Raw genomic sequence first — 57,671 nt, forward strand, 5'->3', positions numbered from 1 at the left:
GTTGACAAAAACAGTCTGTATAGCAAATGTGGCTGGTCGCCATTTGAAGGCACAGAATTTCAATCAAAAGTTACGCATACCATTGTTTCAGGTAATATCATATTTGCCAATGGCAAGTTTGATGAAAGCAAAAAAGGGCAGCGACTAAGATTTACAAGGTAGAACATTAACCTATCATTAACAGTTTTATGAAGAGGCGGTTGTAACAATCGGAAGAAGTATAGCGTTATGCTTGCAAAACACAACATTTTCTCAACATAAAATTTACCAACGATGAAAAGATTATTGTTTGCCTTCCTCTTAGCAGGCTACACATTCACAATTAATGCACAAGACAATATGGCAAAAGACCCTGTGAAGAAAATTGAGGTAACAGGTTCGGCAGAAATGGAAATTGTTCCTGACGAAATTTACTTTTCGATTTCTCTGAAAGAATATTTCAAAGACGAGAAAAATCAGAAAGATAAAGTTACGATTGATGTGCTGGAGAAACAATTGATTGCCGCAGTCATAAAAGCCGGATTTCCGAGAGATAACCTGACTATCAAAGCCATTACAGGCTATAGAAACTGGACGGGTAAGAAAAAGCCTTTGTATTTTTTAGAAAGCAAGCGCTATGTGCTGAAAATGAATAACCTCTATAAATCTGATGTGATTTTAGATGAAGTAGATGATAAAGGTATTGAATTTGTGAATATCGACCATGTTGACCATTCGCAAATCAAAGATTATAGAAAAGAAATCAAGATAAAAGCCTTGCAAGCCGCCAAAGAAAAAGCGACTTATCTATTGGAATCTATCAACGAAAAAGTAGGTGATATATTGATGATAGAAGAGTTGGACGACCAGTTTTATGCGCCTCAGCCTATGATGATGTCTAATGTGCGAATGATGAAAGCAGGTGGTGATGCCGCACCAATGGAAGACAGTAGCCTGGAGTATCAGAAGATAAAACTAAGCTATAAAATGAAAGCGGCTTTTAAGATTAAGTAATTTTATTATCTTAGATAGCAAAACTGCCTGTTTTTGGATAAAACAGGCAGTTTTATTTTTATGTACCACGATTTCCGTATCGACGGACCGTCAAATCGTTTATCGTGAAAATGAAATTAAATAGACGATTTAAAAAATCGTGATACATATTTTACTCTTCCGCACTCATCGCACGCTTATCAAGATGCTCATCTAAAGTCAGTCGGTCAACGCCTTTTTCTAACCACTCCGGTGCAGGCTTGCCTTTCAGGTGGTAATCGAAGAACTCCATCATACGCACAGCATAGTCTTTACGATTTGGTAATTTAGCTAATCCATGATTTTCTCCTTTGTACTGGATTAATACTACCGGCTTTTTCAGACGACGAAGCGCATTATAGTATTCAATACCCTGGGTAAAATCTACGGCACCATCGGCATCATTGTGCAACATCAATAAAGGTGTATTTACTTTCTTTACATGATACAAAGGCGAGTTACGGTTATAGGCTTCCCAGTTTTCCCAAGGTGGGAGTAAACGTCCTTGCGATGCCTCAAAGATAGCTCCGTTAGACGTACCACTGTTTTTGTAAATCAGGTTATACATCGAAATCATGTCTGTCAGTGGAGCACCTGCCGCTGCTGCTTTGAACATATTTGTTTGCGTAATCAGGAAACTGGTCTGATAACCACCCCAGCTATGGCCATGAATACCAATTTTGGTTTCGTCAATAACACCTGTTTTAAGAGCGGCTTTTACTCCCGGAATTACACACCATACGGCAGACATACCGGGGTCATTGAGTTTATAGACAATATCCGGAATAAATACAGCATATCCATTAGAAGTATATACACTCGGACTCCAGCCTGTACCCGAATAGCCCGGATTAGCAAAGCTGTGCAGGGTTTGCGAAAGTTTTTCGTAATAATACACTATGGTTGGGTATTTTTTACCTTCTTCATACCCGGCAGGTAAAAACAAGGCTCCTTGTAATTTATCTCCTTTATCGCCCTTATAATCTATCAGTCTTACAGACGGAGACCAGGCATATTTTTCAAAAGACGGCGTGTTCTGAGTAATTTTCTGACCGTTTTCCAGACTGGTTGAAGTACTTAAATAGTATTCAGGCGAAGTTTTAAATGTCTGGCGGGTATAAACAAAAGCATCGGCTTTTTTGGCTTTGTTCAGGCTACCAACCGAGGTATCTTCCCATAACAGATTTTTTACCTGTCCATTCTCTAAAGCTACAAAACCGCTCTTTTTAGTCCATTCGCCATAGGTTTTAAAGTACTGGGTTTTAGACAGGTCGATGCCTTTTTCTTCGGGATCAAGCACATAGCGGTTCTGGTAACGGAGTTGTTCGGCTTTACCATTCTTCGTTAAATTCTTTGCCGAAGCCGAACCATCTACTGATAATTGCCAGATGTCCCAGCCATCACTGACTAATATCAGGCGACTGTCGTTTGTCCAGCCTATCACAGGGTATGGCGGTTTACGTACGTTGTGGTCGTCTTCTATATCAATAAACGAAGTACCTGCTTTATCTGAGATATTGCGAGAGGTCTGGGTAGTTAAATCGAATACTATCCAGTTACCATCTTTCCAGTACAAAAATTTAGTACCATCAGGCGAAGGGCTTGGGTTGGCATAAAAATCAGGAATGTAATGCTTTTCCATTACCTTACTGCGCTTCCCGGTTTTCAAATCAACTACATATATATCGCTGTAATTTTGTCCGTCAAGGTTATTGTCTAATTCATAATTGGCAATATCCTGCCCGATACCATATAATTGCTTGGGAGCAATGCTCAGGTTTTTAAGACTGCTGTCTGCCAGTCGCAAGAATTTCTTGTTGTTTACATCATAATTTGCAATAAAACTGAAATTCTTATCCTGTGTTTCCTGCACCTGTTGGCGTGATTGCAGGCGTTTATCCTGCCAGTGCCAGATAGTCATATCAGGTTTTTCCTTGTCGGCATCTGGTGTAGCTGCTACTTTCTTAGTCGAGTCAGTCTTAACTTTAGCAATGGCTTTAGTTAAATCATCAATTGTTTTGATACTTGTATCAGCCTTTATTTTTGCCAGTTTTTCAGCATCTGAACTTTCCTTTTTAGTAGTGTCTTTTTTAGCATCGGCTTTAGTTGTTTCTTTTTTAGCTAATTCGGTTTTTGTAATACCAAAAAATAACCGACCTAAGTCTTCTGACCAGTAAGGTGTTCTGTTTGCACTGATTGTCATACCCTTCGGAAAAGCGGTTGAGTCTTTCTTAGGTTCATAAATACTCAATTCGGGCATAGTGCTAAAGTTCTTTACCCCTACTACACTGTTCAATTCAGTTTTATACTTTTCATCTTTTGTGCCTTTCAATAAAGCCAAGCCATCACCTTTTTCTGTCCAGTTCAATGATTTGTATGAGGCTTTATCATTGTCCAGAATCATTACTACATTCGTATTCATATTACGCACCCACAAGCCGTTACCTGCCTTTTCAGCCGCATCTACTGTCAATGCTAACCAATCACCTTGTTTGTTAAACGAATACTCCGAAATATTACCAATGTTCTGGGTTTTGCCCCCTGCTAAATCATACAATAGTAAATCTGAGCCTTTTGGTCCATCAGCATTTGGCCCGGTTGGTGTTGTGGCAGGCGTCAGATGCAAGGCTAATACGGAAGACTTTTCGCCATTAAAGGCAAAAGTCCGTACCCTTTCAAATTCTGTTTTCTTTTTGTTTGATAGATTAATCAGAAAAACTTTATCAGGCACAGGCTTACCCCCCGGTTTGGCGGCTGCTTTTTTATCCTTATCTTTTGCATATACTTTAAAAGCAAACCATTTGGCGTCTTCAGAAAAGCTCATCGAAAAAGAGGTACTTGAGCCAATAGGATATTTGATTTTAGTTGTATCACTCGTTTTTCTGATAATGATTTCCGCATCGCCCTCATTGGGGTTTAGCACATAGGCAAACCAGGCACCGTCAGATGAGAGTTGTGTGCCTCCAAAAGCAGGAATAGCCTTCCACGAAGCCACCTCTTTCCAGGTAAGTGCGGGTTTGGGTTTATCCTGCGCCCATACTAAAGCAGAGCAGAGTAGTAAATAGGTGATGAAGTATTTTTTCATTGTTAAAGAGGTATTGATATGAATTGATAAAATTATAACAAATTTTTAAAACAGAAAAACCGGGTAACCAATTGCATATTATACACGCATATTATGGCTTTGGCAAGACTCTATTCTGTCTTATTTTGATAGAAAATAGCTTAAAAAATGGCCTTTAAACAGGTTTTTTGCTTTCTTTTAAAGAAATATTAGTAAAATCTAAATCATTCTTGAAAAACATCAAAAACTTGTTTTAATTTGCCCAAAATCTTTTACAATTAAAATCATTCGGATAGTCATGCTACAAAATCTTAAATTAGATACAACAGCAGAGAAAAACGTCAAAACCTGGTTGAAAGGCAAGTATGACGAAGAAACCAAAACTGCCATTCAGAAACTTATTGCTGATAATAATGCTACGCAACTGACAGATTCTTTCTACAAAAATCTGGAGTTCGGCACAGGTGGTATGCGGGGAGAAATTGGTGTGGGTTCTAATCGTATGAATAAATACACTGTTGGGGCAGCTACCCAGGGTTTAGCCAACTATCTGAACAAGGCTTTTCCGGGACAGGAAATAAAAGTAGCTATCGCCCACGACAGCCGTAATTTTTCTCCTGAGTTTGCCCGTGTAGCTGCCGATATTCTTTCGGCCAATGGTATTACGGTTTATTTATATAAAGAACTTCGTCCTACGCCGCAGTTATCTTTTACAGTGCGTCAGTTAGGTTGCCAGAGTGGTATTGTAATCACAGCTTCGCATAACCCGAGAGAATACAATGGCTATAAAGTGTATTGGGTAGATGGGTCGCAGGTAGTGGCCCCGCATGATAAAAATATTGTAGCAGAAGTAAATGCGATTACGAATGTAAAAGACATCAAGTTTAAAGGGGTAAAGAAACGCATAAAAATGATTGGCGAGGTGCTTGACAAAGCCTATCTGAAAGCAGTAAAAAGCATTTCGGTGAACCCTCGTATGATTAAGCGCCAGTCTGATTTGAATATTGTTTTCTCTTCTATACATGGTACAGGTATTACAATGGTACCAAAAGCATTAGCGCAATTAGGTTTTACCAATGTAAATATTGTGGAAGAACAGGCAACTCCTGATGGCAACTTCCCGACTGTGGTTTATCCGAACCCGGAAGAACAAGAAGCCATGAGTTTAGCTTTGAAAAAAGCCCAGGCAACCAATGCTGATTTGGTAATTGCGACTGACCCTGATGCCGACCGTGTGGGTATGGCTGTAAAAGACCCGAAAGGCGAATGGCAGCTACTAAATGGGAATCAGGCAGCAAGTCTGATTATCTATTACTTGTTGAAAGCATGGAAAAAAGCTAAAAAACTGACAGGCAAAGAGTTTGTAGCCAAAACCATTGTAACAACCGATTTAATTGATGAAATGGCTGCCAAAGCAGGTGTTAATTGCTACAATACCCTGACAGGCTTCAAATACATTGCGCAGGTTATCAGAGAATTAGAAAGACAACAAACTTTTATAGGCGGTGGAGAAGAAAGCTATGGGTACCTGATTGGTGATAAAGTAAGGGACAAAGATGCCATTGCCAGTTGCGCCATGATTGCCGAATTAACCGCTTTTGCTAAAGATCAGGGCATCAGCTTATTCGATTTTTTAGCTGAAATGTATCAGAAAAATGGTTTCTATTACGAAGGTTTGATTTCGCTGACCAAAAAAGGTAAAACGGGCGCAGAAGAAATTCAGCAAATGATGGTTGATTTCAGAGCGAAACCGCCGAAGAGTCTGGCAGGGTCAAAAGTAATTCGTATGGATGATTATAAGGCTCTAACAACCACCGATTTAAAAACAGGCCAGACGACTGATATTCCATCGGGCAAAATGGGGATTGAATCATCAAACGTATTACAGTTCTTTACGGCTGATGGCACCAAGTTTACTTGTCGTCCGTCAGGTACTGAACCTAAAATCAAGTTTTATGTAGGTGTAAGAGCCAAACTGAAAAAGAAAGATGAATTTGATGCCACATTGGCCTCTTTGAAAGAAAAAGTAAAAACCATTCAGACAGAGTTGAATCTGGTTTAACTGATATAAATGTCCGGTTTAAACAATAAGCCGGATATTTATCTTTTATAAGCCTTTTATTCATTTTTTCTATTTGTATTTCCACATTTCTTTACTTAAACTACCTCATTTTGGTACGCAAATTGCTTCGTCAAGAGGGTAAACGATTAACAAATAATAGGTACTACTTTTAGATTCCCATTTTAAAATGTATTTTTACATCCCAAGGTTAACCTATTTTAATCTACCAATTTCGCTGATGCCAAAGCCGCTTTTAATAATTGTTTTGATAACTTTATTTGTCAATGCAACTGCTCATAGTCAAACGACAGGCACTCCCCGAAAAGCAACTCCCTTTAAGGCTAAAATTACCCGTGTCGAAATAGCAGGGCGTGATATGCCAACTCAGGAAAACTACCATGTTGATTATGACAATAATGTGCTTGAATTTGATTTGTCTGCAACTCCTGCACAACCTGATTTAAGTTTCAAGTATCGTATTATTGAGAACAGTTTTGAGGGAGCCAAGCCCTCTGCCTGGTTTACTACCAAGAAAACCTCGGTAAAAGTTGATAGTCTTAAACCGGCTGTTTATCATTTTGAACTGGTAGCCATAGATGCCAATAAAAAAGAAAGTGCCCCTGCCATAGTTGAATTTAAGATAGAATATCCTTGGTGGCGGTCGTGGTGGTTCTGGGGTTCTTGTTTCATTACTTTGTTTGGTTTGTTTTATGGCAGAGAGCGTTTCCTGAAATTCTGGTCAGATGAAGAGCAGAGACATCATCGTCAGGTTACGGAGTTAGAGTTACGAACCTTACAGTTACAAATGAATCCACACTTTGTATTTAATGCCCTGAATGCCGTACAAAGTTTTATTCTGAATCGTGATACAATCTCTGCCAATAATTATTTATCGAAATTTGCCAATCTGATTAGGCTCTTTTTAGATTCGTCTCGTAGTAAGTATATTACTATTGCAGATGAAATAAAGCTGTTAAGTCTTTATATAGAAATAGAAATGTTGCGTTTTGAGAATAAGTTTGAATTTCATTTGAATGTAGCTCCTGATGTGAATCGCTTTGTTGAAATTCCAACCATGATTCTGCAACCTTTTATCGAAAATGCGATTAATCACGGTCTCCGATACAAAGAAACCAAAGGTAATTTATACATGAGTTTCGTAATTCAGGGAAAATATCTCGTATGCAGAATAGAAGACGATGGTGTTGGTAGAGAGCGAGCCAAACAGATTCAGTCGAAATCGAGGAAAGGATATAAATCACAGGGTCTGAAAATTACCGAAGAACGCCTGCAGACTTTTAATTTAATTAATGATGCAGACATTCATTTTCTGGTAGAAGACCGCTTGAAACCCCCTTACGAACCGGGAGCTGATATTGGCACGACAATTGAAATTAAATTTCCAAAATTTGGTTAATTTGGAATGTTTCTTTTCTTTTGTACTTAGTAAGTATCCCTCTCCCTATACATATAAATTATTATCTGTTAAATATTTGTGTGGCTATTGGCATAAGTCCTATGGCTGGTGTCAATCTTATTGACTTAGAGTAAACTTGTAAACAAATCCTTTTTATGTATAAGGCTATTATAGTTGATGACGAAAATCGAAGTGTTGAAACCTTAAGCAGTATCATTTACCTGTTCTGTTCATCAGAGATTGAGGTAATTGGTACGGCTAATTCAATACAAGAGGCGTATCAGCTTATTCAGGAAAAATCGCCCGATATTGTTTTTTTAGATGTGGAGATGCCTCATGGCAGCGGTTTTGACTTGTTAGAAAAATTCACTAATCCTAAATTTGAAGTTATTTTTACCACCGGCTTCGACCACTATGCTGTTACAGCTATCAAATTCAGTGCTTTAGATTATTTATTGAAACCTATCAATATCGAAGAACTGAAGCAGGCTATTGCCAAAGCGAAAGACCGTATTGAAAAGAAAAATAATCAGCAGAATTTTGACCATCTGATACAGAATTTGCGGAACCCCCGCGACAAAACGAATAAAATACCCTTACCTATTCTGAATGGGTTTCAGTTTGTACCTGTCAATAACATTATCTATTGCGAAGCCGACGAAGACTATACACATATTTATCTGAACGATAACCAAAAAATTACAGTCTCTAAAAGCATCAAAGACTTTGAAGATTTATTGGCCAGCTATGATTTTTTCCGTATTCACCATTCTTTTTTAGTTAACCGAGACTATATAAAGAGATATACCAAAGGCGAAGGTGGTACAATTACTACCGAGCAAGGCACCGAACTCCCGGTTTCACGTCGCCGGAAATCAGAGTTTCTGGAATGGTTGAGCAATATTTAGGATTAATCTCAGGAGATTTCTTTTTCTTTCAAAAATATGAGTAAAATTTATTGCAAATTTTAATTGCCTGTCGGTAAAATCTGGCATGCTTTTTATACTTATTACAGGTGCAGAAACGATTGTTTCTGCACCTTTTTTTTTGGCTTTTGGGGTCAGAATTTCTGTTTATAGACGTATCCGCTTAATAATTTTCTCTTAGAAATATCAAAATAAAACACCCAATTATGCAAAAAGAAATTTTCAGTACAGTTTTTTAACTTCGTAAAAAGTTCGATTATTTAAGATTATCTGCCACTTATCTAATTTATTCTGCCACTTACCGAATCGTTGTTGTAATAGTTATACGTCAAGATTAACTTGCTATAAAATTCAACAATTTTAAAGCTTTCCTTAAGAATGAATAAGCTAATTTATAAGACGCCGTTCAGTGCTGAAGGGTTTACGGTTGTCCAAAATGTGGAAAGCCAAGCTACTGGAGCGAATATGTCCATGCGAGTTGCTGGCAAGCGTAACATGGTTAAGCTCGGTGATATTCTATACCTGAAGAGCGCAAAAAATTACACAATTTTTAAGCTGGCCGATGGGAGAGAAATTATTAGTTCTAAAACGTTAAGAATCTTTGAAGAAGAATTAGACGAGATTACTAATTTTGTGAGACTTCACCGTTCGTATATCATTAACTTAGAACACGTAAAAGATTTATATTTTAATTGTCGTGGAGGAGAAGTCCTGATACATGACGAGAAAATTCTTATATCAAGAAGAAAAGCTGCGGAGTTTCGCCGTAAGTACAGAAGATTCTTACGCACAACCGGGCAGAATGTTACTTCTACAATCAAATTAAAGACAACAATCCGGATGTCCTAAAAACATTCGTAATATTATTTTTTACTTTTTGGGTTACGATAATAAAGTGCTGGCTAATCTGGCACTTTATTTTTTTGGGGTATTCCAAACTTTTATCTGCTTAAATCTTTCTGCGAAAAGCTATATCTTACAGGAGAGTACATGAAGATTTTTGAAAAAAAATCTTCAAATTTGTAGTTGATAGTAGATTATGTTTAAACATCCTGATTCAACCTATACATCTTGCCTTTCTGGCTATCCCATGTGGTTAGAATGCTATATTTTAAATATAATCTTGTAGATTAAATAGTAACGCAAATCTTAATAACACATGGAAAATACCCTAACATTCAAGTATGTTAGCTACCTATGGGACGACAACAAAGCCGCTGAATTAGCCAATAATGAAGTTGATTTATTTATTTATCGCTCTAATCTTTTAGGAGCAGATTTAAGACTAACCAACTATGCCGGAGGCAATACTTCCTGCAAAATTACAGAAACAGACCCGCTTACAGGCGAACCTGTAGAAGTAATGTGGGTGAAAGGCTCTGGTGGAGATATTGGTACCCTTACCAAAAAAGGTTGTGCCAATTTATATGTTGACCGTTTACATGCCCTAAAAAAACGATACAGAGGACTGGCCTTTGAAGATGAAATGGTAGGGCTATTCGACCATTGTTTATTTGACCCCAAGTGTGCTGCTCCCTCTATAGATACGCCCCTGCACGGATTATTGCCGTTTAAACATATTGACCACCTGCACCCTGACGCCCTGATTGCTATTGCCGCAAGTAAAGATGGTGAAAAGATTATGAAAGAAATCTGGGGTGATACTATGGCCTGGCTGCCCTGGCAACGCCCCGGTTTTGATTTAGGTCTGCAACTGGAGCAAACCGTAAAAGAAAATCCGAACCTGAGAGGTGTTATATTAGGTGGTCATGGGTTATTTACATGGGGTGATACTTCTTATGATTCTTACATCAATACGTTAGAAGTGATTGAAATGGCATCGGTATATCTCGAAGAAAACTATGGCAAGAAACGTCCGGTTTTTGGGGGTGCTAAAGGAGAATCAAAAGCTGCCGATGATAGAAAAACAGCTGCCGCAGAGGTGATGCCTACCCTAAGAGGATTAGCCTCAAGCTATAGAAGAATGGTAGGACATTTTACCGATGATGCCCGTGTGTTAGAGTTTGTGAACTCGCATGATTTAGAAAGGCTTGCCCAAAAAGGCACAAGCTGCCCTGACCACTTTCTGCGTACCAAAATCCGTCCGCTTGTATTAAAAGGAACAGATAAAGCAGAAATAGAAGCACAGTTTGAAGCCTACAGAGCCGACTATTTAGCCTATTACGAACGTTGCAAGCATCCGAATAGTCCGGCGGTCAGAGATACCAATCCTGTGGTAATTCTGTATCCGGGCGTAGGTATGTTTTCTTTTGCCAAAGATAAACAAACAGCCCGTGTGGCCTCAGAATTTTATATCAATGCCATTAACGTAATGAAAGGTGCCGAGGCTATTTCTGAATACGTAGGGTTAAGCGAGCAGGAAGCCTTTAATATTGAGTACTGGCTGTTGGAAGAAGCCAAACTTCAACGAATGCCTAAGCCTAAATCATTGTCAGGCAAAATAGCTTTTGTTACAGGTGGTACAGGTGGTATCGGCAAAGCTATTTGTGAAGAATTATTAGTAGAAGGTGCCTGTGTGATAGCCGCAGATCGTGACCGACTGGAAGAAACACAAACAGAACTTCGGAAGAAATATGGCAAAGATGTAGTGCTGACCGCAAAAATTGATGTAACCCAATCTGAGCCTATTGCAGAAGCGCTTAAACAGGGTATTTTGCAGTTTGGTGGAGTAGATATCGTAGTTAATTGTGCCGGACTATCTATCTCTAAACCATTAGAAGACCACACGTTGGCCGATTGGAATATTTTGCAGGATGTATTAGTAAAAGGCCAGTTTTTAGTATCGCAAGAGGCTGTAAAAATTATGCGTAAACAGGCTTTAGACGGAGACATTGTAAACATTGCCAGTAAAAATGCACTTTTTGCCGGACCTAACAATGTAGGTTATGGCACAGCTAAAGCTGCACAGGCACACATGAGCCGCCTGTTAGCCGCAGAACTTGGTAAAGACAAGATACGTGTAAATACGGTTAACCCTGATGCTGTATTGCGTGGCAGTAAAATATGGGAAGGTGAATGGGCAGAAGGACGTGCCAAAGCCTATGGTATTAATGTAGAAGATTTACCTAAAATGTATGCTGCCCGAACCCTGTTAGGCGAAGAAATACTAACAGAAGATATTGCCAAAGCAGTGAGGGTATTTGTAGACGGAAGTCTATCAAAATCAACCGGAAACATTCTGAATGTAGATGGTGGTGTAGCAGTTGCTTTTGTGAGATAAACTCAACCTCACTCCACTCCTGCTGGAGAGGAGCTAAAAAATCTTATTCTTGTGCATTCAACCCAACTGTGGAGAAGAGAGCTAAAAGTCCCTCTCCCGGTCGGGAGAGGGATTTAGGGTGAGGCGTTTTAAAATTATTCGGAAAAATGTATAAACTACAACTTAACCCCAATGATAAGACCCCTAAGTACAAGCAGATTGTACGGTCTATTACTGTGGATATAGAGCGAAGTGTATTAAGGAAAAATGAGCAGCTACCCTCTATCAGCGAGTTAAGTGAAGAATATTATCTGGCACGGGATACTGTAGAAAAGGCTTATCGCGAGTTAAAAGAGCACGGATATATCACGGCAGTTCAGGGCAAAGGGTTTTATGTAAATGGCAAAGAGCATAACAAAATGCGGATTCTGCTGATTTTCAATAAACTGAGCTCTTATAAAAAACTGATTTATTATGCCTTTTTAAAGGTATTGGGAGATAAAGCTACGGTGGACTTACAAATACACCATTATAATGCCCGCATTTTTGAGGAAATTATAGACAAGAATCTGGGCAAGTATAATTATTATGTAATTATGCCACATTTTTTTCCTGAAACTGACAAATCTTTAGCCTTAAAAACAATAGAAAAAGTACCGGCTGAAGAGTTGGTTTTTTTAGACAAAGATTTACCAGAATACACCAAATCTATTCTAAGTGTTTATCAGGACTTTGAAAATGATATTTTTGATGCTTTAGAGTCTGCGAATGATTTGCTCGAAAAATATCAGCGCATCGTATTGATTTTTCCGAGCGATGGCAACTATCCACGTGAAATTGTAACAGGCTTCCGTTTCTTCTGTATTAATTCTCATAAAGAATATACCATTAAAGAGAATGCTTTTGATGAAATCCTGCAACCCAAAACGGCTTATGTGGTAGTAGAAGAAACCGATCTTGCGGAATTAATTAAGAAAACCAGACAAGCCAATTATATCATAGGGCAAGATATAGGCGTTGTTTCTTTTAATGAAACCACTTTGAAAGAATTATTAGAAATTACAGTTATTACCACCGATTTTGAAACAATGGGCCGAACAGCGGCAGCCTTGTTATTAGATAAAAAACAAATAAAAGTAAAAAACCCATTTTATATTATCCGACGCAAGAGCCTTTAAACAAGCTCAATCAAAACCTGTTCAGACATGCTTACTACTGATATTATTGAAGACCATAATAAAACCTTAGCAACCGACCATCAATTTAAATTAGCTTATATCAGCGAGTTACTTGACCGTAAAGGAATTGATGTACAAAGTATCATCGATAAAATCAAGGCTTTTCAGGTAGCTATTCCCAGTTGGGCTTTGGGTACAGGTGGTACTCGCTTCGGACGTTTTCCGAATGGTGGTGAACCACGTAATTTGGAAGAGAAAATTGAAGATGTAGGCCTGATACATCAGTTAAATGGCTCATCAAACTCTATTTCTTTACATATTCCCTGGGATATTCCTTCTGATGCTTCAGCGGTTAAACAATTACTGAAAGCGAATCAACTAACGATTGACTCTGTCAATTCAAATACTTTTCAGGACCAGAAAGACCAGTCGTTTTCTTACAAATTCGGCTCATTGTGTCATACCAAAGACGAAAGTCGTAATCTGGCCATTGAACATAATATTGCTTGTGTTGAATACGGCAAACAATTAGACTCAAAAGTGCTTACAGTCTGGCTGGCTGATGGCTCCAACTTTCCGGGTCAACAGCATTTCCGTAAAGCGTATCAGCGCACAGCTGATTCTCTGGCGACTATTTATGAAGCTATGCCGTCTGACTGGACGATGTTGATTGAATATAAGCCTTATGAGCCGTTCTTCTACTCAATGGTAATACCAGACTGGGGAACTTCTTATTCGCTTTGCCAGCAAATCGGTAAAAATGCACAGGTTTTAGTCGATTTAGGGCATCATTTACCTAATACCAATATTGAGCAGATTGTAGGACGCCTCATGCACTTCGGGCGTCTGGGTGGTTTTCACTTTAATGGCTCTATGTATGGTGATGATGATTTAACAACCGGAAGTATTAAGCCTTATCAGTTCTTTCTGATTTTCAACGAACTGGTGGATGGCATGCAAGACCCCAACGTAAAAAATCCACCATTAGCATGGATGATTGATGCCAGCCATAATACAAAAGACCCTATCGAAGACTTGCTGCAATCGGTTAATGCCATTTTAGCTACCTATGCCAAAGCATTGCTGGTAGATAGAATTGCCTTAGCAGACGCACAGGAAAACAATGATGTATTGAAAGCAGAAGAACTGCTGAGAGATATTTTCTTTACCGATGTGAGAGCCTTAGTAGCCGAAGCAAGCCGTCAGGTAGGCGGAGCACTTGACCCCGTGGCGACTTTCCGCCATGCTAAAGTGCGAGAAAACCTAATCGGCCAAAGAGGTAAATTCAGCGTAGCTACAGGTTTATAATAGCCTATTTAGACTTTTCATGCAAAATACTCATCAGGTCATGTTTGTCTTTGCAAAACTTGATGTTATTTTGCATGAATGGTTTTAATCTTACTTACGCACCTATCTATTCAAAATGAAAAAAAGCCTGACTATTTTAGCCCTGTTCTGTTTCCCATTCCTTAGTTTTTCGCAAGACGTGGATCCCAAAGAATGGAAACAATTGTTTAACGGAAAAAACCTCGACGGTTGGCACCCCAAAATCCGTAACCATGCTTTAGATGATAACTTTGGCAAGACTTTCAGAGTAGCTGATGGTTTGATGCAAGTGCGCTACGATGCTTATTCTTCATTCGATGAGATGTTCGGACATATTTTCTATAAAGACAAATATTCTTATTATCGTATTGCCACCGAATATCGTTTTGTAGGCGACCAGGCTACCAACGGCCCGGGTTGGGCAACACGTAATAGTGGAATCATGATACACTGTCAGGCGCCTGAAACCATGGGAAAAGACCAGGATTTCCCGATTTCGATTGAAGTGCAACTCTTAGGAGGTTTAAGTAATGGCAAACCACGCACTACCTGTAATCTTTGTACACCGGGTACTAATGTATTTTATCAGGATAAATTGGATAAGCGTCATTGTATCAATTCGACCTCAAAGACCTATGACGGCGAACAATGGGTTCGTGCCGAAGTATTAGTTTTAGGCGATTCATTGATTCAGCACTTTGTCAATGGTGAAAAAGTACTGGAATATACGAAAACACAAACCGGAGGAGGCAATGTAAGCGGACATGACCCCAGCCTGATGGTAGAAGGCAAATCATTAGCAGAAGGTTATATTTCTCTACAAAGTGAAAGCCACCCTGTTGATTTTCGTAAAGTTGAGTTACTGAACCTTTGTGGTTGCACAGACCCTAAAGCAAGCAATTATAAATCTTATTATGTAAAGTCTGATAATACGACTTGTGAGTATAAGAAGAAGAGAAAGAAAAAGGCCTGATTATATTCAGACATGCCTATCATTTAGTATTTGAATCATGAAAGTAGCCCTGTTTATCCCATGTTATGTTGACCAGTTTTATCCGAATGTGGGGATTAATACCTTGCAATTACTGGAAAAATTAGGTGTGGAGGTAGCTTACCCGACACAACAAACCTGTTGCGGACAACCAATGGCCAATAGTGGTTGTGAGCAGGATTCCAAAGAGGTTTACCATCATTTTGTCGATACCTTTGCCGATTACGATTATGTCGTTACGCCATCGGGTAGCTGTACTTATCATGTTCGGAAACACTATGATATTATAGAACAGACCCCTGCTGTGCAGAAGGTACGGAAAGGAGTCTATGAATTAGTTGATTTTCTGGAAAACATTTTGAAAGTAGAAGAAATACCCATCGATTTTCCGTATAAAGTGGGTTTGCACCTGAGTTGTCACGGACAACGGGGGCTTCGACAAGCCAATGCTTCTGAAATAACAGGAGATAAAGGTGGGCAGATTCTGACCTTACTTAAAAAACTAAAAGGTATTGAGATAACCCAGTTAGAACGTAACGACGAATGTTGCGGCTTTGGCGGTTCTTTTTGTATTACAGAAGAAGCCGTTTCTGCCCGTATGGGACAAGATAGAATAGCCGACCATGTGCGCCACGGAACTAAAGTACTGACAGGCGGAGATATGTCTTGCCTGATGCACCTTGAAGGAATAGTAAAACGACAACAAGTGCAGATAAAAGTAATGCACATTGTAGAAATTTTGAACGGGAGCCAACCATGAACCATCCTGCATTAGCTGAAAAATTTGCCAAAGATTTTAACCGGACTACCTGGCATGACGAAACCCTATGGTTTGTGCGTCAGAAAAGAGACAGAGCCATCTATCCTATTCCTGAATTTCAGGAATTGCGCACGCTTGCTTCTCAAATTAAAGACCATACCCTTAGCAATCTGGACAATTATCTGCTTCAGTTTGAAGAGAACGCCAGAAAAAATGGGGTGAAGGTGCATTGGGCTGCCGATGGCGAAGAACATAACAGAATCGTGTTAGATATTATCAGAAATGCTCCTCATATAAAAGGCAGAACAGGGCCAATCAAGATGGTAAAAAGTAAGTCGATGCTGACTGAAGAATGTCATCTGAATCCGTTTCTGCAAAAAAATGGTGTTGAAGTAGTGGATACCGACCTCGGCGAACGCATCGTACAATTCAGAAATGAGCCTCCCAGCCATATTGTAATGCCAGCTATTCACCTGAAAAAAGAAGATGTAGGCGAAACTTTCCACGAGCATTTAGGTACGCCTAAAGGTGAGAAAGACCCACAAGCACTCACAGAAGCAGCCCGGCAACATTTAAGGCAAAAGTTTGTAGAAGCCGATATTGCCTTAACAGGGGTCAATTTTGCCGTAGCAGAAACAGGAAGTTTTGTGGTATGTACCAATGAAGGCAATGCCGATTTAGGTGTCAATCTGGCGAATGTACATATTGCCTGTATGGGTATGGAAAAACTGATTCCTAAAGTAGAGCATTTATCTGTATTTATCCGCTTACTGGCACGTAGTGCTACAGGGCAGCCTGTTACTACCTATACTTCGCATTTTACCAAACCTGCTGAGGGCAAAGAAATGCACATTGTGATAGTAGACAATGGCCGCACCCAGCAATTAGGCCGCTCCGATTTCAGAAACTCGCTTAAATGTATCCGTTGCGGTGCCTGTATGAATACCTGCCCTGTGTATCGCCGCAGTGGCGGGCATAGTTATGATTTTACTGTACCGGGGCCAATAGGGGCTATTTTATCGCCTAATATTGATTTGCATAAATACAGTACACTCCCATTTGCCAGTACTCTTTGCGGCTCCTGCTCTGATGTATGCCCGGTGAAAATAGATATTCATGTACAACTATATAAATGGCGGCAGGTGGTATCTAAAGAAAACGAATTACCTGCAGTTAAAAAATGGGGGATGAAAGGCCTGGCAAAAATGTTAGCTATGCCAAAGGTGTATAATTTAGGTGGTAAAGTAGCCCGAAGTGCTTTGAGAATATTACCTCATGGCATGACACATGCTAAAGGAATGAACCCCTGGGCAAAAGCCCGTGAGCTACCAGATGCTCCTAAACAAAGCTTTAAAGAATGGTATAGTCAAAACAAAAAGCCCTGATGAGCAGCCGAGAAAAAATATTAGCAAGTGTGAAAGCCCATAAACCGGCTTTGATTGACTTACCCGTTATTCCTGCTTTTGAGGGAGATGGGAGTATAGAAAAATTTAAAACTGTTTTGACAGGCATTGGCGGACATGCAATAGAAGTAAGCAGTAAAACTGAATGTCAGCAAGTAATTGATACCCATTATTCAGACCTGAAAAATTTGGCTTCTACACTTGTAAAAGCCACTGTAGAAATAGATACCAGTACGTCTAAAGATATATTGGAACAGGTAGATTTGGCCGTAGTAGAGGGTGTAGTAGGCGTAGCCGAAAATGGAGCTATCTGGGTGCCAGAAGCAAACATGATTAACCGGGCTTTACCCTTTATTACACAACACCTTGTTTTGGTGCTTGATAAAACCAATATAGTAGCCAATATGCACGAAGCCTACAAGAAATTAGATACCATAGGCAATTACGGTGCATTCATTGCAGGCCCCTCTAAAACCGCTGATATTGAGCAATCATTAGTAATTGGCGCACACGGCGCAAGGAGTATGATGGTGATTTTGTATTGATTCTTGTATTTTCAAAATTCAAACCCAAATGCCAATACCCTTGTTCGGTGAATAAATTCACCGTCTAAGACAACAAAGGAATTATTTATATTGAGTACGGCCGACTTGAGTCGGCCTATATGGATAGTAGACCTTTGTTATTTTAGGCACCCAATTCCATTGGGTGAATCGACGAATTAGTAAATCGACGATAATATTACTCCTTCGGCTTCGCCTTGGCTTTATCAATTACGGTTTCCGCTGAACTCACTGCCATTATCCCAAAAAAACCGATAGCCTTTTTAGTGGATTGCGAGTTATAATTGAGAATATTGGTCGGTATATTCGATAGTGGTGTGGCAAAAAGTCCTCCGTTATTTGAGACTTGCTGAACAATCTGCAAATAATAGAACTGCTCTTTGGTTATTGAATATAAGTCAACCGTTAACGTATCTTTATCAGAATACAATTCTCCTCCTAATGACATACGGATAGGTAAGATAAATAACAAACCATCTGATTTTGAACCCGGGCTAAATCCGGCATCATAAGCTACACTTATCTGGTTAGATTTGTTAAAGTATTTATGATTTTTAGCCGCCTTTATCCAGTAGCAATCTCCCTCTCCCTCAAAATCATGCGCATAAAACTGTGGCATAAAGCCTTCCTGTGGGCCATTATCCGGTTTTATCGGAAATCTCTCTACCGCATAATTAATGGAATCTATTTTAGGTACACGATTCAGTTTTGATAGAGACACATATTCTTCGCCCTGATATTTAATGTATAAAACATATTGCTTGCCTAATTTATCTAAGGGTTTGGCTTGACCATCATATACATAGTTACCATCGTTTTTTACATCTATGAAATCATGCGCTACACTATCTTCATCAAATACGGTTACAGTTGCACCCAAAGCAGGTTTCACAGGTGAATTATCGAAATAGGCTTGCGACAGGCTCAGTTTAATAGTCTGGGCTTGTGCTTTATTATTTATCAGAGCATCGACCGTCAGTTGAGAAACGCCTTCCTGTACATCAATATCTACCACATCTTCGCACGAAAAGAGCGAGACAGAAACAAAGGTTATGAGTATGCTTAAAAAAATATTTTTCATTTTCAATGTCATTTATGAGTGTCGGATTTGTCAGAATTTGAAATTATAGGTTACTGCCGGAATAATGGTTCCGAAAATCGCATAGCGTACTGCTTCTGTTCGAGTCTGGTCATTTTCATTCTGGCGTACAAATACCGAAAATGGGTTGCGACGGTTATATACATTATAGACGGAAAATACCCATTCGCTCGTACCCTTTTTAAAGAAAGCATGTTTGTTTTGTCGGGTAGCAGATATATCTAAACGATGTGAAGCCGGAATGCGATAGGTATTGCGTGTATCATAATAATTATGAGGCAAGGCAATATCCTGCCATACAAATTTATTGGTCGGGAAACTGGCCGGTGTACCTGTGCTAAAGGTAAAGTTGGTTGAGAAAGACCATTTGCTGTTTAAATCATAAATACCGACAACGGCTAAGTTATGGGTTTTATCAATTCTACTCGGAAACCATTGATTCAGATTTAATCCGGGTATTTTTCTTTCTGTACGAGCTAGCGTATAACTCACCCAGCCATTAAATTTACCTCTGGTTTTCTTTACATAAAACTCTGCCCCATACGCTCTGCCATCACCAAAAAGCAAATCACCTTCTACACTTGGGTTCAACAACAGGTCAGCATTGCGTATATAATCAATCTGATTATAGAGTTTTTTGTAATAGACCTCAACCGAAGTTTCATACAGGTTATCGGCTATGTTATGAAAATACCCTAAAGCTATCTGGTCAGATAATTGAGGCTTGATATTATTGCTACTTGGTGTCCAGACGTCTAATGGCGATGAGGCTGTAGTATTAGATAAAAGATGTAAGTATTGCACCAAACGGTTATAACTTAGTTTTATAGAGTTATTTTCACCTAAACCGATATTGGCCGCAAAACGAGGCTCAAAATTGCCATATTTTTTGATAGATTGTCCCCAGTTAAAAGGAGTACTATTCGTTACCGGACGACGTTCCCCTTCTGCAGGAGCTTCACCCAGTTCTAAGGCGTTGCCTTTGCCTAAATAATCATATAACGAATAGCGCAAACCATACTGTAACGAAATCTTAGAGGTAATTTTCTGCTCATTACCGATATATAAAGCAGATTCGGCGGCAAATTTATCATCTAAGCCAATGGCTCTTTCAACGCCGCCTGAAATAGCTACTGCTTGTCCCGGATTAAATGTATAATACGTGAGCTGTCCGCCAAATGTAATGGTGTTATTGGCATTCGGATAATACGTAAAATCAGGCTTGATGCTGTAAGTAATGATATTCGATTTCCAGCGGAAAGCATCTTGCGTATTCTTCTTTTTCAAATCAGTCTGCAAGGAATAATCGTAGTTACTATAAAAAACAGTATTGTTCAGAAACAACTTATTATTAAAGATGTGGTTCCAACGAAAACTGGTAGTAGCATTCCCCCAGTTGAAACCAAAATCTGCCCCGAAAGTATCCCGTCCGAAATAGCCGGATAGGAAAATGGTATTTTTATCGTTTATCCTTAGGTTCCCTTTAGCTGTAAAATCATAAAAATAGAAGCGTGAGCCTTTCAAATCGTCTTTCAGAAAAGGTTTAGCTAAAATATCAATATAAGACCGACGAAGCGCCACAATGAAAGAGCCTTTGTCTTTAAAGATAGGTCGCTCATAAGTAAAACGAGAGAAAATACTACCGATACCGCCGGAAAACTGTGGTTTCTTGGCGTTACCTTCTTTCATTCGTACATCTAATATAGACGACACTCGGCCGCCATACTGGGCAGGAATACCCCCTTTAATCAGTTTCACATCTTTTACAGCATCCGGATTAAAAACCGAGAAAAAACCGAATAAGTGAGAAGAGTTGTAAACCGGGGCTTCATCTAAGAGTACCAGATTCTGGTCAATGCCACCACCCCGAACATTAAAACCTGATGTGCCTTCTCCAACTGATGTTACACCGGGCAGAAATTGAATACTCTTGATAATATCCACTTCACCCAATAAGGCCGGCATTTTCTGGATTGTTTTAATATCCACTTTATTGACCGACATTTCAAGGCTCTTTACATTTTCGTCGGCTCTTTTAGTAGTTACTACTACCTCCTGCAAAGCCTTGGCGTCATCTTTCAGTTCAATGTCCAATTTCAGGTCTTGCAGACTCAAATCAATGGTTTTTAATACATTCTGATAACCTACATACGTAAACACTAAGTTATATGGTCCTTTAGGGAGTGTGAGCGAATAAAAGCCATAAGCATTGGTAGTAGTACCTGTTTTTAACTCCTGCACATATACCGAAACCCCAATCAGACCCTCGCCATTGGCCGCATCTTTTATATAGCCGCTGATAGTAGCTTTCTCTTGTGCATACAATTGGGTAAAGTAAAGCAGACTCAAAATAAATAGGAGTATTTTTTTCATAAATTGGATTTTTTCAAGTAATTACCGTTGATAATAAATGTTTTATGTGGAAATAATAAAACAAAAGGAAGGTGACTGCAAAACTATTAACGATTAGCCAAGAGCAAAAGTTTTATATGATAAAGCAGAATTTTTCGCTGATGAACGACATTTCTATTCACCTGAAAACGACAGCGTATGCTGAATGTGAGTATTTTAAAAAAATAAACTAAAAAATTAGTTAATATAATTTGGAGATTAGTTTTTTATTTCTACATTTGTAGAATAAACTCTAATATTGTAGAATATGAAATTATCAGCTACTGAAGAAAACCTGATGCAATACCTGTGGAGTGCAGAAAAAGCCTTTATGAAAGATTTGCTGGAAGCATATCCTGAACCTAAACCTGCGGTTACAACCATTGCGACACTATTGAAACGAATGATTGAGAAAGGTTTTGTAGGTTATAAAGAATATGGTAATTCGAGAGAGTATTATCCTTTAATAACCAAAACCGACTATTTTGCTAACCATGTAAATGGGTTGATTAAAACCTTTTTTAACAATTCGGCTTCACAGTTTGCTTCTTTTTTTACTACCGAGACTAATCTATCTGACAAGGAATTGAATGAACTGAAGGCCATTATTGAAAAAGAAATTCAAAAAAAGAAAAACTCATGATACTCTATCTTTTCAAATCGACCGTATGCTTGTTCATACTCTGGGGTATTTATAAACTCTTTTTAGAATCAGAAAAAATCCATGTTTTTAACCGATTCTATCTTTTATTGAGTCTTGTCTTTGCATTTACCATTCCAGCCATAAATATTGAAATCCCGTCAGCAACAGCAGAAACTAATTTAGTTGTATTTAAAAAGACTTTAGAAGTACAACCAAAGCTGCTACAGTTTCCTAACAGGGCAGAGTTACCGCCAATCGAAGCGCAAAAAGCTTTTCTTTGGGTACACTATGTGGTTATTCTAAGCAGCCTTGTTTCCCTTTTCTTTTTTATCCGTTTCCTCAACAATCTTGTTACTATATTCAGAAGCACACGAACAAACCCTGTCATCAAATGGCAGGAAGCAAAGCTAATTTTATTAGATAAGAAAATCCTGCCCTATACCTTTCTGAACTACATTTTCATTAGCAGAGAGTATTATGAGAATGCTCGTATCGAACTTGAGTTATTCAGCCATGAATTAGCCCATGTTCGTCAGAAACATTCTTTAGACGTAATTTTTATAGAGTTACTGCGGATTGTTTTCTGGTTCAATCCACTACTCTATCTTTTCAAAAAAGCTATTCAACTAAATCATGAGTTTTTGGCTGACGAAGCAGTCAATAAGACTTATCATGATGTATCGGCCTATCAGTACTTACTACTTAGTAAGGCTGTACAAACCAGCGGACTAACTTTAACAAGCAACTTAAATTTTCAACTCACAAAAAAACGATTATTGATGATGACTAAAAGCACCTCCAACGCAACGGCTTTTATTAGAAAGGCCATTTGCATTCCGCTATTCATAGCCTTGGCTTTCTGTCTAACTGAATTTCAATTGATTGCACAAGAGCCAACAAACTTGAAACTTAGCTCTCCACCTACTGTTACATCAGCTTCAAAACCCCATAAACTCACCAAGGAAGATGTTAATTATTATAATGCACTTGTATTAATGAGAGATAAAAATGGAGTAAACTCTCGCAAGTACTACAATGAACTGACTGAAGAGGAGAAAAGTAAGAATATAAAAGTATTATACGCAGAAAAAATTACTCCTTCTCAAGAGGAAATGGAAAAATGGAAAGACCCTAAAATGTATGGTGTATGGATAAATGAAAAAAGAGTACGCAATAGCGAGGTAGCCAAATACAAACCAAGCGATATAGCCGAATTTTCAAGTAGCAGAGTATTAAAAAATGCTCTTAATTATGGCAAACATAAATACCAGTTAGACATCATGACCAATGATTATTATGAAAACGTTTATATAAAACAGGTCAAAGAATCGCCTACACTATTTATTGATGAAGCTAAAAAGAAAAACAATTAGGTATCTCCCCTTTTCAGCCATTTATGATGCGGGGTAGGCTGAAAGTTTGCCATTTGTTGCAATAAATCATCAATACTATCTGATACGAGCAGCAGGTTACGGCTTTCTTGTTTTACAAAACCCTCTTGCACCATTACTTCTAATTGCTTCAATAAGAAATCATAAAACCCGTTGACATTCAGAATGCCAATGGGTTTTTTATGCAAACCTAATTGCGCCCAGGTCAATATCTCAAAAAGTTCGTCAATACTGCCATAGCCACCTGGTAATGTGATAATACCATCGCAGAGTTTTTCCATCAACGCCTTACGTTCGTGCATTGATTCCACCACATGAATTTCACTTAAGCCTTTGTGTCCTACTTCCATTTTTACCAGAAAATCAGGAATGACGCCTGTTACCTGTCCACCATTGGCCAATACGGCATCTGCTACTACGCCCATTAAACCTACACTTCCGGCACCATAGATTAATCTGATATTATCTTTTGCAAACCTTGCTCCTAATCCCTCTGCGGCCTCTTTATAAGCCGGATTCTTACCAACATTAGCCCCACAATACACTAATATGCTTTTCATTTACTTGGTTTTAGATACTCTTTATTTTAATAAATACGTGATTCTATAAAACTTATAGATAATCGTTTTACCACGGAGGGTCACAGAGTTTTGCACGGAGTTTCACATTGATTCTACTCTTAATATTTAAACCCTGTAAAGATGACTACTCAGTGTAACTTTGTGCATAACTTCGTGATACTCCGTGGTTTAAATTTGTATCTTAATTAATGCTTTCTCTTTACTAATATCTTATAAAAAAATAAAACCCAACAAGGTGCTGGGCTTATTTGTTCGCTAAATTTGTCAGGAAAAAAAATCTTTGAGTTTCAATGGCTTTTTTCCTAAAATCTTTTTGAAACAATATGAAATTTGACTTCAAGACTTTAGTATAATTTTCTGCAATTTATAGACTTAGCTGTAATAATGCAAGTATTTTTTCAGAAGAGACTTCCCTGTACAGCCTGTGGTGTAATCTTAGGTTCAGCTATACGTAAATTATTGGCATTATTCAGTTTTTTTATCCAATAATGCGCCAGTTCAGGGGCATATTTATTTTCGCCACAGTGAATAAAAATATAGATATTTCTCAGTCCTTTTTTTATCCAATCAGTTATTCGGCGGCACCATTCATCTGTTCTGGTATAGTCTGTAGGGTGCAACTCATTCCCTACAAAGCGCAGCATCAGGCTATTGTCTGTCAAGGTCATGTGTAACACATCTCTCCTACCAGATACATCTGACATCACTGTACCTACACCCAACTCTTCCAGCATAGCAGTAGTATCTTTCCAAATAGACTGGTTAGCAAACCATTGTTCATGCCGGAACTCAACCGAAACAGGAAAACCCGCAGGTAATGCTTTTAAATACCTTTCGAGGTTTTTCATCTGCTTAGGCTCAAAAGTGGGAGAGAGTTGCAGAAAAGTTCTTCCTAAATTATCTCCTAATTGTAATACAGCATTGCAGAACTCTGTGGTTAATGCTTCTGCGCCGATTAACTGTCGGTCATGGCTGATGGCCTGTGGGAATTTGGGGCAAAACTTAAAACCTTTGACAGTTTCCTCTTTCCAACGCACAATCATAGCAGGTGTAGGAATCTGATAATGGGTTACATTAAGTTCTATGGTATTGAATTGTCGGGTATAATAATGCAGAAAGTCTTTTTCTTTGGCGTTAGAGGGGTATATCTTGCCTACCCAGTCTTTCATGGCCCATATTGGCGGGCCGATATAGACCTCAACAGGTTTATCAGTAATGTTCGATGATAATATTTTGTCTGTCAATGGATTATCAGGGGGTAGCGTGAAATCTACGCCCGAAATATCCGGTAGTTTTCCGAAGTCCATTGGTGTAAGTTTTTATAAAGGCTTTCGCCTCAAGTTATGTGTGTTTTAGTATATCTTATCTATTGATTTCAATTCAGCACATATATCCGGCACTCATGTTGTGGCAGTTCATGTGCTGTATCAAAAAGCAAGGTCAATGGATGATTAAAGGTTACCTCTTTTAAAACATTTTCGTCTATCGTATTGTTTGCATCAAGGTTAGCTACAAACACATATTTTGCATAGTCCTGTAGTGTCCACACCATCATTTTCTGGTTTTCGTCAGGTGCTAAGAGCCATTTTACTTCTCTTTCTTTAATCTCATCCCAGATGCTTTCAGCTACTGCCCTTATTTGTTCTAAAATAGTAAATTGCTTAAAATTCTTTCCCCAGCTAAACCCCCCATGCGTAACTTTGTCTGTTTCCTTATCGTCCTTTATTTCAAACACATATAATTTAGTATATTCCTCGTTTGTCCCTCTTTGTATATGCAGGTTACGGGTTTCAAATCCAAGGCTCATATAACTTGGCATATCTGACAGAAATAAAGCCACAAAAAAACGCAGGTGGTTACCTGTCTGATAAAAAATATCGAACCGGGGGTCGTCTCTATCAGCTGTAATCAATGTATAATTAGGGGCAAATTTTCTGGTTTTCAGCCAATTACGATATTGCCCTGTTTTCTGCATGTATTCAGGCGAGCCTACTATTGTAGATTGTAAATCACCTAACGTAGAATCAGCTTCTATGGCCTCTAAATGGTCTAATTCGTTACCGTAGCCCATAGAGTCAGGCTCTACCAAAAAAGTTTCTGCAAAAAAGCCGAAATACGGCACTCCCTGTTGCTGTACATAATGCTTAACCGCCCTCAATGGGTCATAATAGGCATCAATTTCTTTCGGAACTCCTTCTGAACGGGGTTGAAAATGTGCCATATCACCCCTCATGAAATCAAAATTATAGGCTTTCCGGCAATCGGCAACTTTCTGACAGAAGAAATTCCAAACAGGCTTATTCGGGTTTTTAAAATCTAATTTCCATTGGGCATTATCATCTTTTGAATGATAAAACTTGTAGCGTGCCAATGGCCCGAATACCCTCGACATCGCCTGTGGTTCATTAAATTCATAAGTGTACCAACGATTTCCGTTATCGTCCAGAATATACTCTTCATGATTGATATGTAAACCTCTGTATGGGGGTGCCATTGTCATCGGAAGTGTTTCGTAGCCCTGATAAACAATATCCTGCATCAGTTCTATCCTCCGCCGTAAACGTCCCTGATAGTCGGTTTTATGCCCGAATAGCACCTCCATGCGTTGTTCATCAGACAGAATAGGAATCTCAGGAGAAAAGAAAACATTTCTTGAATAAGACAAAGGAGAGCCATTGGCTGTGCCATGTCGGTGCAGATACAACCACACAATCTCTTCTATTTCACGGTAGAGCGTCTCTGAATGGCTCGAAATTCTTCCGCCTACCCGCCGTATCCACTCAAAAAAACGTGGATTGGCTATCACCATTTCTGAAAACCTATCGGTATGAGGAATTACATCCATACCTACGCTTTTGCCCATCGCATGGAGCATATTTATCACAAACACTAATTGCTTCTCCACACTATTTAATTGAGGAATAGCGGTGGCTAATTCCTGACTGAAAAACTGCGGATTAATGTTGAAGCTGGTCATCCCATACAGGCTCCCAACGACACCCGGCTCCCAGATAGGTAGCAGATGAATAGAATCCTGCGATTTAGGGATAGTCAGCGCATACTTAATCACATTAAAGAAATTGCCGATAGTACGCACATTAATGCCCACCATATTGGCTTTCTTTAGCCAGCTTCCATCTCTATAATGGCTGACAGGACTTTGAATAAATTGATTGGTATCTAAGGCTTTTTGGAGTGTTTCTGTGCCTAAACGCTTCTGAAGAATGTCTAAAATTTCATAAACATTGAGCTGAACAGCTATTTCAGGCAAAAGATTTTCGATGTACGACGTTTGATGCGAAGTATATTTATCTTTATATATATAATGATTCTGACGCCACAAATCGAACATCATAGGCTTGGCAAGTGTATCAGTTGTCATCAGTCTATACTAAATGGGTAATATACAAAGTTATGAAATCGGAACAAAATACAAGAGTTTATGGTTTTTTTTTATCAGACGGCGGAAAATAATTGATTGGCTGACAGCGATAAGAGGCAAGGTTATTGTAGTTTTGGGGGTTATTGATGTAGTTTATGCATCAATAATGACAGCGAATAAATTCGCCGCCTAATTAAACAAAGGTTTTATTTGAATTTACAAAGCCGACTTAAGTCGGCCTCCATTTATAAAATTTCCTTTGTTATCTTAGACACCGACCGCAACGCAGGCCGTTTCATTCGGTGAGTATCAGAAAAATTTCATAAACAAAATATTTATCACAAGTTCCAACCATTTCGGAAATATCAGGGTCTTTTTAAATAAAAGCCCTTTTCAGTCCATCAGGTTGGATTATAACTTACCCTTTTCATGCACCGTGAATATGAATTAGTGCAGGCTTGCATAAGGCAAGAACGGATTGCGCAGCGACAGCTCTATGAGTTGTTTGCAGGTAAGTTGCTTGTTACGGCTATGCGGTACATGAAAAATAAGTCTGATGCAGAAGATGTTTTACAAGATGCTTTTATTAAGATTTATCAGAAACTACCTACTTTCCGGTTCGATTGCCCATTAGAAGCGTGGTTGAGAAAAATAGTAGTAAATACAGCTCTAAAAGAACTGCAGAACCAACCCAACTGGATGCAACATACAGATAGCGAGCTGGTAAGTGATTCGGTAGAAGAAAAAGACTTTACGCTTTCAAACTTTCAGTTTTCGCAGTTGATGGAAATGGTTAATAGTCTGCCGGATGGTTGTAAAACAATTTTCAACCTTTATGCAGTAGAAGGCTATCAGCATAACGAAATAGCAGAATTATTGGGTATTTCTGAGGGAACCTCAAAATCGCAATATTCAAGAGCAAGGTCATTGTTACAACAAAAATTAGGCAGTAGCGGAAGAAAAGTAGAAGGGAAAACACCTGTCAACAAATTTTAAGTTAAACACTTACGAACACACGAAAGGAATAGTTTCGTGATATAAACAAAATGGAATTTCAAAAACAAAACAATTTTGAAGATGAATGGAGGAAAGCATTTGAGAATGCCTCGGTACCTCCCTCAGATGAATTGTGGGGACGCATTGAGTCAGAATTAGACAAGAAGAAGAAAAGAAGTCCTTTTTTATTTTTCCTTAAACCGTCATTTATGGCAACAGGCCTGGCAGCGGCCTTAGCTTTAGTGTTGGGAGGTATCCTGTTTTTTAATAAATCAGAAAAGACCAATATAGATGTAGCGCAAAACCCAGCAAGTGTTACACAAGATACAGGTATGGCTACTACCACACAGCCAACTGATAAAAAATTAGCGGGAGAAATGCGACTAGCAGAACAAGAAGTTTTGGCTTCGGCTGAAGCCATACATGAAGTAAGCAATACTAAGGAAGCCAAAGCAAAAAACAGTAATAAGTCAGCGTTTGAGAATCAAAATAGTATTGCCTCTATAAATGCCCGTAGCACTCAAAGCAAAATTGCCCCTCTGCCAAAGGCGTCTGATACGCAACGGGTGGTAGTTGCTCATAATAGCATTGCCACCAACAATCCGGATAAAACAACCAATAGCTTGAGTAGCCCGCTTATAGCAGAAGCATTGCCTGACACCAAAGTTGCTTTAGCCAGTGTTAATAATTTAGAAGGCAAAAAATACAGATATTTTGGCAGTAGTTATACCATGAACCGGAATAAGTTAGCGTTTGATGCCGAAATAATTGAGAATACTGAAAATAGAGACCTTGCTTCCAATGACTCAAAAGTATGGGTAGGTCTGCAATCAGGCGTTGCTCCATTTGACCCTAATATGAAATTTGGTAGCCTTAATAGCCTGGCTTATAGTTCAGCCAACGAATATGCCCAGTTAGCGAACGGGGCTTCTGCCAGTCCGGGAGATAAGATGCAGGTCTCAAGACCTCAGAATGATATAAAAGCAGGGTTAGCTATTAATAGTGGGGTAGCCGTGGGTTATAAAATTGCTAAAAAATGGCATGTAGAAAGTGGAGTAAGGTATCTGAGAGGTAACTCTACTTTAGAAACCAATACCTATTCTTTTCAGACTAATGGCTATGTAAATACATTCCTGGGCGACTATTTATTACAAAATTCTGCCAAAGACTATTCTTTTGCAGGCGTCAGTAACACAGTAGTAGCAGATGCTTCTAAATTCGGCAACAGATATGAATACCTGATGGTACCCATGCAGGTAGGTTATGAAATAGGCCTTACCAAGAAACTGGGACTGAATGTTCTGGCGGGTTTCTCTACCGACATTTTCTTACAAAACAGCATCTTTACTGATAATGGTTTAGTGAGAGGGAAGAACACTATCAGTAATGATAATAAAATATACAAACCTGTCAATTTCAGTGGTTTAGGTGGCCTGAGAGCCAGTTACCTGATAAGCAAACACTGGCAGGCAAATATCGGCACTTCGTATCAGAGAGCGTTGTTTTCGGGTATGAATTCGTCGGTAGATTTAAACATGCGATTACAAATGTTTGGAATCAATTACGGCTTTAATTATCGGTTTTAATTAGACAGAAACGCCTTTCTCATTGAGGAAGGCGTTTTTTATTAGTCAATCTTGTTCTTGCTCATATATTCCAGGTACTTTACTATCTCTTCGGCTTCTTTAGGTTTTATACCCAGATTCGGCATTTTTACCTCGTTCCGGTAACTCTCCGGTTTTTGAATAAAAGCTTTTAAATCCTCTATATTCCAGTATTCTGTTACACTCTTCGGAAAATTCAGTTCCGGCCCCATTTTGCCTCCGATTTTATTGATACTATGGCAGGTCTGGCAACGGCTTTTATATAACTCATATCCGGCTTTAGCTGTTTCTACCTTCGGCACTAAAGCCGCATCATTTTCGTGCAAAGGAGCTAAATGTATTTTCACCAGATTATAGGGCCATTTATAATCTATATCAGTGGGCGATATGCCCTCATATACTATATAAAAAGGCTCCATTTTTATTTCATCCCCATTTTGTTTCTTTACCACCTCCCACTCTTTATCTTTTGGCGCATCAACATCACTTACAGCCAGATATGCCTTCGATGAAAGCAATTTATCAAGGGGCATTTCGGGTTTATAGCCATCTTCACACTCAAAAACAACCTTGGTTTCTGCTGCATTCTGGTTTTTGGCAGAAGAATACTTTTCTAATATTTCTTTTAACGATATAGCATTGAATCGTTTCTTCTTTAAATAAACCGGGTCTTCGTTTATTAAAATAACCTGTGTTTTTTCTAACAAGCCTTTTTCTTTCAGTTCTAATAAGTCGATAGAAACAGAATCGGTTGAACTCAGTAAAATAGGCTCAGGTTTAGCTACCTGTAAAGAGTCGTTCTCTGAAGATTCTGATTGATTACAAGAAAGATAAATAAGAGGTAATAAGAGAATTAAAAAAACCTTTTTCATAGGTTAAAATACGGATAGTTTGGTATCAGAATTTAAAATTAACTTAAAATATCCGACGGGAAAATCAAATTTGTTTTTTTTTATAAAAGCATTACTTTTAGTCCTGAATTTAAAACTTTACCTATGAACAAAATCATAATCGGAAAAATATTTTTCCTATGTCTGCTCACGCATTTATCCTTTGCTCAATGGCAAATTACTGCTAAAAACTTCGACTCTAACAATTATTATGGCGTAACCGTAGCCAATGGCATGGTAGGTATTATCTCATCGCCCGAACCGCTGAAAGTAAAAGATATTGTATTGAATGGTGCTTTTGATGCTTATGGCCGGGGACGGGTATCTAACATCATGAAAGTATTTGAGTTTGCCAATATGGAACTGATTGTGGATAATCAACTGATTGATAAGAAGAATATCAGCAATTTTGCACAGACTTTAGATATGCAGAATGCCATCTTTACCACTACTTTCGACTTAGGCAATAAAGTAGCTGTTAAGTCTAATGTGCTGGCCTTGCGCCATCTTCCACATTCTGCCATGATTGAAATGGAGATTACAGCCAAACAGGATGTTGAAATAACGCCAATCAGCCTGATGCAAACGCCTGACATGCTCAGAGACGTGAATAACTATTATCACCTGATTGACCGGCCCCATTCATTGATTCCGCTAATGACTTCGGTAGCCAAAACACCTACCGGAAAACATACCATTGCGGCATCTAATTCTTTTTTATTTGAAGAAGAACGTGGCAAAGAACCACAATTGATACATGAAGAATGGGATAATGGCATGCATCGCCTGAAATTTACCAGGAAACTGAAAGCGGGTGAAACTTACAAATTTTCGGTAGTAGGCTCGGTTATTTCAACGGCTCATGTAGCCGACCCGCACAATGAAGCAGAAAGACTGACTATTTTTGCAGCACTTGAAAAAAGAGAACGCCTGCTAAAAAAACACAAAGAGGCCTGGGCAAAAATCTGGGAGTCTGATATTATTATAGAAGGAGATGCTGAAGCACAGAGAGCCGCCCGTTTTTCGCTCTATCACCTCTATTCTTTTTGCAGAGAAGGACAAGCCTATAGTCTTTCTCCAATGGGTTTATCGGGCTTAGGCTACAACGGACACGTGTTCTGGGATACTGAAATGTGGATGTATCCCCCTCTATTAGTGATGAAACCCGAATTGGCGAAATCACTTTTAGAATACCGTTTTGAACGCCTGACAGCAGCCAAAGCAAACGCCAAAGAACATGGCTTTCAGGGAGCTATGTTTCCTTGGGAATCTGATGACTCGGGGCAGGAAGCCACACCTGTATGGGCTTTAACAGGACCGTTTCAACATCATATTACGGGCGATGTTGGGTTTGCTTTCTGGAAATACTATCAGGTTACCAAAGATAAAATCTGGTTGAGAGACCGGGGTTATCCTATGCTGAAAGAAGTAGCCGATTTCTGGGTGAGCAGGGTTGAAAAAGGTGATGATGGCAAATACCATATCATCAACGTAGTGTGTGCGGATGAATGGGCTGAAAATATGGACGACAATGCTTATACCAACGGTATGGCTAAAGAAGTATTAGGCTTTGCCAATCAGGCTGCTAAAGAATTGGGTTTGCCTGAAAACCCGAAATGGAAAGAGGTACAGGAAGGCATTATAATTCTAAAATTTCCTGATGGTACTACCCGTGAACATGCCAGTTATAATGGTGAGCCAATCAAGCAGGGTGATGTAAACCTGTTAGCATACCCGATGAAACAGATTACTGACCCTAAAATCATTAAGAAAGATTTAGATTTTTATTGGAAAGTATTAGCTGATAATCTACCAGGCAGAAGAGGACAGAGCCCGGCAATGGCGCATGGGGTTTTCTCTATCCTGAATGCTCGTTTGGGCGACACAGAAACAGCTTATAAACAATATTTAGATAGCTATAAGCCCAACGAAGTACCTCCTTTCAATGTATTAGCCGAAACAGCAGGAGGCACTAATCCATATTTCGCTACGGGTGCTGGTGGATTCTTACAAACCTTTATTAATGGCTGGGCAGGGTTAGATATTACCGATGCAGGTATTATACAGCTAAAAACCAAACTACCAAGCCATTGGAAATCGTTGACAATTAAAGGAGTGGGAGTTGATAAGAAAACATTTATGGTGAAGTAATCATTTTTTAGTATAGACGCCGAGCATGGCGTCTATACTAAAAAAAATCATATCATTACTACCCTTTCCTCTCTCCCATTTCTACAGTCTTTCCATTTTCTAATCTGATTATCTGAGCAACACAGGCAGGAATTTCGTCGGGGTAGTGCGTTACATAGACTAAGGTTTTATTGAGAGCCAACACCAGTTCATCAACTAAATCTCTGAAATAAACCATGTGGTTATAATCAAGCCCCTGACAAGGTTCGTCTAATAATAATAAAGAAGGATTTTTGACCAATGCTCTGGCTAAAAATACCTGCCTCTGCTCGCCTGACGAAAGCTGTGTAATCTTTCGGTTGGCTAAATGATAGATATTCAATAATTTCAGGTAATCTTCTACGGTAGTATGTTCTTCCGGTGTGAGTTTTTTAAACAAGCCTGCCGAATCAAATAAACCTGATGCCACAGCTTTCCAGACTTCCGTATGGCGATTGAAGTAGAGATGTAACTCCGGTGAGACATAACCTATACGCTGTTTAATATCCCAGATACTCTCTCCTGTGCCTCGTTTCCAGTCAAACAACTCATAATCATTCTGATACCCCTGTGGATTATCGGCCGTAATCAGGCTCAGTAAGGTACTTTTACCAGACCCATTCGATCCCATCAATGCCCACTTTTCACCTTTTTTTACCTGCCAGCTTACTCCATCTACCACGTTCTTGTTTTTATAAGTAACTGTGATATTCCGCATATTTACGGCATACTTAAAATCATGTTTTGACGGATTATGCTCTATTTTCTTTAAAATTTCAGGATAAAGCAATGGGTCTTTCGCTGTACGCTTATGTATAAACTGAAAAGGTTGGGTATATAGTTTTTCTACTATACCCTCTTTCAACTCTACAATATTTGTTATACAGTCGGGTATTTCTTTTACAGAACTCACCATGATTATCTGAATCCCTGATTGAGCCACCTGATTCAAAACTTCATGCAAGGTGTGTCGGCTTTCTACATCTAAGCCAATGAAAGGATTATCTAATAGCAGAAACTTTGGTTTTCTCAATAAAGACAAAGTAATAAGTGCCCTACGTGTTTCGCCATTTGATAATGTAACAATACAACGGTCTAATAAATGATTAATTTTGAGCAGACTGGCCACATTGGTTATTTCTTCGGCAGAAAATCCAGGAGGAGGTAATTTAATAGAATTTTCATTGACAGTTCCGACAGGCTTGATTCTGTTTTGCAGAATTTCTATTATAGTAGGCGCATTCTCTGCATCTATTGAATTAAACCGCTGTTGATAATATTGCGTAGCTGACTGCACAATCCGGTTGAAACTATAATCTTTTGCTACAAAGGCAACCTCTGAATAATGAGGGGTAGCAGCCTTCCCTTTATACGGAAATATTTTCCCGGCTATCACTTCTAATAAGGTGCTTTTTCCTGCTCCGTTGCCCCCTATAATTGCCCAGTTTTCCTTTTCTTTGATTTGCCAGTTAATACTGTGCAAGACCATGCGGTCTCCTTTTTGTACAGATACTTTATTTAATTCAATCATTTTATCAGAGATAGCCTATACTCACGGGGGCTTTTGCCCTTAAGCTGCTTAAAAGTTTTATTGAAATGCGAAATGTTATTAAAGCCTACCTCAAAACAAATATCGGCAATAGAGAGATTTTCAAATAATAGCCTGCAAGCCTGGTTTATCCTGTACTCATTCACAAAATCGGTATAAGTAATGTGAGTGATTTTTTTAAAATACCTGCAAAATGAGGGTACTGTAAGGCTGACTAAATCGGCAACAACCTGCGTATCAATAGGCTCACGATAATGATGTTCTACATATTCATATACTTTATTAATCCGGTTTTCATCTTTATGACTAAAATCAAATAACATCTCCGGTGCATTAAGTGCCGAATATTCAGTAGTAGTAGCAAGCGCCTGAAAGATATTCAATAACTCAACCAACCGCTCAAAATGCGACAAGTTCAGCATTTTTTGTAGCTTGGCGGCCACTGATTTTTTAGTTTTACCATGAAACGATAACCCCTGTTTAGCCTTCTCAAACAAATGCCTGATTTGTTGCATTTCTGGGGTATATAAAAAACTTTCACCCAAAAAATCTTCTCTGAGCTGCACTACAATTTCTTCATGTTCACCAATGACACCATACCCAAAGCCTGTGTGTGGTAGATTTGGCCCGATAAAAACCAATTCTCCTTCTTCATAGTTGGTCAGATGCTGCCCGATATGTAATTTACCCGAACCCTTGCGTACAAAAACGATTTCGTATTCGGGATGATAGTGCCAGAAAAATCTGTCATTTTGTGATTTCCAGTGAATGAGACGGAAAGAGCTTCCCGTATCGGGAGAGATTTTCTCGTATTCTACTTTCATGCTTTATTATCATTATCAGTAAAACAAATTTATAAAATATGTTAATAAAGTACAAGTATTTGATAATGATGGAATAGTTTATTGTAGAAAAATACCTGAATTTTGTAACTATAAAAGTACTATTATTTAGCCTTTCTTTTGACAAATATACTTTACCTATGATAATTGAATTAGCGAAGCCTCGGCTTCGCTTTTTTATTAGATGGCATTTTCTTTAATTTTTAGGGGCAATTAGTAGCTTTTTGCTATAAAGTTTCTACTTTTATGCCATCTATGCCCTAAAATTTGAGAACCGGACAATTAATATTCTTTTTCTTTCTTCTCTGTATCTCCGAAAACCTCTCGGCACAATATATTTTTGACAATATCAAAACCAAAGACGGGCTATCTTATAAACAGGTTATCAGTATCCTGCACGATAGTGAAGGTTACTATTGGTTTGGCACACTTAATGGCCTTAATCGTTTCGATGGCTCTACCATTAAGGTATTTAACAAAGCTAATAAGAATACAACCGGATTGCCCGAAGATTATGTAAGTTCAATAGCCGAAAATACAGATGGAAAATTGTGGCTTTCTACGCCTGCGGGTGTTACCGTTTTTAATAAATGGACGCAGACTTTTACTAATGTAGCTTTCGAAAATTACGCCAAGCCTATCAATGTTATCAAATTAATCCGCAATAAACATCATGTAATCTGGGCATTTACTTACGACGAAGGCTTATTCTGGTACAATCAGCAAAAACAAAAATTTGTTCATTTCGCAGGCGATTCAATCCTTAAAAATATAGGTATTTTCAGGTTAGGTATAGCAGAGGATACCCTGCGGAGCGGCTTCTGGATATCTACACAACAAGGCTTACATTTTGTTGACTATGAACAATCAAAGATTTACAACCATGCCTATAATCCCAAAAAATGGGAAGTATTGAACAACCATAACATTACGGCAGTAGCGCTTGATAACGAAGCCAACTTATGGTATAGCGACCAGACAGACCAGGCCATTCATCATTTCGACTTCAGAACTAAAGCAGACAAGCAATGGAAAGAGCTACTCAAAAAACCATTGATAAAATTAGGTGATGGAGCCAATAAACTCTTTGTTGATTCACAGGGTACTCTCTGGATCTCAAGTTGGAAATACAGGTCTTTTTACCTGAAGAAAGGAGCAAAAGATATTGAACAGTTTGAATATGCCATTGCCGACCCTAATGACTTAGGATACGGTTTTTTTTACGATTGCTATGAAGACACAAAAGGTACAGTCTGGGTCGGCACGCTTAATGGGGTGAGTCGCTGGCGGGTATCTCACTCACTCGAAAACATCATTCATATACCCAGTTATAAAGCTTACATTGACGTAGAGTTTGCTTCTGTGAATGATATATACCTCGGCGAAAACAATGACTACTGGATAGCGAAAGAAGACGGTTTGTTTTATTTGAAAAACCTGCAAGCACCTGCCGAGAGATATGTAGTATCTCCTACAGTTCTCAATAAAAACGAGATACTGAGTGCAACTCTGATTAACAAAGAAGTATGGTGTACTACTTATTTAGGCCTAATAGCTTTTAACCCTGCTACTAAACAATTCCGTGATATTTCAATACCCTCTATACAAGCAAGCGAAGCAGGACAAGCCTATACCCAAAACAAAAACCGACCTTTTATTACCAAGATTTTTGTCTCTAAAGGTATATTGCCGGATAAAGAAGAAGAGGCCAATAGCTTATGGCTCTATTCTTTCAGAGATGGATTTTATACCTATAATCTTAAAACTAAGAATACTAAAAAATACCCTGTTGATGCAGGCCCCTGCACCATGATTCAGCAGACAAAGTCTGGAGAAATGATAGCTTGCATGGAAGACGGCATCTGGATTTTTGACAGAAAACTTCAGAAATTCAGAAAGATTCCGGCAGACTGTCTGAAAGATATTTTTTGCCACAAAATCGCCGAAGACAAAGACGGTTATCTATGGGTTGGTACCAATAAGGGACTTTATCAGATTGACATAAATGGCAAGTGTATTTTTAAAATGACTACCTCAGACGGCTTACTGATGAATAGTGTCTCTCAGTTAGCTTTCGACCAGTTAAATAATCTCTGGCTTGGCACCCACAGTGGTATTTTAGGGTATCTGAATATTAAAACCAAAACTTATGCGGTTTTTGATTTTAATACACGGCTTCCTTTTCATGAATACTGGGCGAATTTCAGACAGAATAAAAAAACAGGACAATTTATTATTACTGTTTTTGATGAAATGCTGATTATTAATCCACAGAAACTGCAAAATAAAGAAGCCATTCAGAAGCCTATTATTACAGATATACAGGTTTTTGAAAAAGAAATGCCCTTTACTGAAAAAGACAAACTTAATCTTACTTATCAACAGAATTATTTTACTATCAACTTCTCTTCGCCCGACCATCGGGATAACGTAGCCTTGCAATATGCCTATAAGTTGGAAGGATACGACGATAACTGGATATACTGTGGCCGAAAACTGTCTGCTTCCTACACAAATGTTCCTGGTGGTGATTATCAGTTTCTGGTAAAAGTTATTGATAATCAGGGTAAACGGCAAGAGAAAACCACCACATTTACTATTTATGTAAAGCCTCCTTTCTGGGAAACATGGTGGTTCAGGTCAATCATGTTTGTCCTATTTGTAGCCATTATGTACTGGGTATGGCTATTGTTCAGGAAGCGGCAGGAAGAACTGAAACTGATAGAAGAGAAAGAACGCAAGATACTTGAGTTTAATAAACTACTGGCCGAATCGAAGCTGACGGCCTTGCGTACACAAATGAATCCGCATTTTGTGTTCAATTGTCTGAATAGTATTCAGGAATGTATCGTGTTTGAGAAATATAAAGAAGCCCAGGGGTATTTACAGAAGTTTTCAAGGCTGATGCGGCTGGTTTTACAAAATTCTGATAAAAATCTGGTTCCTTTGAGTCAGGAAATTGAAATGTTGAAATTGTATCTTGAACTGGAGAAACTGAGATTCACTGAGAAATTCACCTACGAACTCATGTATGATACCAATGAAATAGATGCAGAAACCATTGAGATTCCTCCTATGCTTTTGCAACCTTTTGTAGAAAATGCCCTATGGCATGGCTTGTTACCTAAAAAAGAAGATCGTAAACTTTTGCTTAGTTTCCGGTTGTCAGAAGACGATATATTAGCGTGTGTGATTGAAGACAATGGTATTGGCCGACAAAAATCTTATCTTTTAAAGAAAAATCAGACTGTTACCAAAAAGCATGAGTCGAAAGGTATCAGAATCACTCAAGACAGGCTCAATCTGATAAGTTTACAGCATAAACAACACGCTCGTATTGAAATTATTGATAAAGAAGACAATGACGGAAATCCGACCGGAACAAAGGTGATTATTGAGCTTGCTGTGGGATAGTAATTATTTAAAAAGCATTGTTATGATAAAAGCACTCTTGGTAGATGATGAGGTATCTGCCCGAAATCTGTTAAGTCATTATCTGAAAACTGAAGTACCGGAAGTCAGTGAAATTCGTCTGGCTGATTCGGTTGACAGTGCTTTGGAAATATTGCAACACTATCAACCTGATATTGTATTTCTTGATATTGAAATGCCCGAACGCAATGGTTTTGATTTTCTCATTGCCTGTGAGCAAATCAGTTTCGATATTATATTTGTTACGGCTTACAACCAGTATGCTATTAAAGCCATCCGTTTCAGTGCCTTAGATTATTTACTAAAGCCTGTAGATACCGAAGAACTGACGGCAGCTATTGCCCGGCATTTAGAAAAACGAGGCACAAACCAACAGGCACTCTATGAGAACCTAAAACAAAACCTTAAAAACAAAGAAGAAAAAGAGTTTCAGTTAGCTGTTCCTACTACCGAAGGCATTTTCTTTTTCAGACTCGAAAACCTCATTCGTTTAGAAGCCAATGGTAGCTATACGCTTATTTATTCTTCTACCCGTAAGCCATTTCTGGCTTCTAAAAACCTGAAATACTTTGAAGAAACTTTAGACAATCAGTCTTTTATCCGCCCGCATAAATCTCATCTCGTTAATCTGAAATATATAACGGGGCTTTCGGCCGATAAAGATTTTCTTGTTTTACAAGACAACTCTCAGGTTGAAATCTCCCGTCGCAAAAAAGAAGAAATTCTTACCGTATTAGGCCTGTAATACGCATTTCTTACCGAAAACAAACTCCTTATTACCGTTCGCAAAACGCATTTCTTCCCTGCGTTTGTATGGCTTTATTTTGCTTCAAGGCTTACAAAAAAAGTATGAATAACGTAGCAAAAGCAATTGTCTTAGGGGTAAAGGAAACAGGCCGACACCTTAATTATAATCCCATTCTTATTATAGAATTATTGGTATATGCAGAAGACTCAGGTGCATTCAAGACTTCTGTTGAACTCACTGTGCCACGAGTTTCCATTCCCAAAATGGGAGATAAATGGCTGGTTAAATATAATTCTGCCAAAAAAGATGAAATCGAAATTTTATAGACCATGAACACTAATCTTATGCTCACATTTTTTAAAATCGGTGCTGTAATAAACGGCATTGCGATATTAATCGCCTTTATTCATCTGGTGGTTGACGCTATCGAACAATCAACCACAGATAACGCAGTGATAACCCTGATCATAATAGCTTATATCGCCTTATCAACGCTGGGTTACTTTCTTAAGCTCCACAATCACCTGAAAGCAGCATTGATTGCGATCTGGATTCCGGCATTTCCTGTAGCACTAATGGGGATTTTGTTCTTACTGCTCATTATTATAAACCCTGATTTTAAATAAGTAGCCAATCTTGTATTGACCGAAAATAAAACCAGTTGTACCGTTTACAAAACCAATTTCAGTTTCAACTCATACACAATATAACTTTGAGTCATTCAAACAAAATAAGAAAAAGCAATGAAAACTCCCATTCCAAATGTACATTTTCCGATGATTGAATCAGGTAGAATTCAGTTAAGAGGAGACAAAGGTAAAATCAAATTACCCATCAAAAACATTCTTTTTTTAGAAAGCGAAATTAACTATACGCTTATCTATACTACTGATGGAAAAAAATATTTATCAGCCTATACGCTCGGCATTTATGAAACCTTGCTCAATTCTAAAGCCGAATTTATCCGTACTCACCGCGATACGCTGGTAAATATGAATTATGCTGAAAAAGTAGAAATGCAGTCGAACAGAAGAGGGATGATTAAGATGAACAGCGGCCGTCAGATACAGGTTTCACGCCGCAAAATGCCGCTGGTTATTGAACGTAATACACAATTGATGCGAGCTTAATTTACCAAATATCAATTAAACCCCTATAAATTATCATGAAAAAGCTATTACGGCATTTTGTTTCCTTTATTCTGTTTTTTAATGTTTTTGTTTTTATAGCATCTGCTCAAATTAATACCTCAACCGGAGAAGACCAGGGTATTACGATTACGCCTGAAGGTATAAAAGGCAGATTCCCTCTCTCAAGCGAGCCAACAAACGTAGCTTTAGGAAGAAGTGCTCTCAGATTAGTCAGTACAGGTACAGACAATACTGCAGTAGGAGACAGAGCACTCTATAACAATACAAAATCTTATAATACCGCCTGTGGCGATCTGGCACTCTATGCCAACACTACAGGTATCTATAACTCGGCCTTTGGTGCCAATGCCTTACAGAAAAACACTATCGGTTACGAAAATGTAGCCATAGGTGCATATGCACTATTTAATAATACATCACTATCAAAAAATGTAGCTATAGGTACTTATTCTTTGTTTTCTCAGGCTTATGAAGGAAACCTTGGTGAGAATACTGCCATTGGCCATTCGGCTCTATATAGTAATAATCCGACTGATTCGTTTAATGGTTCTCAAAATACTGCCGTTGGTAATAGTGCCCTTTACTTCAATAAGACAGGTACCTACAATGTAGCCATAGGTTATCAGGCTTCGTATAATAGTGATGGTGGCAGCGACAATATGGCATTAGGCCATAAAGCACTTCATAGTAACGTTTCAGGGTCTACTAATGTAGCTATAGGAAACGAAGCTTTATACATGAGTACAGGCTCGGGCAATGTGGCTCTTGGCTATAGAGCAGGTTATAATGAAACCGGAGATAACAAACTATACATTGCCAACAGTGAAACAAATACACCTTTGATAGGGGGCGATTTTGCCAACAAAAAACTGGCTATTAATATGGATATGACCCTTACAGGGCCCAATGATTTCAAAACACGCACAGAAGCCCTACAAGTAGGTGGAGAGGCATTTAAAACATATGGTACAGGAAACTGGGCATTTGTGTCTGACCGTCGGTTAAAGAAAAACATTCAATACCTGAACAGCCGGGAAATGCTGAACAAGCTGATGCAGATGCAAGGCGTTACCTATCAGTTGAAAGACGGAAACGATAAGAAAACGCATTATGGCTTTATTGCGCAGGAACTACGTGAAATATTTCCGGAAAAAATCAAGGAAAATACGGCAGGATATTTATCAGCAGACTATGGTTCTTATGATGCCATTCTGATAGAAGCTATAAAGGCTGTCAACGATAATATTGAGGAAGTAAAGGTAAACATCCCTGAAAAAGAAACGCTCTATAAGCAAACCCTGCTAATGGTTGAAAATCTGGAAAAACGTATCCAGAAGCTCAAATAATCAAGTCTTAAAATAGTACGCTTATTATTAACAATTATCATTCTTTAAGCAATCTATCAAAATGAAAAAATATTTATTATTGCTCATATTCTGCTTACCTGTTTCTATTTCATTCGGGCAGATTTTTTCTATCATAAATGCTGATGGTGGTATTACCATTTTACCTGATGGCATAAAAGGTATCACACATAGTACTTCAGAAGTAACCAATGTTTCTTTAGGGACCTATACTTTAAGTAATATTACTACAGGAACCAAAAATGTAGGCGTGGGCTATTATAGCCTTCATAAAACTACTACCGGTTCACAACTGACCGCTATTGGTCATCAGGCACTTAGTCTGAACACAACCGGAATGCTAAATTCTGCTTTTGGAAGGGGTGCTCTTGGATACAATACTACAGGTAATGAAAACACAGCTGTAGGAGGTAGTAGTATGACTTATAATACCTCTCTTTCAAGAAATGTTGCTGTGGGTATTGCGGCACTCAGGGAGCAAACGTATGATGGAGATAACAATAGCGACAATATAGCTGTGGGGAGTAGTGCCCTCATGAATAATAATCCCACGGATGCTTCAAACGGTCGGCAGAATATTGGAGTGGGTGATGAAGCCTTATACAAAAATCTAACAGGTTCAAGAAATATTGGATTAGGAGAATGGGCAGCGCATGAAATGCAAACCGGGAATGATAATATAGCTGTTGGATATAGAGCTCTATGGAGCAATGTAACAGGTTCAAAAAATACAGTTGTTGGTTTCTTTGCTTTAGGAAAAAATGTAGGAACAGGCAATGTGGCTATTGGTTCTTCATTAGGTGATAATGAACTCGGAGACAATAAACTCTACATTGCTCATGGTTCTGATGAAGATACGCCTCTGATAGGAGGTGATTTTGCTGCCAAAAAATTAGGGATTAATCGTAATCTATCTGTTTCAGGTGGTCCTAATGATTTCAATACCCGTACCGAAACACTACAGGTAGAAGGAGATGCTTTTAAAACAGTGGGTAATGGTAACTGGTTGTTTCCTTCTGACCGTCGTTTAAAAAAGAATATTCTGGCATTGAATCGTCAGGAAATGTTACAAAAAGTACTACAAATGCAGGGCGTTACCTATGAAATGAAGGACGAAAGTCAGAAAGGCAGACAATATGGATTTATAGCGCAGGATCTACGTGAGATTTTTCCATCTAAGATAGTAGAAAATAAAGCAGGCTATTTATCGGCAGATTATGGTTCTTATGACCCTATGATTACAGAGTCTATTAAAGCTTTAAATCAAAAACTTGTTGATTTGAAAAAGAATAAAGCTGACCTGGAATTAACAATGAATTCCCTCAATGTTGATATCACTACACTTTTAACAAAGGTAGAACAGATAGAAGCCACAAAAGCCAAATCTGACATTTCGAAGTCTATCACAGATAAATAATTTAACTATTCAGATACTAATAGATAAAACCATGAAAAAGTCTATATTCAGTTTAATATTTTGCTCTTTATACACCTTGTCATTCGGACAGATTTATATCAATAACAGCAGTAATGAAAGCATTACGATTACACCTTCAGGATTGACAGGAAAACTACCCAATGTTACCACAAAAAATGACCTGATAGCTTTAGGCCCGGGAGCCTTGCACAATGTAACAGATGACAACTATGAATCTGTTGCCATTGGCAATATGGCGCTTCATAATACTACCGATAACAGGAATACAGCTTTTGGCAGTCTTGCACTTTATAGCACCAGTACGGGCAGTTTTAATAGTGCTTTTGGTAACCATACCTTAGTTTACAATACATCAGGTTATGGAAATGTTGCCTTTGGAAGTTTTGCACTCCGCAACAATGAAACATTAAAAGAAAATGTAGCTATAGGGGTATCGGCACTTTTTTCACAAGGGGCTTACAACAATAATAATGGCAGTAATATTGGGGTTGGTTATTTTTCCTTATACGCTGTTAAGACTTTAGGCAAATACAATGTAGGGGTAGGTGCATACGTCTTACAAAATACCTCGATAGGTAGTTATAATGTGGCCGTAGGTTATCAGGCAGGTTTGAATAATCAGACCGGGTCGAATAATATAGCCATAGGTAATTATACTTCTACTGCTGTTTTTCAGGGTTCTAATAATATATCTCTTGGCAACAAAGCCTTGAAAGATGTTGGTTCGGCAAATTATAATATTGGTATTGGTTACAATGCAGGCGCATTTTCTTCAAATAGTGGAATGTTATACGTAGCTAACACTAATACGCCAAGTCCCCTGTTAGGAGGTATATCAACAGTTACACACATGAAAGTAGGTATTAATCGCAATATAAATCTTACCGGAGGCAACAATTTTCTTTCTCGCAGTGAAACCTTACAAGTTGAGGGAGAAGCCTTTAAAACAAGTGCAGGGGGTACCTGGGTTATTCCGTCTGATCGTCGTTTAAAAAAGAATATTACTGCCTTGAACAGCGAAGAAATACTAACTAAAGTTTTGCAAATGAAAGGTGTTACTTACGAAATGAAAGATGAGAGTCAGAAAGGCATACAGTATGGATTTATAGCGCAGGAAATACGTGCGGTTTTCCCGGATAAAATCTCTGAAAACGTGGATGGTTATCTTTCGGCAGATTACGGTTCTTATACCGCTATCGAAATAGAATCTATCAAAGCCCTGCATGAGAAAATAGTAGAATTAGAAAAGTATAATACTGTGCTTAAAGAAAGAATTGAAAAACTAAGAACGGCTAAAGAACTGATTTCGCAAAAGATAGATGGTATTGAAAGCAAAAAATAAATATTTACACTATTTCTCATCTTTTAGGAACCATGAAAAAGCTATTCGTTTTATTCCAATTTATTTCGGTAGTTGCTTATTCACAGGCTACGCTTTTAGAACCTAATTCTATCAGTATTCCAAAAGTTGCAGCTAACCCAACCTGCAATGTAGCAGCGAAAGGGAAACAGATTTTTAATACTACCAGTAACAAGATGTTGTATTGTAATGGAAACAACTGGATAGATTTATCAGGATTAAGCCTTGTTCTACCTTATACAGCCACAGGGTCTAATGCTAATTACCTACTCTCAATTACAAATACAGGACTTGGGAAAGCCCTGAAAACTAATGGTGGTTTACAATTTTCAGGAATTGGAGAAGGTGCAGGAAAAATTCTGACTTCTGATGGATCAGGCAATGCCACGTGGCAAGGGCCTGTTGCCTTTCTGGCTACCTATGGCGGCGAGTCTAATATGTCGGTTGGGCAAACCTCTGAAACAACTATTCCATTCAGCAACGAGAGTTATGATATCAGTAATAGTTTTTCTTTCAGCACTTTTACTGCTCCTGCCAGTGGTATCTATCATTTTGATGCCACTATCACCTGGAGTGGCTTTTTTCAAACGAATGGTTATGCAAGATTTAATCTGTTGAAAAACGATGTAATTGCCTATGGTGAATACCAGAATGGCGAACCAAATCCCTTTTCTCAACACTTGTCGTTAGATATAAAACTCAATGCCAACGATACTGTTAAGTTATCCGTTTTTCAGAATAGCAACTTTGACCAGGCACTCACCAATACCGGAGCAGTCAATAACAACGGCAACTATATGTATTTTTCAGGTCACTTGGTGGCGAGGCAATAACTATATCTTTTCGTGACTATCTAAAAAAGCTATTAATTTACCCACAGCTATTCCACGATGACTGATAGGATTCTTTTCCTCGATACTCATTTCAGCAAAAGTTCGGTTATATCCGTCAGGAACAAAAAGCGGGTCGTATCCAAACCCTTGGATACCTCGCTTTTCATGTATAATAGTCCCTCTGATGATTCCATCAAACTGGTGAATATCATCGCCTAATATTAATGTAATGATACATCTGAATTGGGCAGAGCGGTCTTCTATCCCTTCGAGGTTTTTAAGGAGTAAAGCATTATTTTTTGCATGATTACCATGTTCCCCTGCATAACGTGCCGAAAAAACACCAGGTTCACCATTCAGGGCATCTACTTCCAGTCCAGAATCATCGGCAATACAATTCACCCCGAATCTTTCCCTAACAAACAGGGCTTTCTGATGTGAATTACCCTGAAAAGTATTTTCAGTTTCAGGAATTTCATCATAGCAGCCAATATCTGCTAATGTTTTGAGTTGATAATGACTACCCAATAAGGCTTGTAGTTCTTCTACTTTGTGTTGATTATTGGTTGCGAGGCAGAGAATCATATTTTTTAGGACTGGATAGATATTTGTTTGGAGAAAGGAACAAGGAAAACGGAGAATGCGTCCGCCGCGCAGGAAGAAGTATTTTTTGGAAGAAGGAAATGGAAAATGGAAGAATGTTTATTCCTTGTGCCGTTCTCCATTTTCCTTTCTCCAAAGCCCAGCTTTATGTGCCTAAGCCCTCTTTCATCTTCTCAGCATTATCAGCAATGCGGAGTTGTTCGATGAAATCGTCTATGGCACCGTCCATGACATTCGGGAGATTATACACAGTATAACCAATACGATGGTCAGTTACACGGCTTTGTGGATAATTGTAGGTACGTATCTTATCCGAGCGGTCGCCACTCCCTACCAGCGTTTTACGGGCATCGGCAATCATGGCATTATGCTTCGCCAACTCCATTTCATAGAGTCTTGAACGCAATACTGAAAGGGCTTTTTCACGGTTTTTAATCTGTGAACGCTCATCCTGGCAAGATACTACGATTCCTGATGGAATGTGCGTCATACGTACTGCCGAATAAGTAGTATTTACCGACTGTCCACCCGCACCCGACGAGTTGAAGGTATCTACCCGAATATCGTTCATATTCAACTGAATATCTACCTCATCAGCTTCAGGCATGGCGGCTACTGAGGCTGCAGAAGTATGCACACGTCCTTGCGATTCGGTAGCAGGTACACGTTGTACACGGTGTACACCAGATTCAAATTTCAGTTTGCCATATACATCCTCACCCTCAACTTGTAGAATAATTTCTTTATAACCACCCGAAGTACCTTCATTATGGTCTAAAAGTGTCATTGTCCAGCCCTCTTGTCTTTCAATATAGCGTTGATACATTCTGAATAAGTCTCCGGCAAAAATAGAGGCTTCGTCTCCACCCGTACCCGCACGGATTTCCAGAATCACGTTTTTACTGTCGTTCGGGTCTTTAGGTATCAGCATTTCTTTCAGAATAGCCTCGGCTTCTTCTTTCTGAGGTGTCAGAATATCCAGCTCTTCTTTTGCCATATCCCGCAACTCTTCGTCTTTCTCATTGGCAATAATATCCTTAGCTCCCTCTAAATTCGACAGGATATTTTTATAGGCATTGAGTTGGTTGACTATCTTCTCCAGGTCTTTGTACTCTTTGCTTAATCGCTTGAATTTCGCCATGTCCGATACCACCTCCGGCATCGTAATCTGTTGAGATACCTCTTCAAATCTTTCTCTGATGGCTTCTAACTGCTCTAACATACATTTAATCAATTAAAAAAACTCCCAAATCTATTATAGAAACAGAATTGGGAGAATTGCCGGATAGGCTTGTTTATTTTTTACACTGTGCAAAAACATTCTGATTCAGCTTGATATAAGCGTCATCGCCTGCTTTTTTAGCCAGTTCCATCGACTTTTCAGCATTCGGTAAGGCTACTGCACAATTCCCTTGTTTAGCCGCTACACGGGCTACCAATTGGTATGCCCAGTATTCTTTATTTTTTTCTATTACTTTATTAGCCCAAACCAAGGCTTTATCTAAGTGAATACCTTTCTGATAATAATAATCAGCGGCAGCAAAATAGGTATCAATAGTAGCATCTGGTTTCGATGTTTTTTCTTCTATTTCTGCCATGATTTTCGCATCAACCGGTTGTTCTACTCTGAATTTTGCTTCTGTGTTTTCCCATTTAATGGCTATATCTGTAGTAGTTGGATTGATTCCTTCAAAATCAATCGCCATTTGTTCTACAAAATATTTGCTTTTGACCGGTGTTACTTTGAAACGATAGACATCTTTTTTCTCATCATACCCATACGAACCCCATTGTTTATCGTCAGTATTCAGAATTATCGTCCATTCTGTGGCAGTTGGAATGGTATAAAGTCCATAGCTGCCTGCTTTTACGGCTGTTCCGTTTACTACTACATCATCATCAAACTTAATTGAGGTAATTTTGTTTGCGCCTGTTCTCCAGACTTTTCCAAATGGCACTAAATCGCCGAATATTTTACGTCCTTTTACTGACGGACGACTGTAATCAATGGTAACTTTGGTCAGTCCTACTTCTTGCGAAATGGTTGTTGCAGGGCTTGCCTGTGGCGTATTAATCTGGGCAAAACTTGAAATAGATATAATACTGCAAGCAAGCAATAGCTTTAGGTTTAAATGTTTCATTGCTTTTTGTCTCTGATATTAGGTTTCTGGTGCGAAGTTAAGATTTATCTTCCGTTGGAATATGCTTTTTAAATAGTTTTTTAGTATTACTACCAAAAATCCTCCTGAATTATCTCTTTTTCAGATAAAACCGATGAACAAAGAAGAATAGATTTGCACAAAAATATCTTTTAATAGTACCATTTAATCTTTAGCTTGCACAAGCAATAAAACCTGTTACACTATGTTTAACCTTTCAACTATTTTAGAGCATCATGCTCGTAACTCAACCGCCAAAGAAGCCCTCATTTTTGCTGATAAAAGAATTACATTCGGACAATTAGATGCTGTTGCCAACCAGATTGCCAATGGTTTGAAAGCCTTAGGAATCGGGCATGGTGATAAAGTGGCGCTTACCTGTCCTAATCTGCCTTATTTTCCGATGATTTATTTTGGTATTCTGAAAACAGGTGCCACTGTAGTGCCCCTGAGTGTATTACTGAAACGCAATGAAATTGCCTTCCACTTGCAGGATTCTGACGCCAAAGCCTATTTCTGTTTTGTAGGTACCCCCGAAATGCCAATGGGACAAGAAGGCCATGCAGGTTTTGAAATGACAGATACCTGTATGGATTTCTTTATAATAACCCCTGCTTTTCCTGATGCCTCCCCAATGGCAGGCACCCAAACGTTAGGAATGTTAATGGCAGGGCAATCACCCATATTTCAAAGCCATTTTACTTCTCCTGACGATACAGCAGTCATTATCTATACTTCCGGCACTACAGGCCGCCCGAAAGGTGCAGAACTGACGCATTCTAACCTTTTTCTGAATGCTTGCCTGAGTAAAGATTTACAGGATTTAACCTATGATGATAAATCTTTGCTGGTGCTACCGCTTTTCCACATTTTCGGGCAAACGGTTTGTATGTTAGCCAGTATTTATAAAGGAGCAACCTGTGTATTAGTCCCACGATTTGATGCCGAAATGGTGCTTACCCTTATGCAGAATGAAAAAATAACCCATTTTGCAGGCGTACCCACCATGTACTGGGGATTATTAAACTACCCCGATACGCATAAGTTTGACATGGTGGGTATCAAGAATAACCTCAAATTGTGCATGTCTGGCGGAGCAGCATTACCTGTACAGGTTTTACACGATTTTGAGAAAAAATTTGAGGTAGAAATTCTGGAAGGTTATGGTATGTCTGAAGGTTCTCCGGTTGTATCATTTAATCACAAAGGCCAGCTTCGCAAGCCAGGTTCAGTAGGTATTCCTGTATGGGGCGTTGAAATATGTATTATGGATGAAAATGGCAATCAATTAGGTAATAACGAAAACGGAGAAATCTGTTATAGAGGACATAATGTGATGAAAGGCTACTATAAACGACCTGATGCCACCGCAGAAAGCATTATTAACGGCTGGATGCACTCCGGTGACATCGGTTACCGGGACGACGATGGGTTCTATTTTATTGTTGACCGTACCAAAGATATGATAATCAGAGGCGGATACAATGTCTATCCACGTGAGATTGAAGAGTTGATGATGCAACATCCTGCCGTTTCTATGGTGGCGGTAATTGGTATTCCACATCAGGAATATGGTGAAGAAATAAAGGCCTGTGTGGTGCTGAAACCAAACGCTACTATCACAGAAAAAGAACTTATCAGTTGGACAAAAGACCAGATAGCTTCTTATAAATATCCACGTGTAATAGAATTTATGAACAGCCTGCCTATGGGTGCCTCAGGGAAGATATTGAAGCGGGAGTTGAGGGTTCAATAAGGGTTCTATCTCTACGAAAACAAAAAAGGTCTGAAAGAAATATCTTCCAGACCTTTTAATTTATCCATACAAGAAATTAGTATTTAAACGGCTTTCCACCTGCTAATACCTCTTGTGTTTTCTCATCGAAAGTAACTTTCAAACCTGTACGGTATGCAGCGTTTGACATAATGGTTGCAATTGAGTGCGAGTAACCTGCTTCAATTGGCGCATGAGGCGTTTTACGGCTACGTACACACTCCATCCAGTTTCTGATGTGAGCAAATGTCAATGGGTCTCCACCTGTGTTGGCACCTGCTTCTACTTTCGCTCCTTCTAATTTTATTGTTGGCAACAAGTTTGCTTGTAAACCCATAGCTTTTGCTTCGCGCTCACGTAAACCACCTGTGGCAGAAATTTCGTTGGTATCTAAGTTAATCATACCACCGTTTGAGTAGTATAATTCTTTAGTATCTCCTGCGGCATTTGAGAAACGAGAGGTAAATTGTACCTGGAAGCCTGATGACATGTCATTCAATGGACCATAATCAAATACTACTGTTAAAGTATCAGCATTGGTTCTGCCATCTTTCCATTGATAAATACCACCATTGGCAACTACCGAACGTGGGTGTGGTAAACCAGAGAACCAGTGTACGGTATCAATCTGGTGGCTCATCCATTGGCCAGGAATACCCGACGAATAAGGCCAGAATAAACGGTACTCTAAATATTTACGAGGATCGAACGGAACCATCGGACGGTTCATTAAGTAACGTTTCCAGTCTACATCCGACTCTTTCAGATCTTTAGTTAATTCCGGTCTTCTCCAACGTCCCGGTTGGTTTACGTTCCACATCAATTCAACCATTACAATCGGGCCAAATTTACCAGATTTAATGAAATCTTCAGCCGCGAAATAGTTTTCACCACTTCTGCGTTGTGAACCAATCTGAACAATTTTACCTGATGCTTTTACAGCTTTCAATACCGCACGGTTATCTTCCATGGTTTCAGCCAATGGTTTTTCGGTATAAGTATCGCAACCAGCTTTTACCGCTTCAATGGTATGCAATGCATGTTGGAAGTCAGCAGTTGAAATAAAAACCGCGTCAACCATTTTCGATGCATAAAGCTCTTCGTTATTACGGAAAACTTTTACATCGCTACCTAATTGTTTATCTAAAAAGGCTTTTCCTTCTTCACGGCGGCGATTCCACAAATCTGAAAGGGCAACCATTTCGAAGTTCATTTCTTTTTGCATGGCTTTGAACGGGCCTACGTGAGAAGCACGGTGGCGGTCAGAGAAACCAACACAGCCCACACGCACACGGTCGTTTGCTCCGATGATTTTGCCATAACTTTTTGCCGAAAAACCAGTAGCTGCAGTAGCCAACACTGATTTGATAATAAAATCTCTGCGGGTTGTCATAGTTTTATTGGATTGAATAATTAATTTGTATCTATATTTTGTAATTCACTAATAAACCAATCATAAATCTCCTGTAATGGCATATCTTTTTTAAATTCTTTCTGTACTCTCAATCCGGCAACTTCTTCTCCATTTACCCTATTCTCTCCTTTGATTTTAAATTGCCATCCTTTTAATTTACTTTCATCGTAATCTTTACTCCAAAACCAAATTAATTGAGATATTTTATCAATTTCACCAAAATCAAATCCTATAAAAGCATTTGTACTATAAGGAAATTTAGTTTTATTGCGGTCGCCTAAAGGAATTGAAAATCCATAACGTTTATGGTCATCTAACCTTAATTGAGGTGTCCCCACTATGCTAATATAATCAAACTCAACATTTTCTTGTTTCACTCTTTCTAATACTATTTTTAAATTAGAAAGCATTTCAAAAAATTGGAAAGATACCTTTTCGTCATAATGAATTCTTCCTGTCAAATAACTCATATTCTTTAATTCTAAAAATTCTAAAAACTCTCCGATTAAACTGTCATTTACCTTTTCCTTCTTTAAAAAATCATGAATCTCATACCACCTAAAGTCTTTAAAGTAAAAGTCGTTTTTTACTTTATTCCCAAACTCTTTAAATACCTTAATGTCTTCAGTTGATACTTTTTCGTTGTATTTTGTACAAAATCTTAAGTATTCTTTTTTTGAAGTTTTAAGATTAATAAGACAATCATGGTATTTTTTTAACTGACTCTTTTCTTCTTTTTCTCCCGTTTCTCCAATCGTGGCTTCCTTACCTTGAGAACTTTCAACTTTCATTTCAATAAAACATATAAAGTTCTCCCCCGTAATTTGAATATCAATTCGACTTTTTGTTTGAACGTCTTTTGGTTCTATTGGGCAAAATTGTGATTTAATTATTATAGATTTATCATCTTTTGCTTCTGAAATCTTTAAGAGTTTTTCATTAAAACAAAATTCTCTCAATAAGTCATAATTCTCATCTTTTCCAAGAATATCCACTAAAATATCAGTACAATAATCTTCCAATCTATTAGATTGAAGCCTTTCAAAAATATTCATGAAAATATCTAAATGTCATCTATTTAAGTTAAAGAGATTTTAATATATCGTCCCTACGGGACTTTGAATTCATTTTTACATTATATACTACCGATATAGCATCCCTACCGGATATTGAAAAATGAATCTCAATGACTTAGTCCCGTAGGGACGATATATCGGTAGAAAAGAATTAACTCTATTCTGGTATCCCGTAGGGATAATATATTATTTTAATTTTCTAATCTTCAGATTCTAAAGACAGATTATTGCTATGGTTTTGCAACAAAATATGCCTTCATTACCTACTTCAAAACTATCATACTTAGCTCAAACTATCCTACCAAATTACTTATAATTCAGTCCATCGCCAAATTTGAACAGCGCATAGTTAGCTTCCATAAATCCTGGTACATCAGATTTGTTGTCTTCTGCTGCTTTCTGTGAAACAGGTGTTGAAAAAGGCATTTTTCCGGTTGGGTTAAATATGCCTGTAATCACATCTAAAACGGCATCCTGCGTTGTACCAAAAGTAGCTAAAATCGTCTTTGCGTTGCCCTTATCAATTTCATCAATTACCCACGGATTGGTATAATTTACTACTACAACAGTTGGTTTAGAATTAATGAGTTCATTGATATGCGGCACATTAATTTTGTTTTTCGACAGGCTCAAATCTATGGGTTTTCCTTGTGAGGAAAACAGGCCACCACCCGAGGGAATAAGCCAGACTAAAACTACATCTGCCTCATCTTTATTTGCTACAAATTCAAGGTTCCATCTATTCTCTTTTGGCATATTGACAGAAACAGGATTCTGAGCCTGACCGCCAGGAGCGCCTCCTCTTTCGTAATATGTCTCAAAATACACCTTTTTCTTTTGTTGAATGGGCAACAGTTGCGCATCATTTCTCAATAAAACGATTGATTTCCGAAACGCTACATCTGCTTTTTTCTGAAACTCTGCGTTTCCGACCGTTTTTACTGCTACATCTACATCAACAAATGGATTTTCAAACAAGCCTAATTCAAATTTTTCTCTTAACAAACGAGCAATTGATTCATCAATTCTTGCTTCTGAAACTAATCCTGTTTTAACAGTTTCGAGCAAAAGAGCCGGGTCTGCTCCTCCCGAGAAAATATCAACACCTGCATCAAGGGCTTTCTGATAACGTTGCACCACCGTCAGGTTTTCAACACCCCACGGCATCATGTCAATAGGGCCTGTATCAGAGTTGATAATACCTTTAAAGCCTAATTTTTTACGTAATAAATCCTGAATGATTGCCTTGTTATATGAAAATCCCACTTCTTCCATACTCTTATCTTTCGGAGCCGAATAGTAAGGCATAATGGCCGATGTACCTGCATTGATAGCGGCAATAAAGGGTTTTACATGATAATCGAACATTCCACCCGGATAATGGGCATATTTACCCCAATCAAAATGTGAATCCTGTCCGCCAACCTGTGGGCCTCCACCCGGAAAATGTTTGGTGGTCATGGCTACTGAATTTTTACTCAGTTGTTTGCCCTGAAAACCCAAAACAATTTCACGAATCATATTAGAAGCTAAATCGGCATCTTCACCAAAAGTGCCTTCAATACGTTGCCAACGGGGTTCGGTTGCCAAATCGGCCATATACATATAGCCTTTTCTCAAACCTACTGACGACCATTCTTTGGCAGCTATTTCGGCAAACTCTCGTGTTAGTTTCAAATCTCTCATGGCAGCCATACCTAATTCGCCAGGCCACCTTGAAAAAGCAGTTGCTCCCACACTTAGTCCGATAGCTGCATCAACCGTTATATGATTACGAGGGTTTGACGCAACCACGGCAGGAATTCCCAAACGTGAATTTTCGCACAAAGCCTGTAAATTATTCGACCACTCAGCTATGGTTTTAGCACTGGTATTGGCTCTCAGAATAAAATGACGAAGATGAAAACCAGTTACACCCTTAGTTGTACCTGCTGCCGACATCATCGGTACAGGTAATGGCTTACGGGTAAACATATTAATGGGTTGCATCAAATCTTCTTCATTGAAGCCGGAAGAGATTTCCCCTCTGGCTGCACCAGCCTGAAATGAGTTATCTCCTGCCAACCGGGTAGTGCTGATAATCATAAAACCTATTTTTTCCTCAAGTGTCATTTGAGCAATCAGGTCTTTTATCCTTGTATCAACAGGTAACCGCCAGTCTTCGTATTTATCAAGTTTATTGTTTTTATTCAGGTCTTTAAACTCAAGGTTATTTTCTTTCAGAACCTTAACTGAGCGATAGCCTAAATCAACCTGTCTGGCTTTTTGAGCAAAGCCATTACTAAATCCTATCATCAATAGTATGATAGAAAGATATTTTGATTTCATATCATTGTTTAGTTCAGGTTGTTAATTCAACTCTCTAATCTTCAGATTCTTGAACGACACATTATTGCCGTGGTCTTGCAAGAGAATATTGCCTTTATCGCCTGCCCCAAAGTTATTATACTTTGCATATTTGCTTCGGGCTACTAACGCATTAAAAATATTACTTTTTCTTTCGTATTCTAATACCTTAAAGCCATTCAGCCAGTGTTGCACGATATTGTTGGGGTACACCACCAAACGAGCCTGATTCCAGTCGCCAATTTTGCGTTGGAAGCGTTTATCTAATTTATAAGAAGGTATCAGGTCATATAAACTGGCTAAAGTACGATTCCCTACTACTCCCTGCTTGGCATCAGGGTGGCGTTCGTCGTCTAATACCTGAAACTCCAGCCCGATTCCTGATTTTCCACCTGAGTCAAAATCTTCGTTTACAAAGTATTTCAAGCCTGAGTTCGCCCCTTCGGTCAGTTTAAACTCAAAAGTCAGTTCAAAAGCCCCGAATTGCTGATCTGTTACAATATCATTCCCTGTTTCTGAACCATCAGAAGGGCTTACATTGATTGCACCATCTACTACGCTCCAGTGTTTGTCAGGCATTTTGGTTTGGTGTACCCCTCTCCAACCTGTAAAATCCTTACCGTTGAAAAGCAATTTAAAGCCTTGTGCCTGTTCTTGTGGCGATAGGTTGTTCAATAACAGGTTTACCACTGGTGTATTGTCTGTAGGGCTTGGTTTCAGATTATCGGTCTGGATTCTGATGTTTCTCCAACGAATCTGTTTACCTGGTGTATCGTTTTTACCAATGGCATGTACTTGTAAAGCAATAAAGCCGCTTGGTGTTACATCGTCAACTAAATACGCTACAGGTACATCATTAACCCATGTACGGATAATATTGCCGATCGCTTCAATACGGTATTTATTCCATTGGTCTTTCTTAAAGGCTTTTTGACCTTCAGGATTTGAGTTTGGAATATACAACCAGTCACGGCGGGCTTCGTCATAAATACCACCCGACCAGGCACGCGCTGATGGGTCAATTTCCATCTGATAACCATGCACCCGTCCATCTTTGTAATCAGCTTTTGACAAACTACGGAATTGTATGCCTGAGTTCATTGAATTATCGACTTTCAGCTCTAATTCCAAAATGAAATCGCCGTAGTCTTTCTCAGTAGCTAAAAAAGAGTTGGGGGTATCCGAAACAGTAGTACCTACAATTTCGCCGTTCTCAATGGTATATTTAGCTTTACCATTCAGTTGTTTCCAGCCTTTCAGGTCTTTTCCATTGAAAAGAGAAGTCCATTTCTGCGCTGTAGCCGTGTAGAAAACCGACTGTACAACCAGAAAAGTTATTAGTATTTTTTTCATTCAGGTATGAATAGGATTGAATAATTTTATTCAAAATTACGATTTATGCGCTTATCAGTCTAATACCTATTTGGCTAAAAATTCCTAAAATTTGATAAAATCCTTACCTTTTTATTAGGAGAATTTAATGTTTATCGACTCTAAGTATTTTTTACTGGTTTGTCCGCTCTCTAAAGCTGTTCTGCCTTTTACAGGTACAGAGTCTAATTCTATCACATTCCAGCCTTTGAACTTAATTTTTTCTAATGCCTTGAAAATAGCCGGAAAATCTACACGCCCCTGGCCTAATTCTACAAACTGATAGCCCGATTTACTTTCTACAGGCTTGGTATCTTTGATATGTGTGGCATGCAGTATGTCTTTATATTTGATAACTGCCTCGGCGGCATTGCCACCACCTTGTGTGTAGTGAGCCACATCGAGTTCCAGTTTAATATATTTGGTATCCATGCTTGTAGCAACTATTTCTACCTCCTCAGGGGTTTCGCCTAACTGGTGCATGTGGTTATGCCAGGCCGGTTGCACACCCGTTTCTCCCAAAACCTGTTTGGCTACTTCCGACATATTTTTGGCATATTTTTTCAACTCCTCTGTGGTCGGATTTCTGTCTTTCGGACGAGAAACGTTTGTAATCTGTAAAGAATTTCCTCCCAGCGCTTTTACAAAACGTGCGTGGTTCAGGTGTGTTTCCAAATCTTTCGAAATATCATCCTGAATGCCTACGTTTCCGCTCGAAAACATAGCTAATGTCAGACCATTCTGGTCTAATAAGTCTTTTAAGTCTTGTGGTTTGTCTTTAAAAGGTGCGTAGGTATTGGCCCTTAACTGTATTCCTTTGAAACCCAAAGCGGCAATGTCTTTAATGGCTATCAAATCATTACCATTCCAGGTAATGGCCGAGTAAGCCATTTTGTGTTTAATTTTTGCGGTGGCTAAACTTTCAAAAGAAATCAGTGAAGATGCGGTCAGTAGCGACGCCTGAGTGAGGAAGTCTCTGCGGTTCATGGGGTTGAAAATGTTTATTATAGATGAATGTTGAATTTACTAAAACTTAAAAAGAGAGGACTCCTTGAAATGAAGGAGCCTCTCCCGTGAACTATGATGAAACAAAACTAACTAAAATCCTGGATTTTGTGCAAATGCACCTTTGGCTGACCGGTCA

46 protein-coding genes (2 of these 46 cut by a window edge) are annotated in these 57,671 nt (G+C 38.7%); 28 read left to right on the forward strand and 18 right to left on the reverse strand.

What is annotated here, in order from left to right; translation table 11 throughout:
- Window positions 1–162 carry the final stretch of a dihydroorotase gene (locus EWM59_RS08790; RefSeq protein WP_130020695.1) on the forward strand. The gene continues 1,167 nt to the left of window position 1, outside the view, so the window shows 162 of its 1,329 coding nt (coding positions 1,168–1,329); the start codon falls outside the window, past its left edge; the stop codon is at window positions 160–162.
- Between the two features lie 111 nt (window positions 163–273).
- On the forward strand, window positions 274–993 hold the full coding sequence (locus tag EWM59_RS08795) for an SIMPL domain-containing protein (protein ID WP_130020592.1): 720 nt from the start codon (window positions 274–276) through the stop codon (window positions 991–993).
- 151 nt (window positions 994–1,144) lie between these two features.
- On the opposite strand, the gene EWM59_RS08800 is transcribed toward EWM59_RS08795, so the two are convergent.
- Entirely contained in the window at window positions 1,145–4,096 is a 2,952-nt protein-coding gene (locus tag EWM59_RS08800; protein WP_130020593.1) for a S9 family peptidase, read from the reverse strand.
- A gap of 277 nt (window positions 4,097–4,373) precedes the next feature.
- Here EWM59_RS08800 and EWM59_RS08805 point away from each other — a divergent pair, with 277 nt between their 5' ends.
- From EWM59_RS08805 to EWM59_RS08855, 11 genes are all read left to right on the forward strand, one after another.
- Window positions 4,374–6,137, forward strand: coding sequence for a phospho-sugar mutase (locus EWM59_RS08805; RefSeq protein WP_130020594.1), 1,764 nt, complete (start codon window positions 4,374–4,376; stop codon window positions 6,135–6,137).
- A 265-nt stretch (window positions 6,138–6,402) separates the two neighbouring features.
- Entirely contained in the window at window positions 6,403–7,554 is a 1,152-nt protein-coding gene (locus EWM59_RS08810; protein ID WP_165372146.1) for a sensor histidine kinase, read from the forward strand.
- A gap of 155 nt (window positions 7,555–7,709) precedes the next feature.
- Window positions 7,710–8,462 carry a LytR/AlgR family response regulator transcription factor gene (locus EWM59_RS08815; RefSeq protein ID WP_130020596.1) on the forward strand — a complete coding sequence of 251 codons (753 nt, stop codon included), beginning with the start codon at window positions 7,710–7,712 and terminating at the stop codon, window positions 8,460–8,462.
- Between the two features lie 396 nt (window positions 8,463–8,858).
- A complete protein-coding gene (locus tag EWM59_RS08820) occupies window positions 8,859–9,329 on the forward strand; it encodes a LytR/AlgR family response regulator transcription factor (protein ID WP_130020597.1) in 471 nt (156 codons plus the stop codon).
- A gap of 310 nt (window positions 9,330–9,639) precedes the next feature.
- A complete protein-coding gene (locus EWM59_RS08825; protein ID WP_130020598.1) occupies window positions 9,640–11,721 on the forward strand; it encodes a bifunctional aldolase/short-chain dehydrogenase in 2,082 nt (693 codons plus the stop codon).
- 146 nt (window positions 11,722–11,867) lie between these two features.
- The gene (locus tag EWM59_RS08830) at window positions 11,868–12,878 is read left to right on the forward strand and encodes a GntR family transcriptional regulator (protein WP_130020599.1); all 1,011 of its coding nucleotides are present in this window, start codon (window positions 11,868–11,870) and stop codon (window positions 12,876–12,878) included.
- A 27-nt stretch (window positions 12,879–12,905) separates the two neighbouring features.
- A complete protein-coding gene (locus EWM59_RS08835; protein ID WP_130020600.1) occupies window positions 12,906–14,186 on the forward strand; it encodes a sugar isomerase in 1,281 nt (426 codons plus the stop codon).
- A gap of 115 nt (window positions 14,187–14,301) precedes the next feature.
- Window positions 14,302–15,177 carry a 3-keto-disaccharide hydrolase gene (locus EWM59_RS08840; protein ID WP_130020601.1) on the forward strand — a complete coding sequence of 292 codons (876 nt, stop codon included), beginning with the start codon at window positions 14,302–14,304 and terminating at the stop codon, window positions 15,175–15,177.
- Window positions 15,178–15,214: 37 nt separating this feature from the next.
- Complete coding sequence (locus tag EWM59_RS08845; RefSeq protein WP_130020602.1) at window positions 15,215–15,955, forward strand: (Fe-S)-binding protein; 741 nt, start codon at window positions 15,215–15,217, stop codon at window positions 15,953–15,955.
- On the forward strand, window positions 15,952–17,340 hold the full coding sequence (locus EWM59_RS08850; RefSeq protein ID WP_130020603.1) for a lactate utilization protein B: 1,389 nt from the start codon (window positions 15,952–15,954) through the stop codon (window positions 17,338–17,340). The genes EWM59_RS08845 and EWM59_RS08850 overlap by 4 nt, the downstream gene beginning before the upstream one ends.
- A complete protein-coding gene (locus EWM59_RS08855; RefSeq protein WP_130020604.1) occupies window positions 17,340–17,903 on the forward strand; it encodes a LutC/YkgG family protein in 564 nt (187 codons plus the stop codon). Before EWM59_RS08850 ends, EWM59_RS08855 begins: the two co-directional genes overlap by 1 nt.
- Before the next feature lie 196 nt (window positions 17,904–18,099).
- On the opposite strand, the gene EWM59_RS08860 is transcribed toward EWM59_RS08855, so the two are convergent.
- Both EWM59_RS08860 and EWM59_RS08865 read right to left on the reverse strand, forming a co-directional pair.
- The gene (locus EWM59_RS08860) at window positions 18,100–19,002 is read right to left on the reverse strand and encodes a DUF4249 domain-containing protein (protein WP_130020605.1); all 903 of its coding nucleotides are present in this window, start codon (window positions 19,000–19,002) and stop codon (window positions 18,100–18,102) included.
- Window positions 19,003–19,032: 30 nt separating this feature from the next.
- Window positions 19,033–21,393 (reverse strand): TonB-dependent receptor, encoded by a 2,361-nt coding sequence (locus tag EWM59_RS08865; RefSeq protein WP_130020606.1) that lies wholly within the window; start codon window positions 21,391–21,393, stop codon window positions 19,033–19,035.
- A 286-nt stretch (window positions 21,394–21,679) separates the two neighbouring features.
- Here EWM59_RS08865 and EWM59_RS08870 point away from each other — a divergent pair, with 286 nt between their 5' ends.
- Both EWM59_RS08870 and EWM59_RS08875 read left to right on the forward strand, forming a co-directional pair.
- Window positions 21,680–22,054: a BlaI/MecI/CopY family transcriptional regulator gene (locus EWM59_RS08870; RefSeq protein WP_130020607.1), complete on the forward strand. Its 375-nt coding sequence runs from the start codon at window positions 21,680–21,682 to the stop codon at window positions 22,052–22,054.
- Window positions 22,051–23,427, forward strand: coding sequence for a M56 family metallopeptidase (locus EWM59_RS08875; RefSeq protein WP_130020608.1), 1,377 nt, complete (start codon window positions 22,051–22,053; stop codon window positions 23,425–23,427). Before EWM59_RS08870 ends, EWM59_RS08875 begins: the two co-directional genes overlap by 4 nt.
- On the opposite strand, the gene EWM59_RS08880 is transcribed toward EWM59_RS08875, so the two are convergent.
- From EWM59_RS08880 to EWM59_RS08890, 3 genes are all read right to left on the reverse strand, one after another.
- A complete protein-coding gene (locus EWM59_RS08880; RefSeq protein WP_130020609.1) occupies window positions 23,424–24,005 on the reverse strand; it encodes an LOG family protein in 582 nt (193 codons plus the stop codon). The genes EWM59_RS08875 and EWM59_RS08880 overlap by 4 nt on opposite strands.
- Window positions 24,006–24,424: 419 nt before the next feature.
- On the reverse strand, window positions 24,425–25,333 hold the full coding sequence (locus EWM59_RS08885) for a DUF72 domain-containing protein (RefSeq protein WP_130020610.1): 909 nt from the start codon (window positions 25,331–25,333) through the stop codon (window positions 24,425–24,427).
- A gap of 68 nt (window positions 25,334–25,401) precedes the next feature.
- A complete protein-coding gene (locus EWM59_RS08890; protein WP_130020611.1) occupies window positions 25,402–27,408 on the reverse strand; it encodes a hypothetical protein in 2,007 nt (668 codons plus the stop codon).
- A 429-nt stretch (window positions 27,409–27,837) separates the two neighbouring features.
- Here EWM59_RS08890 and EWM59_RS08895 point away from each other — a divergent pair, with 429 nt between their 5' ends.
- Both EWM59_RS08895 and EWM59_RS08900 read left to right on the forward strand, forming a co-directional pair.
- Window positions 27,838–28,404 carry an RNA polymerase sigma factor gene (locus EWM59_RS08895; RefSeq protein WP_130020612.1) on the forward strand — a complete coding sequence of 189 codons (567 nt, stop codon included), beginning with the start codon at window positions 27,838–27,840 and terminating at the stop codon, window positions 28,402–28,404.
- A gap of 50 nt (window positions 28,405–28,454) precedes the next feature.
- Window positions 28,455–29,990, forward strand: a complete 1,536-nt coding sequence (locus EWM59_RS08900) for a putative outer membrane beta-barrel protein (protein WP_130020613.1) — start codon at window positions 28,455–28,457, stop codon at window positions 29,988–29,990.
- 41 nt (window positions 29,991–30,031) lie between these two features.
- On the opposite strand, the gene EWM59_RS08905 is transcribed toward EWM59_RS08900, so the two are convergent.
- The gene (locus EWM59_RS08905) at window positions 30,032–30,880 is read right to left on the reverse strand and encodes a c-type cytochrome (RefSeq protein ID WP_130020614.1); all 849 of its coding nucleotides are present in this window, start codon (window positions 30,878–30,880) and stop codon (window positions 30,032–30,034) included.
- A 123-nt stretch (window positions 30,881–31,003) separates the two neighbouring features.
- Between EWM59_RS08905 and EWM59_RS08910 the strand changes: the two genes are divergently transcribed.
- Window positions 31,004–33,049, forward strand: coding sequence for a kojibiose hydrolase (locus tag EWM59_RS08910; RefSeq protein WP_130020615.1), 2,046 nt, complete (start codon window positions 31,004–31,006; stop codon window positions 33,047–33,049).
- Between the two features lie 58 nt (window positions 33,050–33,107).
- On the opposite strand, the gene EWM59_RS08915 is transcribed toward EWM59_RS08910, so the two are convergent.
- Window positions 33,108–34,598: an ATP-binding cassette domain-containing protein gene (locus tag EWM59_RS08915; protein WP_130020616.1), complete on the reverse strand. Its 1,491-nt coding sequence runs from the start codon at window positions 34,596–34,598 to the stop codon at window positions 33,108–33,110.
- Window positions 34,595–35,440: an AraC family transcriptional regulator gene (locus tag EWM59_RS08920; protein ID WP_130020617.1), complete on the reverse strand. Its 846-nt coding sequence runs from the start codon at window positions 35,438–35,440 to the stop codon at window positions 34,595–34,597. The genes EWM59_RS08915 and EWM59_RS08920 overlap by 4 nt, the downstream gene beginning before the upstream one ends.
- A 285-nt stretch (window positions 35,441–35,725) precedes the next feature.
- Between EWM59_RS08920 and EWM59_RS08925 the strand changes: the two genes are divergently transcribed.
- From EWM59_RS08925 to EWM59_RS08965, 9 genes are all read left to right on the forward strand, one after another.
- Window positions 35,726–38,872 (forward strand): ligand-binding sensor domain-containing protein, encoded by a 3,147-nt coding sequence (locus EWM59_RS08925; RefSeq protein WP_130020618.1) that lies wholly within the window; start codon window positions 35,726–35,728, stop codon window positions 38,870–38,872.
- A 22-nt stretch (window positions 38,873–38,894) separates the two neighbouring features.
- Window positions 38,895–39,635, forward strand: a complete 741-nt coding sequence (locus EWM59_RS08930; RefSeq protein WP_130020619.1) for a LytR/AlgR family response regulator transcription factor — start codon at window positions 38,895–38,897, stop codon at window positions 39,633–39,635.
- 104 nt (window positions 39,636–39,739) lie between these two features.
- Window positions 39,740–39,964 carry a hypothetical protein gene (locus EWM59_RS08935; protein WP_130020620.1) on the forward strand — a complete coding sequence of 75 codons (225 nt, stop codon included), beginning with the start codon at window positions 39,740–39,742 and terminating at the stop codon, window positions 39,962–39,964.
- A gap of 3 nt (window positions 39,965–39,967) precedes the next feature.
- Window positions 39,968–40,264 (forward strand): hypothetical protein, encoded by a 297-nt coding sequence (locus EWM59_RS08940; RefSeq protein ID WP_130020621.1) that lies wholly within the window; start codon window positions 39,968–39,970, stop codon window positions 40,262–40,264.
- 117 nt (window positions 40,265–40,381) lie between these two features.
- A complete protein-coding gene (locus EWM59_RS08945; RefSeq protein ID WP_130020622.1) occupies window positions 40,382–40,768 on the forward strand; it encodes a LytR/AlgR family response regulator transcription factor in 387 nt (128 codons plus the stop codon).
- Between the two features lie 35 nt (window positions 40,769–40,803).
- Window positions 40,804–42,135 carry a tail fiber domain-containing protein gene (locus EWM59_RS08950; protein ID WP_130020623.1) on the forward strand — a complete coding sequence of 444 codons (1,332 nt, stop codon included), beginning with the start codon at window positions 40,804–40,806 and terminating at the stop codon, window positions 42,133–42,135.
- A gap of 61 nt (window positions 42,136–42,196) precedes the next feature.
- Window positions 42,197–43,570 carry a tail fiber domain-containing protein gene (locus EWM59_RS08955; RefSeq protein ID WP_130020624.1) on the forward strand — a complete coding sequence of 458 codons (1,374 nt, stop codon included), beginning with the start codon at window positions 42,197–42,199 and terminating at the stop codon, window positions 43,568–43,570.
- 31 nt (window positions 43,571–43,601) lie between these two features.
- The gene (locus tag EWM59_RS08960) at window positions 43,602–44,933 is read left to right on the forward strand and encodes a tail fiber domain-containing protein (RefSeq protein WP_130020625.1); all 1,332 of its coding nucleotides are present in this window, start codon (window positions 43,602–43,604) and stop codon (window positions 44,931–44,933) included.
- Between the two features lie 32 nt (window positions 44,934–44,965).
- A complete protein-coding gene (locus tag EWM59_RS08965; RefSeq protein WP_130020626.1) occupies window positions 44,966–45,784 on the forward strand; it encodes a C1q-like domain-containing protein in 819 nt (272 codons plus the stop codon).
- Here EWM59_RS08965 and rdgB read toward each other — a convergent pair whose 3' ends face one another.
- The 3 genes from rdgB to EWM59_RS08980 all read right to left on the reverse strand — a co-directional run bounded on the left by rdgB (window position 45,785) and on the right by EWM59_RS08980 (window position 48,528).
- Complete coding sequence (gene rdgB / locus EWM59_RS08970; protein ID WP_130020627.1) at window positions 45,785–46,369, reverse strand: RdgB/HAM1 family non-canonical purine NTP pyrophosphatase; 585 nt, start codon at window positions 46,367–46,369, stop codon at window positions 45,785–45,787.
- A gap of 163 nt (window positions 46,370–46,532) precedes the next feature.
- Entirely contained in the window at window positions 46,533–47,609 is a 1,077-nt protein-coding gene (prfA, locus tag EWM59_RS08975) for a peptide chain release factor 1 (RefSeq protein ID WP_130020628.1), read from the reverse strand.
- A gap of 73 nt (window positions 47,610–47,682) precedes the next feature.
- Complete coding sequence (locus EWM59_RS08980) at window positions 47,683–48,528, reverse strand: DUF2911 domain-containing protein (RefSeq protein WP_130020629.1); 846 nt, start codon at window positions 48,526–48,528, stop codon at window positions 47,683–47,685.
- 223 nt (window positions 48,529–48,751) lie between these two features.
- Between EWM59_RS08980 and EWM59_RS08985 the strand changes: the two genes are divergently transcribed.
- A complete protein-coding gene (locus tag EWM59_RS08985; protein WP_130020630.1) occupies window positions 48,752–50,302 on the forward strand; it encodes a long-chain-fatty-acid--CoA ligase in 1,551 nt (516 codons plus the stop codon).
- Window positions 50,303–50,378: 76 nt separating this feature from the next.
- Here the strand turns inward: EWM59_RS08985 and EWM59_RS08990 are convergent, their stop codons facing one another.
- The 6 genes from EWM59_RS08990 to EWM59_RS09015 form a co-directional block, all read right to left on the reverse strand.
- A complete protein-coding gene (locus tag EWM59_RS08990) occupies window positions 50,379–51,713 on the reverse strand; it encodes a Gfo/Idh/MocA family protein (RefSeq protein ID WP_130020631.1) in 1,335 nt (444 codons plus the stop codon).
- Window positions 51,714–51,733: 20 nt separating this feature from the next.
- Entirely contained in the window at window positions 51,734–52,789 is a 1,056-nt protein-coding gene (locus tag EWM59_RS08995) for a hypothetical protein (RefSeq protein WP_130020632.1), read from the reverse strand.
- A gap of 327 nt (window positions 52,790–53,116) precedes the next feature.
- On the reverse strand, window positions 53,117–55,138 hold the full coding sequence (locus tag EWM59_RS09000) for a glycoside hydrolase family 3 protein (RefSeq protein WP_130020633.1): 2,022 nt from the start codon (window positions 55,136–55,138) through the stop codon (window positions 53,117–53,119).
- Window positions 55,139–55,159: 21 nt separating this feature from the next.
- A complete protein-coding gene (locus EWM59_RS09005) occupies window positions 55,160–56,509 on the reverse strand; it encodes a 3-keto-disaccharide hydrolase (protein ID WP_130020634.1) in 1,350 nt (449 codons plus the stop codon).
- Window positions 56,510–56,623: 114 nt separating this feature from the next.
- Window positions 56,624–57,514 carry a sugar phosphate isomerase/epimerase family protein gene (locus EWM59_RS09010; protein WP_207219958.1) on the reverse strand — a complete coding sequence of 297 codons (891 nt, stop codon included), beginning with the start codon at window positions 57,512–57,514 and terminating at the stop codon, window positions 56,624–56,626.
- 111 nt (window positions 57,515–57,625) lie between these two features.
- A protein-coding gene (locus EWM59_RS09015; RefSeq protein ID WP_130020636.1) for a RagB/SusD family nutrient uptake outer membrane protein crosses the window boundary here: on the reverse strand, window positions 57,626–57,671 show its final stretch. It continues 1,637 nt past the right edge of the window; the window shows 46 of its 1,683 coding nt (coding positions 1,638–1,683); its start codon lies beyond the right edge, outside the window — the gene reads right to left on this strand; the stop codon is at window positions 57,626–57,628.

This window comes from Emticicia agri (genome assembly GCF_004168285.1).
GTDB classification, from domain to species: domain Bacteria; phylum Bacteroidota; class Bacteroidia; order Cytophagales; family Spirosomataceae; genus Emticicia; species Emticicia agri.

What these genes read in the sequence shown, in the direction of transcription:
- EWM59_RS08795 (WP_130020592.1), top strand. Translation starts at nt 274, where the DNA reads ATGAAAAGATTATTGTTTGCCTTCCTCTTAGCAGGCTACACATTCACA.
- EWM59_RS08800 (WP_130020593.1), bottom strand. Translation starts at nt 4,096, where the DNA reads ATGAAAAAATACTTCATCACCTATTTACTACTCTGCTCTGCTTTAGTA.
- EWM59_RS08805 (WP_130020594.1), top strand. Translation starts at nt 4,374, where the DNA reads ATGCTACAAAATCTTAAATTAGATACAACAGCAGAGAAAAACGTCAAA.
- EWM59_RS08815 (WP_130020596.1), top strand. Translation starts at nt 7,710, where the DNA reads ATGTATAAGGCTATTATAGTTGATGACGAAAATCGAAGTGTTGAAACC.
- EWM59_RS08820 (WP_130020597.1), top strand. Translation starts at nt 8,859, where the DNA reads ATGAATAAGCTAATTTATAAGACGCCGTTCAGTGCTGAAGGGTTTACG.
- EWM59_RS08825 (WP_130020598.1), top strand. Translation starts at nt 9,640, where the DNA reads ATGGAAAATACCCTAACATTCAAGTATGTTAGCTACCTATGGGACGAC.
- EWM59_RS08830 (WP_130020599.1), top strand. Translation starts at nt 11,868, where the DNA reads ATGTATAAACTACAACTTAACCCCAATGATAAGACCCCTAAGTACAAG.
- EWM59_RS08835 (WP_130020600.1), top strand. Translation starts at nt 12,906, where the DNA reads ATGCTTACTACTGATATTATTGAAGACCATAATAAAACCTTAGCAACC.
- EWM59_RS08840 (WP_130020601.1), top strand. Translation starts at nt 14,302, where the DNA reads ATGAAAAAAAGCCTGACTATTTTAGCCCTGTTCTGTTTCCCATTCCTT.
- EWM59_RS08845 (WP_130020602.1), top strand. Translation starts at nt 15,215, where the DNA reads ATGAAAGTAGCCCTGTTTATCCCATGTTATGTTGACCAGTTTTATCCG.
- EWM59_RS08850 (WP_130020603.1), top strand. Translation starts at nt 15,952, where the DNA reads ATGAACCATCCTGCATTAGCTGAAAAATTTGCCAAAGATTTTAACCGG.
- EWM59_RS08855 (WP_130020604.1), top strand. Translation starts at nt 17,340, where the DNA reads ATGAGCAGCCGAGAAAAAATATTAGCAAGTGTGAAAGCCCATAAACCG.
- EWM59_RS08860 (WP_130020605.1), bottom strand. Translation starts at nt 19,002, where the DNA reads ATGAAAAATATTTTTTTAAGCATACTCATAACCTTTGTTTCTGTCTCG.
- EWM59_RS08865 (WP_130020606.1), bottom strand. Translation starts at nt 21,393, where the DNA reads ATGAAAAAAATACTCCTATTTATTTTGAGTCTGCTTTACTTTACCCAA.
- EWM59_RS08870 (WP_130020607.1), top strand. Translation starts at nt 21,680, where the DNA reads ATGAAATTATCAGCTACTGAAGAAAACCTGATGCAATACCTGTGGAGT.
- EWM59_RS08875 (WP_130020608.1), top strand. Translation starts at nt 22,051, where the DNA reads ATGATACTCTATCTTTTCAAATCGACCGTATGCTTGTTCATACTCTGG.
- EWM59_RS08880 (WP_130020609.1), bottom strand. Translation starts at nt 24,005, where the DNA reads ATGAAAAGCATATTAGTGTATTGTGGGGCTAATGTTGGTAAGAATCCG.
- EWM59_RS08885 (WP_130020610.1), bottom strand. Translation starts at nt 25,333, where the DNA reads ATGGACTTCGGAAAACTACCGGATATTTCGGGCGTAGATTTCACGCTA.
- EWM59_RS08890 (WP_130020611.1), bottom strand. Translation starts at nt 27,408, where the DNA reads ATGACAACTGATACACTTGCCAAGCCTATGATGTTCGATTTGTGGCGT.
- EWM59_RS08895 (WP_130020612.1), top strand. Translation starts at nt 27,838, where the DNA reads ATGCACCGTGAATATGAATTAGTGCAGGCTTGCATAAGGCAAGAACGG.
- EWM59_RS08900 (WP_130020613.1), top strand. Translation starts at nt 28,455, where the DNA reads ATGGAATTTCAAAAACAAAACAATTTTGAAGATGAATGGAGGAAAGCA.
- EWM59_RS08905 (WP_130020614.1), bottom strand. Translation starts at nt 30,880, where the DNA reads ATGAAAAAGGTTTTTTTAATTCTCTTATTACCTCTTATTTATCTTTCT.
- EWM59_RS08910 (WP_130020615.1), top strand. Translation starts at nt 31,004, where the DNA reads ATGAACAAAATCATAATCGGAAAAATATTTTTCCTATGTCTGCTCACG.
- EWM59_RS08915 (WP_130020616.1), bottom strand. Translation starts at nt 34,598, where the DNA reads ATGATTGAATTAAATAAAGTATCTGTACAAAAAGGAGACCGCATGGTC.
- EWM59_RS08920 (WP_130020617.1), bottom strand. Translation starts at nt 35,440, where the DNA reads ATGAAAGTAGAATACGAGAAAATCTCTCCCGATACGGGAAGCTCTTTC.
- EWM59_RS08930 (WP_130020619.1), top strand. Translation starts at nt 38,895, where the DNA reads ATGATAAAAGCACTCTTGGTAGATGATGAGGTATCTGCCCGAAATCTG.
- EWM59_RS08935 (WP_130020620.1), top strand. Translation starts at nt 39,740, where the DNA reads ATGAATAACGTAGCAAAAGCAATTGTCTTAGGGGTAAAGGAAACAGGC.
- EWM59_RS08940 (WP_130020621.1), top strand. Translation starts at nt 39,968, where the DNA reads ATGAACACTAATCTTATGCTCACATTTTTTAAAATCGGTGCTGTAATA.
- EWM59_RS08945 (WP_130020622.1), top strand. Translation starts at nt 40,382, where the DNA reads ATGAAAACTCCCATTCCAAATGTACATTTTCCGATGATTGAATCAGGT.
- EWM59_RS08950 (WP_130020623.1), top strand. Translation starts at nt 40,804, where the DNA reads ATGAAAAAGCTATTACGGCATTTTGTTTCCTTTATTCTGTTTTTTAAT.
- EWM59_RS08955 (WP_130020624.1), top strand. Translation starts at nt 42,197, where the DNA reads ATGAAAAAATATTTATTATTGCTCATATTCTGCTTACCTGTTTCTATT.
- EWM59_RS08960 (WP_130020625.1), top strand. Translation starts at nt 43,602, where the DNA reads ATGAAAAAGTCTATATTCAGTTTAATATTTTGCTCTTTATACACCTTG.
- EWM59_RS08965 (WP_130020626.1), top strand. Translation starts at nt 44,966, where the DNA reads ATGAAAAAGCTATTCGTTTTATTCCAATTTATTTCGGTAGTTGCTTAT.
- rdgB (WP_130020627.1), bottom strand. Translation starts at nt 46,369, where the DNA reads ATGATTCTCTGCCTCGCAACCAATAATCAACACAAAGTAGAAGAACTA.
- prfA (WP_130020628.1), bottom strand. Translation starts at nt 47,609, where the DNA reads ATGTTAGAGCAGTTAGAAGCCATCAGAGAAAGATTTGAAGAGGTATCT.
- EWM59_RS08980 (WP_130020629.1), bottom strand. Translation starts at nt 48,528, where the DNA reads ATGAAACATTTAAACCTAAAGCTATTGCTTGCTTGCAGTATTATATCT.
- EWM59_RS08985 (WP_130020630.1), top strand. Translation starts at nt 48,752, where the DNA reads ATGTTTAACCTTTCAACTATTTTAGAGCATCATGCTCGTAACTCAACC.
- EWM59_RS08990 (WP_130020631.1), bottom strand. Translation starts at nt 51,713, where the DNA reads ATGACAACCCGCAGAGATTTTATTATCAAATCAGTGTTGGCTACTGCA.
- EWM59_RS08995 (WP_130020632.1), bottom strand. Translation starts at nt 52,789, where the DNA reads ATGAATATTTTTGAAAGGCTTCAATCTAATAGATTGGAAGATTATTGT.
- EWM59_RS09000 (WP_130020633.1), bottom strand. Translation starts at nt 55,138, where the DNA reads ATGAAATCAAAATATCTTTCTATCATACTATTGATGATAGGATTTAGT.
- EWM59_RS09005 (WP_130020634.1), bottom strand. Translation starts at nt 56,509, where the DNA reads ATGAAAAAAATACTAATAACTTTTCTGGTTGTACAGTCGGTTTTCTAC.
- EWM59_RS09010 (WP_207219958.1), bottom strand. Translation starts at nt 57,514, where the DNA reads ATGAACCGCAGAGACTTCCTCACTCAGGCGTCGCTACTGACCGCATCT.